This window comes from Actinophytocola sp. (genome assembly GCF_050699935.1).
Taxonomy (GTDB): domain Bacteria; phylum Actinomycetota; class Actinomycetes; order Mycobacteriales; family Pseudonocardiaceae; genus Actinophytocola.
Genome location: NZ_JBOHGB010000037.1, coordinates 1 through 50,446, shown reverse-complemented (window position 1 = coordinate 50,446; position 50,446 = coordinate 1). Strand labels below are relative to the sequence as shown.

Sequence of the window (50,446 nt, the reverse complement as noted above, 5' to 3'; positions counted from 1 at the left end):
CGCTGCTTGTGGCGCAGGTTCTCGCAGATCACCATGACCCGGCCGTGCCGGCGGATCACCTTGCACTTGTCGCAGATCTTCTTGACGCTCGGCTGGACCTTCACGTCCCTGTTTCTCCTGGCCCTACTTGTAGCGGTAGACGATTCGGCCGCGGGACAGATCGTAGGGCGAGAGCTCCACGACCACCCGGTCCTCCGGCAGGATGCGGATGTAGTGCTGCCGCATCTTGCCGCTGATGTGCGCGAGGACCTTGTGCCCGTTCTCCAACTCGACGCGGAACATCGCGTTGGGTAGCGGCTCGACCACACGGCCCTCGACCTCGATGGCCCCGTCCTTCTTGCCCATGTCCTCCGCGTTTCATGCTCTAACTACATGGTCAAACGCATACCGCCCTGCATGAACCCCTCGCGGGCGGAAACGCATGACGGAAACCGGCGCAACAGGCTGCGCCATCGAACCAGTGTACGCACTGTTGGTGACGAGGAAAAATCAGCCCCCCGATACCAGGAAGTGCCACCCGAACCACCACCAGGTGAGCACCACCAGCACCAACGCGGGCCGGTTGTGCAGGGCCGCGCGGAGCAGCCGGCCGGTCGTCGGGATCCGCGAACCCCGGCGTCTCCCCAGCAGCTCGAGGACGCCGAGACCCGCCCCGAGCAGGGCGAACACCGTGACCGTCAGCGCGTGCACGGCCGGCTCCGCAGCATCAGGCGCGCGAGGTAGTACCCGGCGGCCAGCCAGACGATGATCACCACCGCGCGGCCGGGGTTGTGCACGAACAGCGGGTCGAGGACCGCGCTCAACGTGGGGTGATCGGGGTTCGGCGTCGCGGGGTCACTCTGTCGGAGGAAGGAGGCGAGCTCCCAGAGACAGATCGCGACGCCCGTCACGGCCCACGGCCACCACCTGCCAGCATCCGTACGCTCGCCGTGACCGCCGACCACGAGCGCTAGGTAGAGCAGCGGCGGCCCGGTGACGGCGACGGCCACCGCCAGCGGCACGGTGCCGGGCTGCCACATCGCGACGACCCAGCCGGCCGGGACGGCCGCGAGCGCCACCGCCGTGGGCAGGTCCCGGCGCCTGGGCGGGCGCGGTTCGCGCAGCTCGGCCCAGGTGAGCGCGGCGGCGGTCCCCAGGAACACGACGCCGTCCACGGGTGCGCCACGGCCGAGGTGGAACAGGCCGGCGATCACCATGATCAGGAACGGCTTGGTCCGCCACCAGGGTCTGGTCTTGGCTCGGGGCTCCAGCACAAGGGCAATCTTCCCCCGGGCACCCGGGTTCGGTGAACGACGTTTCCGGGCCGCTCGCCGGTCAGGGCGCGGTGAGCACCCAGGGGCCGTCCTCGGTGATGGCCACCGTGTGTTCCCAGTGGGCGGCCCGGGAGCCGTCGACCGTGACGACCGTCCAGCCGTCCGCCAACTCCTCCGTAGGCTCGCCGCCCAGGGTCAGCATCGGCTCGATGGCGATCGCCATGCCCACGCGCAGCCGCGGGCCCTTGCCCGGCTTGCCGTAGTTCGGCAGGAACGGCTCCATGTGCATCGCCCGCCCGATGCCGTGACCGCCGTACTCGCGGATGATGCCGTACCGGCGCCCGTCCGCCCGCTCGGCCACGCGGACCGCCGACTCGACCGCGTGCGAGATGTCCGTGAGGCGGCCGTCGGGGCGGATGGCCTCGATGCCCGCCGCCATCGCCGACCGGGTGGCGTCCGACAGCGCCTGGTCGGCCGGGTCCGGCGGGCCGACCGGGACCGTCACCGCCGAGTCCCCGTGCCAGCCGTCCAGGATCGCGCCGCAGTCGACCGAGATCAGGTCGCCGTCGGCCAGAACCTGGGTGGTGCTCGGGATGCCGTGCACGATCTGCTCGTTGACCGACGCGCAGATGCTCGCCGGAAAGCCGTGGTAGCCCTTGAAACTCGGCACCGCGCCCGCGTCCCGGATGGTCTGCTCGGCGATCTCGTCCAGCTCCGCCGTGCTGACCCCGGGACGCACCGCCTCGGTGACGTTCTTCAGCGCGGAGGCGACGATCAGGCCCGCGGCTCGCATGGCCTCGAGCTCAGCCGGCGCCTTGAGCTCGATCATCCGGCCCTGCAATGACTGGATCGAGAGCCGCAGCGAGTCGAGCAGCCCACCACGGGTCACGTCCGATCGCGCAGCGCGCTCAACACCCGGTTGGTGATCTCGTCGACCCCGCCGACCCCGTCCACCGTGACCAGGATGTCGCGGTAGTAGTCGAGCAGCGGTGCGGTCTCCGCCCGGTACACCTGCTGCCGGTTGCGGATGACCTCCTCGTTGTCGTCCGCACGGCCGCGGGCGAGCAGGCGCTCGACCACGACGTCCTCGTCGACCTGCAGCTGCACGACCGCGTCCAGCTTCTTGTCCGACTCCGCCAGCACCTTGCTGAGCATCTCGGCCTGGCCGACGTTGCGCGGAAAGCCGTCGAGCAGGAAGCCGTTGTCGCTGTCCGGCTCGGCGAGGCGCTCCGCCACCATCTTGTTCGTGATCTCGTCCGGCACGAGGTCGCCGCCGTCGAGGTACTGCTTGACGCGCTTGCCGAGCTCGGTCTCGTTCCCGATGTGCGCACGGAACAGCTCGCCCGTCGAGATGTGCGAGATGCCCAGCTTCTCGCTCAACGCGGTCGCCTGCGTGCCCTTGCCCGCGCCGGGTGGACCGACGAGAACGAGACGCGTCACTTGAGGAACCCTTCGTAGTTGCGCTGCATCAGCTGGCTCTCGATCTGCTTGACGGTGTCCAGACCGACGCCAACCATGATCAGTACGGCGGTTCCACCGAACGGGAAGTTCTGGTTCTGCCCGGTCCCGGTGAGGTCGAGGAAGAAGTTCGGCAGGACCGCGATGATGCCGAGGTAGATCGACCCGGGCAGGGTGATCCGGCTCAGCACGAAGCTGAGGTACTCGGCCGTCGGCCGCCCGGGCCGGATGCCCGGGATGAAGCCGCCGTACTTGCGCATGTCCTCGGCGCGCTCGTTCGGGTTGAACTGGATGCTGATGTAGAAGTACGTGAAGAAGATGATCAGCGCGAAGTACGTGGCGATGTGCACCCAGTCCGACTGGCTGGTGAGGTGGTCGGCGACGAACCGGCTCCACCAGCTGTTGGTGTTCCCGGTGAGCCTGGTGATCTGGTCGGGCAGGTACAGCAGCGCCGACGCGAAGATGATCGGGATGACGCCGGCCTGGTTGACCTTCATCGGCAGGTAGGTCGAGGTGCCGCCGTACATGCGCCGGCCGACCATGCGCTTGGCGTACTGCACCGGGATGCGGCGCTGGCCCTGCTCGAGGAACACGACGCCGATGATGATCAGCAGGCCGAAGGCGCAGACGACGGTGAACACCACGCCGCCGGCGTTGCGCAGGATGTTGCCGCCCTCGAACGGGATGCGCGCCGCGATGTTGACGAACATCAGCAGCGACATGCCGTTGCCGATGCCGCGCTCGGTGATGAGCTCACCGAACCACATGATCAGCGCGGTGCCGGCGGTCATCGTGAGGACGATCATCGCCAGGTTGAACGTCGTGCCCTGCGGGATGATCGGGTCCTGGCAGTCACCGAACAGCTGGCCGCGGTCGGCCATCGCTATGATGCCGGTCGCCTGCAGGATCGCGAGGCCGATCGTCAGGTAGCGGGTGTACTGCGTCAGCTTGGCCTGGCCGGACTGTCCTTCCTTGTGCAGCTGCTCGAACCGCGGGATGACCACGCGCAGCAGTTGGATGATGATGCTCGCGGTGATGTACGGCATGATCCCGAGCGCGAACACCGACAGCTGCAGCAGTGCACCGCCGCTGAACAGGTTCAGCAACTGGTAAATGCTCTGGTCGTTGACGTCCGCGATGCACTTCTGGACGTTCGGGTACGACACACCGGGCGAGGGCAGCAGGGCCCCGACCCGGTAGATCGCCACGATCATCAGAGTGAAAAGGATCTTGCGGCGCAGGTCCGGCGTCGCGAGAGCCGAGCGGAAAGCGCTGAGCACGCAAGGACCTCCTCGGCGTCACCGGCATTTCCGCCGGTGATCGGCTTTGCCGGCTGGTCACCGGCCGGAACACGACCTCTGGTCGCCAGGGCTGCTGGCAAGCCAGAAAGCCTCGGGGGCACCCCTCCCGAAGCGTGCCAACGACTCTAACAGCACGGCGTGGCGCGCTTGCACCCCCTGGTCATAGCGGGGAGGCCCTACGCCGTTCGGCTCAGTCCGGACGGTGGGTGCCGGGCCGTGACCGCCGCGCCGCCAGGTACGAACGCCCCAATGGAGACGTCCGACCCGCGCGACACCCGCTACCGCACGCGAGTGCGGTAGCGGGGGACTCGCGTTGGTTACAGCTTGGTTGCGCTGCCGCCGGCGGCGGTCAGCTTCTCCTCCGCGCTCTTGGAGAACGCGTGCGCGGTGACGTCCAGCTTCACGCCGGCCACGTCGCCGTTGCCGAGGACCTTCACCAACTCGTTCTTGCGGACCAGGCCCCTGGCGACGAGCTGGTCGACGCCGACCTCGCCGCCGTCGGCGAACACGCGGGCGATGTCGCCCACGTTCACCGGCTGGTACTCGGTCCGGAACCGGTTCTTGAAGCCACGCAGCTTCGGCAGCCGCATGTGGATCGGCATCTGGCCGCCCTCGAAGCGCGCCGGCACGTTCTTGCGTGCCTTGGTGCCCTTCGTGCCGCGGCCGGCCGTCTTGCCCTTGCCGGAGCCCTCACCGCGACCCACGCGGGTCTTCTCGGTCTTGGAACCCGGCGCGGGCCGCAGGTGATGGATCTTGATAGCCATCAGTCGTTCACTTCCTCGACGGTCACCAGGTGGCGAACCGTGTGGATCAGGCCGCGGACCTCCGGGGTGTCGTCCCGGACCGTGGTCTGCCGGATGCCCCGCAGGCCCAGCGTCCGCAGCGACTCACGGTGGTTGCGCTTGGTCCCGATCGTGCTGCGGACCTGAGTCACCTTGAGCTGTGCCATGGCGTCACACCCCCTGACCGGCGACCCGGGCACGCAGCATGCCGGCCGGAGCCACGTCCTCCAGCGGCAGGCCACGGCGCGCCGCGACCTCCTCCGGGCGCTGCAGGCCCTTCAGCGCCGCCACCGTGGCGTGCACGATGTTGATCGCGTTGTCGCTGCCGAGGGACTTGGACAGCACGTCGTGCACGCCCGCGCACTCCAGCACGGCACGCACCGGCCCACCGGCGATCACACCGGTACCGGCGCTGGCCGGGCGCAGCAGCACCACGCCGGCGGCCCGCTCGCCCTGGATCGGGTGCGGGATGGTGCCGGCGATCCGCGGGACCTTGAAGAAGTTCTTCTTCGCCTCCTCCACGCCCTTGGCGATCGCGGCCGGCACCTCCTTCGCCTTGCCGTAGCCGACACCGACCATGCCGTCGCCGTCGCCCACCACGACCAGGGCGGTGAAGCTGAATCGGCGACCACCCTTCACGACCTTGGCGACCCGGTTGATGGCCACCACGCGCTCGAGGTGCGGGGTCTTGTCCTGGGCCGCCCCGCCACGGCCACCGTCGCGACGGTCCCTGCGGTCCCGGCGGTCACCGCGCTCGCGGTCACCACCCTGGCCGCCCTGGCCGCCGCCGAATTGCCGCGAACGTCCCGGCATCAGGCGATCCTTCCCGTCTTGTCGATTTGAATGGTCGTTCCCGCTCCACTCATGTGCATAACTAGAACTCCAACCCGCCCTCGCGGGCGGCGTCGGCCAGCGCCGCGATCCGGCCGTGGTAGTCGTTGCCACCACGATCGAACACGGCCTTGGTGATACCGGCGCTCTTCGCCCGGGCGGCCACCAGCTCGCCGACCTTGGTCGCACGTGCCTTCTTGTCGCCGTCCATCGCGCGGACGTCGGCCTCCAGGCTCGACGCCGACATCAGCGTGTGCCCGGCCAGGTCGTCGACCAGCTGGACGACGATGTGCCGCGAGGACCTGGTCACCGCGAGACGCGGACGCTCGGGCGTGCCGAGAACCTTGCGGCGGACCCGGAAGTGCCGGCGTGCCCGGGAGACCCGACGCCGGGTCGAGATGTCCTTGCCAACGGGCTTGCGCTTCGCCGCTGTAGGAGTAGTCATGATCACTTACCCGTCTTTCCGACCTTGCGGCGGATCTTCTCGTCCGCGTAGCGCACGCCCTTGCCCTTGTACGGGTCGGGCTTGCGCAGCTTGCGGATGTTGGCCGCGACCTCACCGACCCGCTGCTTGTCGATCCCCTGGACGGAGAACCTGGTCGGGCCCTCGACCGCGAACGTGATGCCGTCGGGTGGGCTGACCTTGACCGGGTGGCTGTAGCCCAGCGAGAACTCCAGGTCCGAACCCTTGAGCAGGACGCGGTAGCCGACGCCGTGGATCTCGAGCTTCTTCACGTAACCCTGGGTCACGCCGACGACGAGGTTGTTGACCAGCGTCCGGGTGAGGCCGTGCAACGCCCGGCTGCGCCGCTCGTCGTTGGGGCGCTTGACCTCCAGGATGCCTTCGTCACCGCGCTCGACCGTGATCGGCTCGGCGACGGTGTGCGCGAGCGTCCCCTTGGGACCCTTCACGCTGACGTGCTGGCCGTCGATGGTGACGTCCACTCCGGACGGAACGGGGATCGGCAGCTTTCCGATGCGAGACATGTCCTGCTCCCCTCACCAGACGTAGGCGAGGACTTCCCCGCCTACCCGCTGCTTGTTGGCCTGCCGGTCGGTCAGCAGCCCGGAGGACGTGGAGATGATCGCCACGCCCAGGCCGCCGAGAACCTTGGGCAGGTTGTCCGACTTGGCGTACACCCGCAGGCCGGGCTTGGACACCCGGCGCAGACCGGCGATGCTGCGCTCGCGGTTCGGGCCGTACTTCAGGGAGACGACGAGGTTGCGCCCCTTCTCGCCGTCCTCGCTGCGGTGGCCGGCGATGTAGCCCTCCCGCTGCAGGATCTCGGCGATGTTCGCCTTGAGCTTGGAGTGCGGCAGGACGACCTCATCGTGGTACGCCGAGTTCGCGTTGCGCAGACGGGTCAGGAAGTCTGCGATCGGGTCGGTCATCGTCATGGTGACCTGTCAACCTTTCTCACCTGGTTCCCGGCCATCCTGTGTGGACAGCGCGGGCCTGTGGCAATTCTCATTACCAGCTGGACTTGCTCACGCCGGGCAGCTCGCCGCGGTGGGCCATCTCGCGCAGGCACACCCGGCAGAGGCCGAACTTGCGGAACACCGCGCGCGGGCGGCCGCACCGCTGGCACCGGGTGTACCCGCGGACCTTGAACTTCGGCTTCTGCGCGGCCTTGTGGACCAGAGCTTTCTTGGCCATCGGCTCAGTTCTCCCTGAACGGGAAGCCCAGACGCCGCAGCAGCGCCCGACCCTCCGTGTCGTTGATCGCGGTCGTGACGACGGTGATGTCCATGCCGCGCTGGCGGTCGATCGAGTCCGGGTTGATCTCGTGGAACATCGACTGCTCGTTGAGACCGAACGTGTAGTTGCCGTTGCCGTCGAACTGCTTCGGCGACAGGCCCCGGAAGTCACGGATGCGCGGCAGCGCGATGGTCAGCAGCCGGTCGAGGAACTCCCACATCCGGTCCCCGCGCAGGGTCGCCTTCGCGCCGATCGGCATGCCCTCGCGCAGCTTGAACTGCGCGATGGACTTGCGTGCCTTGCGCAGCTGGGGCTTCTGGCCGGTGATCAGCGAGAGGTCCCGCAGCGCACCCTCGATCAGCTTGCCGTCCCGGGCGGCGTCGCCGACGCCCATGTTCACCACGACCTTGACCACGCGCGGGATCTGCATGGCGTTGGCGTAGGAGAACTCCTCCCGCAGGCCGGCCGTGATCTCCTCGCGGTACCGGGTCTTCAGGCGCGGGACGATCTTCTCTTCCGATGACCTGCTTGCAGGGTCGAGCTTCTGCACGGTGGTCACGATCAGACCTCCTTCGCCTTTCCGTCCTTGTCCTTGCCGTTCGGGCCACGGGCGACGCGGACCTTGCGGCCCTCCTCGTTGATCTCGTAGCCGACCCGGACGGCGTGCCCGTCGAACACCAGCATCACGTTGCTGACGTCGATCGGAGCCTCCTGCGTGACGATGCCACCGGTCTTCGCGCCGCGCTGCGTCTGGCTGACCCTGGTGTGCTTCTTGATCCGGTTCACACCCTCGACCAGAACCTTGCGGGTACGCGGGTAGGCCTGAATGACCTTGCCCTTGGCGCCCTTGTCCTTGCCCTGGATGACGACGACCGTGTCACCCTTCTTGATTTTCATCCTCAGAGCACCTCCGGAGCCAGCGAGATGATCTTCATGAACCTCTTGTCGCGCAGCTCGCGACCGACCGGCCCGAAGATGCGGGTCCCGCGCGGCTCGTTGTCCGGCTTGATCAGCACCGCGGCGTTCTCGTCGAAGCGGATGTACGACCCGTCCGGCCTGCGCTTCTCCTTGCGGGTGCGGACGATGACCGCCTTGACGATGTCGCCCTTCTTCACCCCGGCACCCGGAATCGCATCCTTGACCGTGGCGACGATGATGTCGCCGATGCCCGCGTAGCGCCGCGCCGAACCGCCGAGCACGCGGATGCAGAGAATCTCCTTCGCACCCGTGTTGTCGGCGACGCGCAGTCGCGACTCCTGCTGGATCACTTTGCCCTCTCCAAGATCTCCACCAGCCGCCAGCGCTTGGTCGCCGACAGCGGACGAGTCTCCATCAGCAGCACGCGGTCGCCGATGCCGGCCGAGTTCTCCTCGTCGTGCGCCTTGACCTTGGTGGTGGACCGCAGCACCTTGCTGTAACGCGGGTGCTTCTTACGGTCCTCGAGCGCGACCACGATCGTCTTGTTCATCTTGTCGGACACGACGAGGCCCTCCCGGACCTTGCGCCGGCCGCGCGCCTTCTGCGGCGTATCGGTTGACTCGCTCATGCGGCACCTTCATCAGTGGAAACGTCGTCGGGCGACACCGAGAGACCCAGCTCGCGCTCACGCATCACGGTGTAGATCCGGGCGATGTCGTGCCGGACGGTACGCAGCCGCCGGTTGTTGTCCATCTGCCCGGTGGCCATCTGGAAGCGAAGGTTGAACAGCTCCTCCTTCGACTCCCGCAGGCGCAGCACCAGCTCCTCGTCGTTGAGCTCACGCAGCTCGGAGGCCTGAGTACCCGCGGCCATCAGAAGTCACCACCTTCACGCGTCACGATGCGGCACTTCATCGGAAGCTTGTGGATCGCGCGGGTCAGCGCCTCGCGCGCCACCGTCTCGTTCGGAAAGCTCAGCTCGAACATGACCCGGCCCGGCTTCACGTTGGCGATCCAGTGCTCCGGCGAGCCCTTGCCGGAGCCCATGCGGGTCTCGGCGGGCTTCTTGGTCAGCGGCCGGTCCGGGTAGATGTTGATCCACACCTTGCCGCCACGACGGATGTGCCGGTTGATGGCGATACGAGCGGACTCGATCTGCCGGTTGGTCACGTACGCCGACGTGAGCGCCTGGATGCCGTACTCACCGAAGTTGACCCTGGTGCCACCCTTGGCCGCACCGCCGCGCTTTGGGTGGTGCTGCTTGCGGTGGCGGACCTTGCGTGGGATGAGCACTGCTCAGCCCTCCCCGTTGCTAGCGTTGCCGTTCCCGTTCACCGACGGGTTCTCCGGCGCGACTGTGTCTGCGGTGGGCTCGGCCTGCTGCGAGGCGGCGCTCGCCTCGGCCGCGGCCCGGCCCGCCTCGGTGCTGGTCGCCGTGGTGCCCGAGGCACCCGAACGACGCGCCCTGGTGGGCCGCTCCCGGCGCGGCGCGCGCTGCTCCGGAGCCTGCGAGCGAGCCTCGATCTCACGCCGGCCGCCGACCACGTCGCCCTTGTAGATCCACACCTTGACGCCGATGCGGCCGAACGTGGTGCGTGCCTCGAAGAAGCCGTAGTCGATGTCGGCGCGCAGCGTGTGCAGCGGCACCCGGCCCTCGCGGTAGTGCTCGGAGCGGGACATCTCGGCACCGCCGAGGCGGCCGCCACATTGCACCCGGATGCCCTTGACCTGCGGGCTGCGCATGGCCGACTGGATGGCCTTGCGCATCGCGCGGCGGAAGGACACGCGGTTGGACAGCTGCTCGGCGGTCACCTGGGCGACGAGCTGGGCGTCGGCCTCGGGGTTCTTCACCTCGAGGATGTTCAGCTGCACCTGCTTGCCGGACAGCTTCTCCAGCTCGCCCCGGATGCGGTCGGCCTCGGCACCCCGCCGGCCGATCACGATGCCCGGCCGGGCGGTGTGAATGTCGACGCGGACCCGGTCGCGGGTGCGCTCGATCTCCACCTTCGAGATGCCGGCGCGCTCCATGCCCTTGGACAGCAGTCGACGAATCTTGACGTCCTCCGCCACGTACTCCGCGTACTGCTTGTCGGCATACCAGCGGGACTTCCAGTCAGTGGTGATCCCGAGCCGGAAGCCGTGCGGGTTGATCTTCTGACCCACTAGCTGGCACTCCTCTTCGCACTGGGCTTGCGACCACCCTTGGCCGCCTTCTTCACCGGCTCGGGCTTGGGCCGCGACTCCACCTCGACGGTGATGTGGCTGGTCCGCTTCCGGATCCGGTAGGCACGGCCCTGCGCCCGTGGGCGGAACCGCTTGAGGGTCGGGCCCTCGTCCACGTACGCCTGGCTGACCCAGAGCGTCTCCGGGTCGAGGTCCAGGTTGTTCTCGGCGTTGGCCATCGCGCTCGCCAGGACCTTGGCCACCGGCTCGGTGGCCGCCTGGGGGGCGAACCGGAGCACGGCCAGTGCCTCGTCGGCACTGCGGCCCTTGATCAGCTCGACCACCCGGCGCACCTTCATCGGCGTGGCGCGGACGTAGCGAGCCCGAGCAATCGCGCGCGGAAGCTCTTCCTGCGCGGTCGCGTCACTCATCGCTTACTCCCTAGTCCTCTAGCGCCTGCGCGCCTTGCGGTCGTCCTTCACGTGGCCCTTGAAGGTCCGGGTGGGGGCGAACTCGCCCAGCTTGTGCCCGACCATCGACTCCGAGATGAAGACCGGAACGTGCTTGCGGCCGTCGTGCACCGCGATGGTGTGGCCCAGCATGTCCGGGATGATCGTCGACCGGCGCGACCAGGTCTTGATCACGGTCTTCTTGCCGGACTCGTTGAGCGCGTCCACCTTCTTGAGCAGGTGGTCGTCGACGAACGGGCCCTTCTTCAAACTCCTAGGCATCCCTCACTCCCTCCTGCTCTAGCGCTTCTTGCCGGTACGGCGACGGCGGACGATCATCCGGTCGCTGTCCTTGCCCTTGCGGCGGGTGCGACCCTCGGGCTTGCCGGCCGGGTTCACCGGGTGCCGGCCGCCGGAGGTCTTGCCCTCACCACCGCCGTGCGGGTGGTCCACCGGGTTCATCGCGACGCCCCGGACGGTCGGGCGCTTGCCCTTCCACCGCATGCGGCCCGCCTTGCCCCAGTTGATGTTGGCGTGCTCCGAGTTGCCGACCTCGCCGACCGTCGCGCGGCAGCGCACGTCGACGTTGCGGATCTCGCCGGAGGGCATGCGCAGCTGCGCGAAGCGGCCCTCCTTGGCGACCAGCTGGACCCTCGTCCCGGCCGAGCGGGCGATCTTCGCCCCGCCGCCGGGCCGCAGCTCGATCGCGTGGATCACGGTGCCGACCGGGATGTTGCGCATCGGCAGGGCGTTGCCCGGCTTGATGTCCGCGCTCGGCCCGTTCTCGATCCGGTCACCCTGCCGCAGCTTCTCCGGCGCGAGGATGTACCGCTTCTCGCCGTCGGCGTAGTGCAGGAGCGCGATCCGTGCGCTGCGGTTGGGGTCGTACTCGATGTGCGCGACCTTGGCCGGCACGCCGTCCTTGTCGTGGCGCCGGAAGTCGATCACGCGGTACGCACGCTTGTGCCCGCCGCCCTTGTGCCGGGTGGTGATCTTGCCGTGCACGTTGCGGCCGCCCCGCCCGTGCAGCGGGCGGACCAGCGACTTCTCCGGCGTCGACCGGGTGATCTCGGCGAAGTCGGAGACGCTCGAGCCACGACGCCCCGGCGTCGTCGGCTTGTACTTGCGAATGCCCATCTCTACGCAGTCCCTCGTAGCTCTCTCGCCGGCCTCAGGCCGGGCCGCCGAAGATCTCGATCGGCTTGCTCTCCGCGGAGAGCGTCACGATCGCTCGCTTGGTGTCCTTGCGCTTGCCGTAACCGGTACGGGTGCGCTTGCGCTTTCCCTGCCGGTTCAGCGTGTTCACGCTCACGACCTTGACGCCGAACACCTTCTCGACCGCGATCTTGATCTGGGTCTTGTTGGCGCCGGGCGCGACGACGAACGTGTACTTGTTCTCCTCGAGCAGCCCGTAGGACTTCTCGGAGATCACCGGCGCGAGCAGCACGTCGCGGTGGTCGGGGATCACTTGTCGCCCTCCTCAGACTTCCGCTGCGACGGCGGCAGCTGGAAGCCGACCTTCTCGGCTTCCTCGGCACTGGCGAACCAGACCTCGGCCTCCGTGCGGTTGTAGAACGAGGTGCCCGGCAGGTGGTACAGCTTCGAGCTCTCGTTGCCCTTGACCGGGAAGCCCTCCGGCTCGGACCCGTCCGCCAGCGCGGCGTGGCTGCCGGCGCCGTACGGGCCCTCCTCGGCCTTCTTGGCCTTGGGCTTCGGCTCGACCTTCGACTCGGTCTTGGGCGCGGCCTTCGGCTTCGACTCGGCCTTGGGCTCCGCCTTCTCCTTCGGCTCCGCCTTGGCCTTGGGCTCGGTCTTGGCCGCGGTCTTGGGCTCGGTCCTGGCAGCCGCCTTCGGCTTCGGCTCGGCCTTCGGGGCCGCCTTGGCGGACTCGGCATCGACCTCGCTCGACCGGGCGGTCGCCTTGACCGGGCGGCCCTTCGCGGGGCCGGCCAGGAAGGCGTCCAGCGCGGTCCGGGTGAACACCACGTCGTCGTTGACCAGCACGTCGTAGGTGTTCAGCTGGTCCACGGCGATCACGTGCACGTTCGGCAGGTTGCGCACCGAACGCCAGCTGACCACCTCGTCGCGGCCCAGCACCACCAGCAGGTGCCCCGCCTCGCTGACCGACTCGAGCACCTTGCGGGCGGTCTTGGTGGACGGCGTATCGCCGTCGACCAGGCCGCTCACCACGTGCACCTGGCCGGCGCGGGCCCGGTCGGAGAGGGCACCGCGCAGCGCGGCCACCTTCATCTTCTTCGGGGTGCGCTGGGTGTAGTCGCGGGGCGTGGGGCCGTGCACGATGCCGCCGCCGACGAACTGCGGCGCACGGGTCGAGCCCTGGCGGGCGCGGCCGGTGCCCTTCTGCCGGTACGGCTTGCGGCCACCGCCGCGGACCTCGCCGCGGGACTTGGTGTCGTGCGTGCCCTGCCGGGCCGCCGCCTGCTGGGCGACGACCACCTGGTGCATCAGCGCGATGTTGGCCTGCACGTCGAAGATCTCGGCCGGCAGCTCGACCGTGCCGTCGTTCTTGCCGGCCGGGGTCTTCACCTCAACGCTGCTCACTTCGCATCACCCTTCGCGGCGGTCTTGAGGAACACCACGCCGCCCTTTGAGATCTCGGCGGGGATCGCGCCCGAACCGGTGATCTCGACAACCGCAACGCTGCTCACTTCGCATCACCCTTCGCAGCGGTCTTCAAGAAAACGACGCCGCCCTTGGGGCCGGGAATCGCGCCCTTGATCAGGATCAGGCCCTCCTCAACGTGCACCTCGTGCACCTTGAGGTTCTGGGTGGTGACCTTGACGTGGCCCATCCGGCCAGCCATGCGCAGGCCCTTGAACACGCGGCCCGGGGTGGCACAGCCACCGATCGCGCCGGGCGAGCGGTGCTTGCGCTGGGTGCCGTGCGAGGCGCCGAGGCCGTGGAAGCCGTGCCGCTTCATCACACCCGCGGTGCCCTTGCCCTTGCTGGTGCCGGTCGCGTCGACCACGGTGCCTGCCTCGAACACCTCGGCCGTGATCTCCTGGCCCAACTCGTAGGTGTCGGCATCCGTGGTGCGTAGCTCGGCGAGGAACCGGCGCGGCGTGACGCCGGCCTTCTCGAAGTGCCCACCGCGCGGCTTGTTGACCTTGCGGGGGTCGATGGCGCCGAACGCCAGCTGCACCGCGGCGTACCCGTCGTTGTCCGGGGTTCGGATCTGGGTGACCACGTTCGGTCCGGCCTTCACGACGGTCACCGGCACGATCCGGTTGTTCTCGTCGAAGACCTGGGTCATCCCGAGCTTCGTGCCCAGGATCCCTTTCATCTGCCGGTCAGACATTGGTGCTCAGGCCTCACTGGATGTTGACGTCGACGCTGGCCGGGAGATCGATGCGCATCAGGGCGTCGACCGTCTTCGGCGTCGGGTCGAGGATGTCGATCAGACGCTTGTGCGTGCGCATCTCGAAGTGCTCGCGCGAGTCCTTGTACTTGTGCGGCGAACGGATGACGCAGTACACGTTCTTCTCGGTGGGCAGCGGCACCGGCCCGACGACCCGAGCGCCCGTGCGGGTAACCGTCTCCACGATCTTGCGCGCGGACGCGTCGATCGCCTCGTGGTCGTAGGCCTTGAGCCGGATGCGGATCTTCTGTCCCGCCATGGTGGCTTGCCGTCCTTATCGTCCTGTGCTCTTAATCCGATGGCTCGTGCCGCTCCGGTCCACGCGGTCGGGTGTGTCGCGTCCCTCGCACAGACCGGCCCCTTGGACCTTTGTCCTTCGGGAGTGGTCATGATGGCCCGCCCGAGCGGGCCTGCCCGTGCCAGGACAGTCGGAGAACCGCCCGCGACGAGCAACCTGTCAAGGATGCCACACGCGAGTGCGACACCCAGCACCGGGGCCCCAGCTGACCTGGAGCCCCGGTGAGTGACTACTTGATGATCTTGGTGACGCGGCCGGCGCCGACGGTCCGGCCACCCTCGCGGATGGCGAACCGCAGACCCTCGTCCATCGCGATCGGCTGGATGAGGTTGACCGTCATGCCGGTGCTGTCACCGGGCATGACCATCTCGGTACCCTCGGGGAGGGTCACCACGCCGGTCACGTCCGTGGTCCGGAAGTAGAACTGCGGACGGTAGTTGTTGAAGAACGGCGTGTGCCGGCCGCCCTCGTCCTTGCTCAGGATGACGACCTGGGCCTCGAACTCGGTGTGCGGCGTGGTGGTGCCGGGCTTCACGACGACCTGGCCGCGCTCGACCTCCTCGCGCTTGATGCCGCGCAGGAGCAGACCCACGTTCTCACCGGCACGCGCGTCGTCGAGGATCTTGCGGAACATCTCGACGCTGGTGACGACGGTCTTCTGGGCCTTCTCCTTGATGCCGACGATCTCGACCTCTTCCATCGGCTTGAGGACACCGCGCTCGACGCGTCCGGTGACCACCGTGCCCCGGCCGCTGATGGTGAAGACGTCCTCGACCGGCATGAGGAACGGCTTGTCGATCTCGCGGGTCGGCTCAGGGACGCTGTCGTCGACCGCGTCGAGCAGCTCCATGACCTTCGTGGCCCACTCCTCGTCGCCCTCCAGCGCCTTGAGCGCGGACACGCGGACCACCGGCAGGTCGTCACCCGGGAACTCGTACTCGGTCAGCAGCTCGCGGACCTCGAGCTCGACGAGCTCCAGGATCTCCTCGTCGTCCACCATGTCGGCCTTGTTCAGGGCCACCACGATGTAGGGCACACCGACCTGGCGGGCGAGCAGCACGTGCTCCTTGGTCTGCGGCATCGGACCGTCGGTGGCGGCGACGACGAGGATCGCGCCGTCCATCTGGGCGGCACCGGTGATCATGTTCTTGATGTAGTCCGCGTGACCCGGGCAGTCCACGTGCGCGTAGTGCCGCTTCTCGGTCTCGTACTCGATGTGCGCGATCGAGATCGTGATACCGCGCTGCTTCTCCTCCGGCGCCTTGTCGATCTCGTCGAACGGCGTGAAGGGGTTCAGCTCCGGGTGCTTGTCGTGCAGAACCTTGGAGATGGCCGCGGTCAGCGTGGTCTTCCCATGGTCGATGTGACCGATGGTCCCGATGTTGACGTGCGGCTTGGTCCGCTGGAACTTCGCCTTCGCCACTTCTCTCGTCCTCCTGGACTTGTATCTTTCCGCCGTCTTGGTTGGGACGACAGCTAATGGGGTTCAGTTGTGCGGAACCATAGAGGGCTCGACCCACGCAGCCCGCACCGGATGCATTACTCGCCGGTCGCCTTGGCGATGATCTCCTTCGCGACGTTCGTGGGAACCTCCGCGTAGGAGTCGAACTGCATGGAATAGTTCGCCCGCCCCTGGGTCTTCGACCGCAGGTCGCCGACATATCCGAACATCTCCGACAGCGGTACCAGCGCCTTGACGACGCGGGAGCCGCTGCGCTCCTCCATGGCCTGGATGTGACCACGGCGCGAGTTCAGGTCACCGATGACCTCGCCCATGTACGTCTCGGGCGTGGTGACCTCGACGGCCATCATCGGCTCGAGGAGCGCCGGGCCCGCCTGCCTCGCGGCCTCCTTGAGGGCCATGGAGCCGGCGACCTTGAAGGCCATCTCGGACGAGTCGACCTCGTGGTAGCCACCGTCGAGCAGGGTGACCTTCAACCCGACCAGCGGGTAGCCAGCCAGCACGCCGTACTGCATGGCGTCCTGCGCGCCGGCGTCCACGGACGGGATGTACTCCCGCGGGATCCGACCACCGGTGACCTTGTTCTCGAACTCGTACAGCGCGCCGTCCGTGGTGGCCAGCGGCTCGAGCCTGATGACCACCTTGGCGAACTGGCCCGACCCACCCGTCTGCTTCTTGTGGATGTAGTCGTACTTGTCCACCGTGCGGCGGATCGTCTCGCGGTAGGCCACCTGCGGCTTGCCGATGTTGGCCTCGACCTTGAACTCGCGACGCATGCGGTCGACCAGGATGTCGAGGTGCAGCTCGCCCATCCCGGAGATGATCGTCTGACCGGTCTCCTCGTCGAGCTTGACCCGGAAGGTCGGGTCCTCGTCGGCGAGCTTCTGGATCGCGGTCGACAGCTTCTCCTGGTCGGCTTTGGTCTTCGGCTCGATCGCCACCTCGATGACCGGCTCGGGGAACGTCATCGACTCGAGCACGATCTTCTCGTTCGGGTCGCACAAGGTCTCACCGGTGGTGGTGTCCTTGAGCCCGATGACGGCGTAGATGTGCCCGGCGAGCGCCTCGCCGACCGGGTTCTCCTTGTTGGCGTGCATCTGGAAGATCTTCCCGATGCGCTCCTTGCGGTCCTTGGTCGAGTTGATGACCTGGGCGCCGCTCGCGACCTTGCCGGAGTAGACCCGGACGTAGGTCAGCTTGCCGAAGAACGGGTGCACGGCGACCTTGAAGGCCAGCGCGGAGAACGGCTCGTCGGTGGACGGCTTGCGGAACGCCGGCGTCTCGCCGTCGATCAGCGTGCCCTCGACCGGCGGCAGGTCCGTCGGCGCGGGCAGGTAGTCGATCACCGCGTCGAGCATGGGCTGGACGCCCTTGTTCTTGAACGCCGAGCCGCACAGCACCGGGTAGGCGGTGCCGTCGTGCACGATCTTGCGGATGCCGAGCTTGATCTGGTCGACGGTCAGCTCCTCGCCGCCGAGGTAGAGCTCCATGAACTCGTCGTCGGTCTCGGCGACGGCCTCCACCAGCTGCTCGCGGTACTCGTTGGCCGTCTCGAGGAGGTCGGCCGGGATCTCCTCGACCGTGTAGTCCTCGCCCTTCTTGACCTCACCGCGCCAGGTCAGCGCGCGCATGTTCACCAGGTCGATGACGCCGATGAAGTCGCTCTCGGCGCCGATCGGCAGCTGGATCGGCAGGGGCTTCGCGCCAAGACGCTCGGAGATCGTGCGGAGGGTGAAGTAGAAGTCCGCACCCAGCTTGTCCATCTTGTTGACGAAGCAGATACGCGGGACGTCGTACTTGGTGGCCTGCCGCCAGACCTGCTCGGACTGCGGCTCGACCCCCTCCTTGCCGTCGAACACGGCGACCGCGCCGTCGAGCACCCGCAGGTTGCGCTCCACCTCGACGGTGAAGTCGACATGTCCCGGGGTGTCGATGAGGTTGATCTGGTGGTCCTTCCAGAAACAGGTCGTCGCGGCGGACGTGATCGTGATGCCGCGCTCCTGCTCCTGCTCCATCCAGTCCATGACGGCGGCGCCGTCGTGCACCTCGCCGATCTTGTAGCTGATCCCCGTGTAGAACAGGATCCGCTCGGTCGTCGTGGTCTTGCCCGCGTCGATGTGGGCCATGATCCCGATGTTTCGGACCTTGGCCAGGTCGGTCAGCACGTCGAGTGCCACGGGTCTCTTCCCCTGTCTCAATAAGCGTTGGTGCGGCCGAAACCTGTTTGGCCACCCAGATATGTTCGGCGCATCACCAGCGGTAGTGGGCGAAGGCCTTGTTCGACTCCGCCATCTTGTGTGTGTCCTCGCGGCGTTTCACGCTCGCCCCGAGGCCGTTGCTCGCATCGAGCAGCTCGTTCATCAGGCGCTCGGTCATGGTCTTCTCGCGGCGCTGCCGGGAGAAGTTGACCAGCCAGCGCAGCGCCAGCGTGGTGGAGCGGCCCGGCTTGACCTCGATCGGCACCTGGTAGGTGGCGCCGCCGACGCGACGGCTCTTGACCTCGATCGTCGGCTTGACGTTGTCCAGGGCACGCTTGAGCGTGACCACCGGGTCGGTGCCGGTCTTGTCCCGGGCGCCCTCGAGCGCCTGGTACACGATCTTCTCGGCAACCGAACGCTTTCCGGCCCGCAGCACCTTGTTCACCAGCTGGGTCACCAGCGGGGAGCTGTAGACCGGGTCGGAGATCAGCGGCCGCTTGGCGGCGGGTCCCTTGCGGGGCATCAGCTCTTCTCCTTCTTCGCGCCGTAGCGGCTGCGAGCCTGCTTGCGGTTCTTCACGCCCTGGGTGTCCAGCGAGCCGCGGATGATCTTGTAGCGCACGCCGGGCAGGTCCTTCACCCGGCCGCCGCGCACCAGGACCATCGAGTGCTCCTGCAGGTTGTGACCCTCCCCCGGGATGTAGGCCGTGACCTCGATGCCGCTGGTCAGCTTGACGCGAGCGACCTTGCGCAGAGCGGAGTTCGGCTTCTTCGGGGTGGTGGTGTACACGCGGGTGCACACGCCACGCCGCTGCGGGCTCCCCTTGAGGGCCGCAGTCTTCTGCTTGGCGACCTTGTCCTGGCGGCCCTTACGGACCAACTGCTGGATCGTGGGCATGGACCGGCTTTCTCCTGGTGTACTGCTTACTGCTTGGTCTGTGCTGCTGTGTCCGACCAATGTTCTCGCCGGGTCACGAGGTCGGGCGTGTCGCCCTTCCCCACAACGCCCGTGCAGGATTGAATCATCCCTACGAGGCTCGGAAGGAACTCCGCGGTTACTGCCGGGTGTCCACTGATGCGGACCTCCGCGCACAGGCACGCGGATCGACCCGACCTGGGCCGGGCGCGAATATTAAAGATACCCGGCGTGGTCGGGAGGGTCAAAACCGGGGTCGAGTCAGCCGTGACCAGGGGCCACGACGGTCCGCCCGATCTCGGCCGCGGCCAGCCGCTTGTCATAGGCGACAAAGGCGGTGACGCGCTTGCCCGACGCGAGCAGACTGTCCGCCGTGGCCAGGTGGACCGCATCGAGCGAGCGGAGGTGTGGCTCCATGTACGCGGGCGGCCGTGGCCCGGACCGGCGTATCTATCTCGAAACGGTCAAGCCGTGCTCGACGCGTTCGAGCACGCGGGCGGTGTTCTGGTTCAGCTCACGGATCGGAACCCGTTCCACGACACCCCTTGTACTACATATGTACTACTCGTGCTGGGTCAGGTGCTCCGGTGCAGCTGGAACATCAGGCTGCCTTCGTAGTGCTCGACGTCGAATCCCGACTCGACAAGTTTTCGTTCGGCCGCGGCGGCCTGTCCGGGGCCTGGTACGACATACGCCTTCGCCGCAGCGCCGTGCGGCAGGTCCGCCACGTTCTGGCAGCTGTTGAGGGTGTCACAGACGGACCACAGCTTCGGCATGAGCTCCGCCAGCCCTTCGTCCACACAGGCCTCTCGGCCGTTCGCCGCCACGTGCACCTGCCGATGTCGCGTGCCAACCGGCAGGCCGATATTCGTCCGGCAGTGATCGCAGGGCGGATAGGGTCCGAGTACCTGCTCCTCCGGACGGCCCAGCTGCCGCAGCAGGCGAACGCGGTTGTGTCGCAGGTTCTCGAGCGTGCCTTCGTGCAGTCCGGGTTCGCGATCGAGCAACTCCTCCAGCAGGCCGATCGCCTCATCGGTCGCCCGCAGTCCGTCCTCGGGGCGGACGTGGATGAGCCAGGCGCCGAGGTTCATCAATGCCGACGCATGGGTTCGTTCCATGCCGGGCGCGCCGAGGGCACGCAACCGCTGGCCGACCCGCGCGGCGTGCTCAGCGGTCAGTATCGCGTCGTCATAACGCCCGGCATTCGCTTGGGAGGTGGCAAGCAACGCCAACGCCGACGCATAACGCGTCGCATACCGCCGGGCGGCGAGGTCGACCAGCACCCGGTACCGCTCGACGGCCTCCTCGGCGGCACGCAGCTGGGCATCGGCTCTGCCTAGTCCGCTCAGCGCACCCGACCGGAGGTAGTAGGCACGGGCCAGCACGGACGACCATCCCCGCCGGCGCCAGCGGCGCGCACGCCCGTACCGGGTCACCACCTCGTCGAGACCCGTCAACACCTCCTCCCATTGTTGGGCCTTGAACTGATGCTCGGCCAGCAGCAGCGCGGCCTGCGCGATATCAAGGTCGAACAACGGACCGCGACCCGTAAACCGGCGGACCGACGACAGGAGATCCTCGGTCTGTCGCATGTCCCGCGTCACCAAACGAACGAGCCTGTTGTACGGGCTTCTCATAGCACTCCCACCGGGCAAACCTGACCGATCCGTGACGCGCAGGGTGACCAGCGTAGCCGCCAAGCGGGAGGACGAACGAGCTCAGGACTCCGGTCATGCGTCGAGCATCGGACGTGAAGGCGGCTGACACCGGCGAACGTGTCTACATGTGCGTTAAGCGCGCCACTGCACGATGCCTTGACCGCTGGCGGGCAGTTCGGCGGTCTCGAACGTTGGACACGTGGGTTCGGAACTTTGGACCGGGGACACGGCGGGAATCCACCTCATTCGCCGACCCAGCTTCCTGCTGGCGGGTTGCCGATCCGCCCAAGTACGTTCCAGTACGAGGGCGAATCGGCGCCTTGCCAGCAGAAACCCGGATCCACCGACTGACGCACCGAATTTCCGGGCGCGGGACGCTAGCGGTAGTCGCGGCCGAAGTCGTAGTCGTCCAGCGGAACGGCCGCGCCGGTGCCCGTGCCGAACACATCCGGGGTGTAGTAGCCGTCGTCGTAGGACGGGATCGCGTAGGCCGCGACCCGCGCCTCCTCGGTCGGCTGCACCTGGATGTTGCGGTACTTGTTGATGCCCGTACCGGCCGGGATCAGCTTGCCGATGATCACGTTCTCCTTCAGGCCCACGAGCCTGTCGGACCGGCCGTTGATGGCCGCGTCCGTCAGCACGCGGGTCGTCTCCTGGAAGGAGGCGGCCGACAGCCACGAGTCGGTGGCCAGCGACGCCTTCGTGATGCCCATCAGCACCGGGCGGCCGGACGCCGGCTCGCCACCGGCGGCGACGACGCGGCGGTTCTCCGCCTCGAACTCCGCCCGCTCGACCAGCGCACCGGGCAGGAACTCCGCCGCACCGGAGTCCAGGATGGTCACCCGGCGCAGCATCTGCCGGACGATCACCTCGATGTGCTTGTCGTGGATGGACACACCCTGCGCCCGGTAGACCTTCTGGACCTCGTCCACCAGGTGCAGCTGTGCCTCGCGCGGCCCCATGACCCGCAGTACCTCGTGCGGGTTGGGAGTGCCCTCCAGCAGCGGCTGACCGACCGACACGTGGTCACTGTCGGACAGCGGACCGTCCGGGGTCACCGCGAGCCGTTGCCGCTTGGACAGCTTGTCGAAGACGATCTCCTCGCTGCCGTCGTCCGGGATCAGCGTGATCTTCCAGTACCGGTCGCCGTCCTCGATCCGCACCCGGCCGTCGGTGTCGGCGATCGGCGCCATGCCCTTCGGAACCCGTGCCTCGAACAGCTCCTGCACACGCGGCAGACCGGTGGTGATGTCGTCTCCCGCGACACCGCCCTGGTGGAACGTGCGCATGGTCAGCTGCGTGCCCGGCTCACCGATGGACTGCGCGGCCACGATGCCGACCGCCTCGCCGACGTCGACCAGCTGGCCGGTCGCCATCGAGCGGCCGTAGCAGGTGGCACACACGCCAACCGCCGACTCGCAGGTCAGCACGCTGCGCACCTTGGCCTTGGTGACCCCGAAGCTGATCAGCGTCTCGATCGCCGGGTCGCCGAGGTCGTCGCCGCGGTTGAGCAGGACGTTGCCGTCCGCGTCGGTGATCTCCTCGGCCAGCGTGCGCGCGTAGACGCTGGTCTCGACGTGCTGGTCACGCATGACCCTGTCGTCGGGGCCGGCCTCGCCGATCTTCATGTTGATGCCGCGCGTGGTGCCGCAGTCGACCTCGCGCACGATGACGTCCTGCGACACGTCCACCAGGCGCCGGGTCAGGTAACCCGAGTCGGCGGTCCGCAGCGCGGTGTCGGCCAGCCCCTTCCGGGCACCGTGCGTGGCGATGAAGTACTCCAGCACGGACAGGCCCTCGCGGAAGTTGTGCTTGATCGGGCGGGGGATGTACTCGCCCTTCGGGTTGGACACCAGACCACGCATACCGGCCAGCGACCGGACCTGGGTCATGTTGCCCGCCGCTCCCGACTTCACGATCATCGGGATCGGGTTGTCGTCCGGGAAGTTGTCCTCCATGGCCTGGGCGACCTCCTCGGTCGCCTGACCCCAGACCTTGACCAGCTCGTTGTTGCGCTCCGAGTGGGAGAGCTGACCGCGCTGGTAGCGCTTCTCGACCGCGTCGGCCTTCTTCTCGTAGTCGTCGAGGATGGCCTGCTTCGACTCCGGCACCACGACGTCGGAGATCGCGATGGTGACGCCGGACCGGGTGGCCCAGAAGAAGCCCGCGTCCTTGAGCTTGTCGAGGGTGCGCGCCACGGTGACCATCGGGTACCGCTCGGCCAGGTCGTTGACGATCGCGGCCTGGCGCTTCTTCGGCATCGGCTCGTTGATGAACGTGTAGTCCTCGGGCAGCAGGTCGTTGAACAGCACCCGGCCGAGGGTCGTCTCCGCGAGCCAGGTCGAGCCCGGCTCCCAGTCCTCCGGCTTGTCCGCCGGCGACGGCGCACGGTCGCTGATGCGCACCTTGATCGGCGACTGCAGGGCGATCGACTTGCGGTCGAAGGCCATGATGGCCTCGGCCGGCGAGGAGAACGCCTGCCCGGCACCCACCCCGTCCTCCTTGAGGCGGGTCAGGTGGAACAGGCCGGTCACCATGTCCAGTCGCGGCATGGCCAGCGGGCGACCCGAGGCCGGCGACAGGATGTTGTTCGACGACAGCATCAGGATCCGCGCCTCGGCCTGCGCCTCGGCCGACAGCGGCAGGTGCACCGCCATCTGGTCACCGTCGAAGTCGGCGTTGAACGCCTCGCAGACCAGCGGGTGCAGCTGGATGGCCTTGCCCTCCACCAGCTGCGGCTCGAAGGCCTGGATGCCGAGGCGGTGCAGCGTCGGTGCGCGGTTGAGCATCACCGGGTGCTCGGTGATGACCTCCTCCAGCACGTCCCACACGGCCGGCCGCGCGCGCTCCACCATCCGCTTGGCGGACTTGATGTTCTGCGCGTGGTTGAGGTCGACCAGCCGCTTCATCACGAACGGCTTGAACAGCTCGAGCGCCATCGCCTTCGGCAGACCGCACTGGTGCAGCTTGAGCTGCGGGCCGACCACGATGACCGAACGGCCGGAGTAGTCGACGCGCTTGCCCAGCAGGTTCTGCCGGAACCGACCCTGCTTGCCCTTGAGCAGGTCGGACAGCGACTTCAACGGCCGGTTGCCCGGACCGGTGACCGGACGCCCGCGGCGACCGTTGTCGAACAGCGCGTCGACGGCCTCCTGCAGCATCCGCTTCTCGTTGTTCACGATGATCTCGGGCGCGCCGAGGTCGATGAGCCGCTTGAGCCGGTTGTTCCGGTTGATCACGCGGCGGTACAGGTCGTTCAGGTCGGAGGTGGCGAACCGGCCACCGTCGAGCTGGACCATCGGCCGCAGGTCCGGCGGGATCACCGGGATGCAGTCGAGCACCATGCCCATCGGCGAGTTCTGCGTGGACGAGAAGGCGGCCACGACCTTGAGCCGCTTCAGCGCACGGAGCTTCTTCTGCCCCTTGCCGTTGCGGATCGTGTCGCGCAGGTTGTCGGCCTCCGCCTCGACGTCGAAGTCGGCGGCCAGCTTCTGGATGGCCTCGGCGCCCATGGAGCCGGTGAAGTAGTCGCCGTAGCGGTCCACCAGCTCGCGGTAGAGCACCTCGTCCGCGATCAGCTGCTTGGAGTCGAGCTTGGTGAAGGTGCTCCAGATCTCCTCGAGCCGGTCCAGCTCGCGCTGGGCCCGGTCGCGGAGCTGGCGCATCTCGCGCTCGCCGCCCTCCTTGACCTTGCGGCGGACGTCGCTCTTGGCACCCTCCTCCTCGAGCGCCTTGAGGTCGGTCTCGAGCTTCTGCGCGCGGGCCTCGATGTCGGCGTCGCGCCGGTGCTCGACCTGCTTGCGCTCGACCCCGATCTCGCTCTCCAGGGTCGCGAGGTCGTTGTGCCGCAGCTCGGTGTTCACGCTCGTGATCACGTACGCCGCGAAGTAGATGATCTTCTCGAGGTCCTTCGGGGCGAGGTCGAGCAGGTAGCCCAGCCGCGACGGCACGCCCTTGAAGTACCAGATGTGGGTGACGGGTGCGGCCAGCTCGATGTGGCCCATCCGCTCGCGGCGCACCTTGGCGCGGGTGACCTCGACACCACAGCGCTCACAGATGATGCCCTTGAAGCGGACGCGCTTGTACTTGCCGCAGTAGCACTCCCAGTCCCGGGTGGGGCCGAAGATCTTCTCGCAGAAGAGTCCGTCCTTCTCGGGCTTGAGGGTTCGGTAGTTGATGGTCTCGGGCTTCTTCACCTCGCCGAAGGACCACTGGCGGATGTCGTCAGCGGTGGCAAGGCCGATGCGAAGCTCATCGAAGAAGTTGACGTCTAGCAAGACGGGTCTTCCCCTTTGTTTGTTGAAGCCTTGGTTCGGGAGGTGGTCACTGCACGACGTCGTCGACGCTGGGCGACTCGTTGCGGGACAGGTTGATGCCCAGGTTGGCGGCCGCGCGCTCGAGGTCCTCGTCGTCCCCGTCGCGCATCTCGATCGCGGCGCCGTCGCTGGAGAGCACCTCCACGTTGAGGCACAGCGACTGCAGCTCCTTGAGCAGCACCTTGAACGACTCCGGAATGCCCGGCTCCGGGATGTTCTCGCCCTTGACGATGGCCTCGTAGACCTTCACCCGGCCGAGCACGTCGTCCGACTTGATCGTCAGCAGCTCCTGCAGCGTGTACGCCGCGCCGTAGGCCTGCATGGCCCAGCACTCCATCTCACCGAAGCGCTGACCACCGAACTGCGCCTTACCACCGAGCGGCTGCTGGGTGATCATCGAGTACGGACCGGTCGAGCGGGCGTGGATCTTGTCGTCCACCAGGTGGTGCAGCTTGAGGATGTACATGTAGCCGACCGCCACCGGGAACGGGAACGGATCGCCGGAGCGGCCGTCGAGCAGCACCGCCTTGCCGTCCTCGCGGACCATCCGCTCGTCGTCCCGGTTCGGGAGCGTCGAGCCGAGCAGGCCGGTGATCTCGTCCTCCTTGGCGCCGTCGAACACCGGGGTCGCGGTGTGCGTGCCGGGCGCGACGTCGTAGAGCTCTTCGGGGAGCTTCGACGCCCACTCCGGCTTGCCCTCGATCTTCCAGCCCTGCGACGCGAGCCAGCCGAGGTGCAGCTCGAGCACCTGGCCGATGTTCATGCGTCGCGGCACACCGTGGGTGTTCAGCACGACGTCGACCGGGGTGCCGTCCGGCAGGAACGGCATGTCCTCGACGGGCAGCACCTTGCCGATGACGCCCTTGTTGCCGTGCCGGCCGGCGAGCTTGTCGCCGTCCTGGATCTTGCGCTTCTGGGCCACGTACACCCGGACCAGCTCGTTGACGCCCGGGGGCAGCTCGTCCTCGTCCTCGCGGGAGAACACCCGGATGCCGATGACCTTGCCGGTCTCACCGTGCGGCACCTTCAGCGAGGTGTCGCGCACCTCGCGCGCCTTCTCGCCGAAGATCGCGCGGAGCAGGCGCTCCTCGGGCGTCAGCTCGGTCTCGCCCTTCGGGGTGACCTTGCCGACCAGGATGTCGCCGTCGCCGACCTCCGCACCGATGCGGATGATGCCGCGCTCGTCGAGGTCCGCGAGGACCTCCTCGGAGACGTTCGGGATGTCCCGGGTGATCTCCTCGGCGCCGAGCTTGGTGTCCCGCGCGTCGATCTCGTGCTCCTCGATGTGGATCGACGTGAGCACGTCGTCCTGGATGAGCCGCTGCGAGATGACGATGGCGTCCTCGTAGTTGTGGCCCTCCCACGGCATGATCGCCACGAGCAGGTTCTTGCCGAGCGCCATCTCACCGTTCTCGGTGCACGGCCCGTCCGCGATGACCTGGCCGGCCAGCACCCGGTCGCCGTCGGCCACGATCGGCCGCTGGTTGACACAGGTGCCCTGGTTGGACCGGCGGAACTTGTGCAGCCCGTAGGTCCGGCGGCCGCCGTCGTCGGCCATCACCGTGATGAAGTCGGCGGACAGCTCCTCGACCACGCCGTTCTTCTCGGCGACCACGACGTCACCGGCGTCGACCGCGGCCCGCAGCTCGGTGCCGGTGCCCACCAGCGGCGACTCGCTGCGCAGCAGCGGCACCGCCTGGCGCTGCATGTTGGCACCCATCAACGCGCGGTTGGCGTCGTCGTGCTCGAGGAACGGGATCATCGCGGTCGCGACGGAGACCATCTGCCGCGGCGAGACGTCCATGTAGTCCACGCCGAACGGCTCGATGAACTCGACCTCGCCGCCCTTCTTGCGGACCAGCACGCGGTCCTCGGCGAAGTGGCCCGCCTCGTCGAGCGGCGCGTTGGCCTGCGCGATGACGTGCCGGTCCTCCTCGTCGGCGGTCAGGTAGTCGATCTGGTCGGTGACCTGACCCTCGATGACCTTCCGGTACGGCGTCTCGATGAAGCCGAACGGGTTGACCCGGCCGTAGCTCGACAGCGAGCCGATCAGGCCGATGTTCGGGCCTTCCGGCGTCTCGATCGGGCACATCCGGCCGTAGTGGCTGTGGTGGACGTCCCGGACCTCCATGCCGGCGCGCTCCCGGGACAGACCGCCCGGGCCGAGCGCGGACAGCCGGCGCTTGTGCGTCAGGCCCGCGATCGGGTTGGTCTGGTCCATGAACTGCGACAGCTGCGAGGTGCCGAAGAACTCCTTGATCGCGGCCACCACGGGGCGGATGTTGATCAGGGTCTGCGGCGTGATCGCCTCTACGTCCTGGGTGGTCATCCGCTCGCGGACGACGCGCTCCATGCGGGACAGGCCGACCCGGATCTGGTTCTGGATCAGCTCGCCCACCGTGCGCAGGCGGCGGTTGCCGAAGTGGTCGATGTCGTCGACCTCGACCGGCACGTCGTTGCCGTCGATCGTCATCCCGGTGTCGCCGGCGTGCAGGCGAACCAGGTACTCGATCGTGGTGACGATGTCGTCCTCGGTCAGCACGCCCACGTCGCTGGCGATGGTCAGGCCGAGCTTCTTGTTGACCTTGTAGCGGCCGACCTTGGCCAGGTCGTAGCGCTTGTCCTTGAAGAAGAGGTTCTCCAGCAGGGTCTGCGCGGACTCCTTGGTGGGCGGCTCACCCGGGCGCAGCTTGCGGTAGATGTCGAGCAGCGCCTCGTCGGTGCCGGCCGTGTGGTCCTTCTCCAGGGTCGCGAGCAGCGTCTCGGAGAAGCTGAACCGCTCGCGGATCTGCTCGGTGGTCCAGCCGAGGGCCTTGAGCAGCACGGTGACCGGCTGGCGGCGCTTGCGGTCGATGCGCACACCCACGGTGTCGCGCTTGTCGACGTCGAACTCCAGCCACGCGCCGCGGCTGGGGATGACCTTGACGCTGAACACGTCCTTGTCGGTGGTCTTGTCGACGTTGGTGTCGAAGTAGACGCCCGGGGAGCGGACGAGCTGGGACACGACGACACGCTCGGTGCCGTTGATGATGAACGTGCCCTTGTCCGTCATGACCGGGAAGTCACCCATGAACACCGTCTGGCTCTTGATCTCGCCAGTGGAGTGGTTGGTGAACTCGGCGGTGACGAACAACGGCGCCGCGTAGGTCATGTCCTTGTCCTTGCACTCCTCGACGGAGGCCTTCACCTCGTCGAAGCGTGGGTCGGAGAAGGAGAGGGACATCGAGCCGGAGAAATCCTCGATGGGAGAGATCTCGTTCAGGACCTCTTCGAGGCCACCGACCGGGGTCTCGTCACCGGCGTCGACACGGCGCTGGAACCACGCCTCGTCACCGGTGAACCACTGAAACGATTGGATCTGCAGGTCGAGCAGGTTGGGTGTACCAAGCGGCTCACGGATCTTCGCGAACGAGACCCGCAGCGGAGCGCCTGGGATCCCTGAGTTCGACACGGTGGAGTTGGTCGCAGCAGTGGCCTTGGTCGCGCGGGAGACTGCCAAGATGCGTCCTTCCAGGACTATGTGCGGTCGAGCAGCCTCGTTAGCAACTGTAACGAAGCTGGTCAGGGGTGCGGTCGTGCCCAACAGTCTAGGGCATGCGAAAGTGGGCAGCGCAAAGGGGCAGTCTAGCCGTAAAGTCGGCGACTGTCTAGGCCCGCAATCAACCGTCCTCCCGCCGAAGGCGTGCTTGGTGAATAGCGTGACCCCGTGGCGTCATTCAGTCAAGATGCCGCGCCAGGATCTCACCGGCTTTCCGGCGTCTCGTCAGCGTCCCTCCAGCCGTTCTGCGACCCGGTCTTCCCCGCTTCCGGCCCGCTGACCAGGGGCTCGTCCGCCGCCACCCCGTTCCCATGATCGCCGGTGGCGAACACCGACCGTGACGATCCGCTCGAGTTCGCCTCAGCACTTCGGGGGCGGCTCGCCGTTCACGAGGAGCTGGTCGAACATGTCGAACCCGGTGATCTTCCACGTGTCGCCCTCGCGGTGGGCCCGGACGGCGAACTGGGCCTCGCCGGCCACCGAGTTGTTCACGTCGACCCGGGTGCTGCTCTGGTCGATGAACACCAGCGCCTCGGCGCGGTCGCCGTCCAGGCGGACCAGGGCGATGTCCCGCACGGCCGTCACCATGACGATCTTCTGCTTGGGCGCCTGCTGCTTGACCTTGCTGAACAGCTGGTCGTACTGGCAGCGCGCGGTGCCGGAGAGCGTCGAGTCGACGGCCCTGTCGGTCGACTCCAGGTCGGTGTAGTTGTAGCTGAACGTCTGCTCGATGGCGGACTTCAGCTGCCCGATCGCCTCGCTCGTCGCGGCCGAGTCGGTCAGCGCGGTGTTGCTGTCGGCGCTCTTGAGGCCGTCGGCCTCGCCGCGGAACCACACCGCGAGGCCGGCCAGGACGACGGCCACCACGATCAGTACGACCGCCACCGACAGCCGGGTGGCACCTCGCCGGCGCGGGTCGTCCCCGACGCGAGCGCGTCGGGCGCCGTCGGCCTCGGTCCTGGTCTCGGTCCTCGTCTTGGTGCGGGCCTCGGCCACGGAGAGGTCGGCCGGGCGGGTGATGCCGGCGGCACGCCGCTTGCCTGCTGGGCGGCGGGCCGGAGCGGGCGCCGCGTCATCCACGCCGTCGTCCGCGTCCGCCTGGTCCTCGTCGGGGTCGGCCGGGACGGCGTCCCTGTCGTCGGCGCTGTCGTCGGCAATGTCCTCGGCGACGTCCGGCTCGGGGTCCCGTGTGGTGGCGGGGGGCTCGGTGGCCGGCTCGGTGTCGTCGGCGTCCAGCGTGCCGGACATCGACTCGGGCTCGGTGTCCCGCGCCGTGTCGGGCTTGGTCTCGGGCTCGGTGTCGGGGGTCTTGTCCGGCGCGCTGTCCCGTGCGGCCGGCCGGTTGCGCAGGCCGGCCACCCGGGGGCGGCGGACCGGCGGCGCCTGCCCCGCGGTCGGGGGCGGGCGGCGGCGTGACGGTGGCACTGCTCGGGTCCTTTCGCTGGGAAGTCGCCGGGAGGTCTAGTTGGGCTGGGCGTAGGGCACGGGCCCGAGGTTCTCGAGCTTCCAGCCGTCCGCCGTGCGCGTCAGCGTCGCCTGGATCCGCTGGTAGGACGGCTGTGGCTTGCCGTCGCCCGTCTGCACGGTCTTCTCGATGGCGGCGATCACGGTCGCCTTGCCGCCCCGCTCGTCCAGCTCCTTCACGGCCGACGAGGTGATCGTCGCCGACGTCACCGGCTTCGCGTCCCGGAGCTGCTGCTTCTTCTCCGCGGGGAGGTTCGCGATCTCGTCGTGCAGCGGGCCGGTCGTCGCGTTGGCCCAGTTCCCGAGGTCCTCGTCGAGGTTGCGGTAGTCGAGCTCGTTCATCGTGACGATCGCGGCGCGGGCCACCCGGTCCACCTCGTCGCGCTTGTTCGAGTACTCCAGGCCGTCGTCGCCCGCCGCCCGGAACCACTCGACGCCGAACCACACGGCGACCGCCGCCGCTGCCACCACCAGCGCGACCGACGCGGCGAGCGCGATGACCGGGAGCCGCGAGCCGAGCCGGCCCGGCTTCTCCTCGGCGGCCGACTCGTCGTCGCGCCCGGCCACGGTCCCGGTGTCGGCATCGGTGTCGGCATCGGTGTCGGTATTGGTGTCGAGGTCGCCGTCGGTGCCGGTGTCGCTGTCGGCGGATGTCATGGCTCTCCAGGGTAGGTACGGCTGCCGCCGCCCGGTCAGCCGGGCAGGCCGAGCAGTTCCGCCAGGCTGGGCTGGCTGGCCATCCCGGGCTCGGTCAGCGTGCCGGGCAGGCTACCGCGCTCGAGCCCGGTCGGTTGCCGGCCGTCCGGTTCGGGCCCCTGGCTCGGCGGCGTGGGCGGCTGGGACTGGCCGCCGACCGGCACGTTGTTCGAGCCGCGCACGTTGATCGGGCTGCCCGGGGGCTCGGCGCAGTAGGTGTCCGGCCGGATCGGCTCGGGCGGCGAGTCGGTGTCGGTTCCGTTGCGCCGCGGGGTCTGCTCGTACCCCTTGGTGCACGGCGGCGGGTTGAACAGGTTGAGCACCAGGCCGAGGTGCGCCTGCCCGGGGTCGGCCGCCAGCAGCCCCTGCCCGGCCGCGCTGAACAGCGGGTAGGACACCAGCGTGTACTCCAGCCCGTCCTTGCGCGCCCCGACGATGTCCGACACCGTCAGCAGGTTCGCGAACAGGGCGGACAGGCCCGGGCCGGACTCGCGGAGCAGGTTCGTGACCGCGGTCGCCGCGCGCGGGGTCGCCGTGATCAGCCGGCGCAGGTCCGGGTCGGACTTGCGCAGCTGCTCGGCCAGCAGGTTCAGGTCACCCGCGAACGAGGCGATGTTGTCCGACTGCGCGGCCTGCGTGTCGAGCACCGTGCCGCCGTCGTTGATCAGCGCGACCGTCTGCGGCAGGTGCTCGGCGGCCGCCGCGGTGAAGTCGGACGTGCTGTCCAGCAGCACCTGCAGGTCGTCGCCGGTGCCGGCGAAGGCGCGGTCCAGCTCGTCGACGACCGTGCGCAACGAGTCCGTCGGCACCGAGCTCGCCAGGCTGTCCAGGTCGCGGATGAGAACGTCGGTGGCCACCGGCGTCTTGGTCCGGTCCGCCGCGATCACCGACTCGCCGGACAGGAACGGGCCGCCCCCGTGGCGCGGCCGCAGATCCACGTACTGCTCGCCGACCGCCGACCGGTTGGCCACGACCGCGTCGAGGTCCGCCGGGATGTCCGGCGCGTCCGGCTCGATGTCGAGGTCGACCTGCAGGCCGTCGCGTGTCAGCCGGATCTCACCGACCCGGCCCACGTTGTAGCCGCGGTAGGTGACCTCGGCGTTGGTGAAGATGCCGCCCGACTGGTCGAGGTTCATCCGCGCCGTGTAGCCCTCGGCGCCGAACACCTTGCCCAGGTCGGTGAACCGGAACAACGCGTACACCACCGCGACGGTCGCGATCACCACGAACGCGATCAGCTGCAGCCGTATCCGGTTCGTCAGCATCAGCCGCCACCCCCCAGGATGCCGTCGAGGATGCCGGCCAGCCCACCCTCCGCGGACGCGGGCGGCTCGTTGCTCGGGATCGGCAGCTGCGAGCCGCCGTCCCCGGGCTTGCCGCCGACGACGTCACCGAGGACCGGCAGGTTCTCCAGCGGGTTGCGCCGGCTGCGGGACAGGTTGTCCACAATGGTCTGCAGGTTCAGGTCGATCTTCGCGTACAGGTTGAAGTAGTCGCCCCGCACGCCGTTCACGGCCTCGTCGGTGAACGGGATGGTGAACAGGATCTCCAGCGACTTCGGCAGGTCCGCGCCCGCCTCCCCCAGCTTGGCCAGCGCCGGGGTGAGCGCCTTGAGGTCGGCGACCAGGTCGGCCTGGCTCGCGTCGACCGTCCGGACCGCGACGTCGGACAGCGACTGCAGGCTCTGCAGCATCCGCACCAGCTGGCCGCGCTGGTCGGTGAGCACCTTGAGGCCCGGGCCCAGGGTGTCGATCGCGCCGGCGAGCCGGTCGCGCTCGTCGTTGAGCGTGCCGGCGAGCCGGTTCACCCCGTCGATCGCGCGCGTGATGTCCGACTTGCTCTCGTCCAATGTGGACACGAGGTCGTCGAGGCTGCCGAGGGTCCGGCGGATGTCCGCCTCGTTGCCGGCCAGGGCGTTGTTCAGCTCCTGCGCGATGTTCTGCAGCTGCTCGATGCCGCCGCCGTTGAGCAGCATCGACAGCGCGCCGAGCACCTCCTCGATGTCGGTGTTGCGGTTCGTCCGCTCGAGCGGGATCAGCGCGCCGTCGGCCAGCTCGCCGCGTGCCCGGTCCGGTGGTGGCGGCGACAGCTCGACGTACTTCTCGCCGAGCAGGCTCGACTGGCGCAGCATGGCCAGCGCGTTGGCCGGCAGCTCGACGTCCCCGTTGACCAGCATCGTCACCTCGGCGGTCCAGCCGCCCGGGGCGAGCCTGATGTCCTCGACGCGGCCGACCGGAACCTCGTTGACCTTCACACCGGACTGCGGCACGAGGTCGAGCACGTCGGAGAAGTGCGCCTTCACCGTGTACGGGCGGTCGCCGAGGTCCGCGCCACCGGGCAGCGGGATGTCGTAGATGCCGGTGAACGAGCTGCACCCGGAGGTGGCCAGGACCGCGGCGAGGGCGGCGATCACGAACTTGCGCGGTCGCATCAGTTGCCACCTCCCGTGGAGCCGGACAGGTTGTCCAGCGGCAGCGGGACCGGCGGCAGCTCGCCGGCCTGCAGCGCGGTCAGGACCTCGGCCGGCGTCGGCAGCGGCACGGCGCCCCGCACGAGCGGGGCTAGCTGGTCGCACGCGTCGGCCAGGGTCTGCGGCAGGTCGTTCGGGGTGCCCTGGCGGACCATGTTGCAGATCGTCACGATGGGCGGCTGGGCCAGCTCGTTGAGGTCCGCGCGGGCGTCGAGCGTGCCGGACGAGCCGTTGTAGCTGTTGATGATGTTGGACAGCGCGACCGGCGCGATGTCGAGCACCTCCGAGAGGGCGGCCCGCTGGTCGACCAGAACCTTGGTCACCCCCGCCAGCTTGTCCACATTGGACTTGAGTTTGGCGCGGTTGTCGTCGATGAACCGCTGCACGGCGCCGAGCGCGATGCCGAGCTGCTGCACGGCCGCGGCCAGGTCGCCGCGCTCGTCCGCGAGGAAGCGGCTGACGTCGGCGGCCTGCTCGTTGAACCGGTTGACCGCGTCGTCGCTCGCGGCCAGCGCCGAGGTGAACTTCTGCAGGTTGTCGACGGTGGCGAACAGGTCCTCGTCGCTGCCTGACAGCGTTCCGGCCATCTGGGAGAGCTGGGTGATCGTCTGGTTCAGCGCCTTGCCGTTGCCCTTCAGGTTGCCCGCGAGCGAGTCCAGCAGGTCCGACAGCGCGCCGTTCTTGTTGGCGCCGTTCGGCCCGAGCGTGGTGCTGACCCGGTTGAGGCTCGCGTACAGGTCGTCGATCTCCAGCGGGGTCGCGGTGCGCTCGCGCGGCAGCACGGTGCCCTCGACCAGCTCCGGGCCGCCCGTGTAGGCCGGGGTGAACTGCACGTACCGGTCGCTGACCAGTGACGGCGCCACGATGACGGCCTTCGCGCTCGCCGGGATTGGGACGTCCCGGTCGACGAGCATCTCCACGCGTACCAGGTCACCCTGCGGCTCGACGGCGTCGACGTTGCCGACCTGCACGCCGAGCACGCGCACGTCGTTGTGCTCGTAGAGGCCCACGACGCCCGTGAACACCGCGGTGTAGCGGCGCTGGTTCGCGTCGACGAGCACCCACCAGAGGGCGGCCGCGACGACCAGCGCCAGCACGATCGCAATGCTGACGCCTCGAGCGAGATCCCGCCCCAGTCGTGTACGGGTGGTCATGAATGGACCGCCTCCCAACCGCACCTAAGGGGAACGAGACGCAACCCAGCCACAAGTACGTGCATAACCGAACGACACCGACTCAAGGTGACCCACAGGGTTAATTTCGGGGAGGCGGTCATGTCTTCCCCAGGCAGCCTTCTTCGTTGACCGGGCCGACCGGCGGTGGCATGAGGCCGCAGATGTAGTTGTCGAACCAGCGGCCGTTGCCCACCGCGTTGTTGAAGAGCCGGACGAACGGCGCCATGTTCTTGATGCCCCGCCCCAGCGCGTCCTGGTTGCGCTGCAACATTCCGGTGAGCTGGTCCAGGCTCGTGAGCACCGGGCCGAGCTGGGCGTTGTTGTCGTCGACCAGGCCCTTGAGCTCGGTGGCGAGGGTCTGGGTCCCGGTGAGCAGCGTGCTGATCGCGTCGCGGCGCCGGCTCACCTCCGCCAGCAGCAGGTTGCCGTCCTGGAGCAGCCGGACCACCTCGGCGTCGCGGTCGGCCAGGGTCTGGCTGATCTGCCTGGTGTTGTCGAGCAGCTGGGCGAGCTGGTCGTCGCGGGAGGAGATCGTCTTCGACAGCGCCTGCAGGCCGTTCAGCGCGCCGCGCACGTCGTTCGGGGTGTCGGCGAACGTGTTCGCGATGACCTCGAAGCTCTGCGCGAGCTGGGCGGTGTCGATCTGGTTGGTGGTCTCGGCGAGGCCGCGGAACGCCTCGAGCACGTCGTAGGGCGCGGTCGTGCGCTCCCGCGGGATCCGGTCCGACGGGTCGAGCACCTCGCGGCCGTCCGGCTCGAGCGCCAGGTACTTCTGGCCCAGCACGGTCTTGATCTTGATGGCGGCCGAGGTCCGGTCGCCCACCCAGGCGTCCTTGACCTTGAACGCCACGACCACCCGGTCGCCCTCGAGCTCCACATCGGACACCTCGCCGACCTTGACGCCGGCGATGCGCACCTCGTCGTTCGGCGCCAGGCCGGCGGCCTCGGAGAACTCCGCGCTGTAGGTGGTGCCGCCGCCGATGATCGGCAGGTCGTCGGAGAACATCGCGACGATGAACGCGAGGGCCAGCACGACCAGGCCGGTGATGCCGATCGGGATCGGGTTGCGCGAGCTGAACGACCTCATCGCGTACACCTCGCGTGGTTCGTCTCCGTGACCGGGACGTCGATCGGCTGCGTGATGATCCCGGGGATGCCGACCGACCCCGACGCCGAGCACAGGTAGAAGTTGAACCACGAGCCGTAGCTGACCGTCCGGGTGAGCTTCGCGGTCTTCTCCGGCAGGAACTGGATGAAGTGCTCCACCACGTCTTCGCTGTCGTTGAGGTTGTTCGTCAGCCGGCCGAGCGCGGCGATGTCCTTCTTGAGCGGCGCGCGCGCCTCGGTCAGCAGGCCGGACGTGGTGTCGGCGAGCCCGCCGAGCGCCTCGATCGCGTCACCGATGGGCTCGCGGTCCCGCGCGAGCCCGGAGACCAGCTGCTGGACCTGGGCGATCAGCGTGGAAAGCTTGTCGCCGCGGGCGTTGATCGTCTCGAGCGCGCCGTTGAGGTTGTCGATCACCGCGCCGATCACCTGGTCCTTGTTGGCGATCGCCGAGGTGAGCGAGGCGGTGTGCGCGAGCAGCGACTCGACCGTGCCGCCCTCGCCCTGCAGCACCTGGATGATCTCGTAGGACAGCTGGTTGACGTCGTTCGGCGACAGTGCGCGGAACAGCGGCTTGAACCCGTTGAAGAGCTCGGTGAGGTCCAGGGCCGGGCGGGTCCGCTCGAGCGGGATCTCCTCGCCCGGATCGAACACGTCGTTCGGGTCGCCGCCACTGCCCTCGGTCAGCGAGATGTAGCGCTGGCCGACGAGGTTGCGGAACTTGATCTGCGCCTCGACGCTGTTCGGCAGCTTGCGGTCGGCGCTGACCGAGAACGTGACCTCGGCCTGCTTGCGGTCGACGATGCCGACCTCCTCGACCTGGCCGACGCGCACGCCGGCGATCCGCACGTCGTCGCCGGGCAGCAGCAGGGTCGCGTCGGTGAACCGGGCCTTGTAGCTGTTGGTGGAGCTCAGGTTCACGTTGGCGATGCTGATCGCGAGGATCGCCGTCGCGGTCACCGTGACCACGGTGAAGACGATCAGCTTGGCGAGCGGTGCCGCGAAACCCCTCACGACGCCCCCTCGCAGGCTCGGTGCCGCCGTTCACGGTCGCCCTGTGTTCGACGGTTCGCTCCGCAAGCTCCGCCCTGTGTTCGACAGTTCGCTCCGCAAGCTCCGCTCACGAGAACCTCACCTCCGCCCCGCGGTAGAGCGGGCCCACGAGCAGGCTCGCCCAGGCCGGCACCTGCTGCGGCTCGACGCCCAGCTCGGGCGCGAGCAGCTGCGCGAGGAAGTCACGCTCGGCCGGCGAGTTGGGCAGCGAACCCGGCTGCCCGGCGCTCGACGGTGCGGTGTTGCCCGGCGGCAGCACGCCGTCCTGCGCCGACCGGTTGGCCGGGCCGTGCGAGGTGCCGTCCCGCAGCTCGCCGTCCGGCGGCTGGTCGGGGAACGGATCGCCCATCTGTTCGGGGTCGTAGCAGCGCGGCCCCCGGTGCTCGTTGAACTCGGGATCGTCCACGCCGGGCTCGTAGGGGCCCTTGTCGACGACGACCTCGATGGTCGCGTGCAGGCCCGGCTTGTTCGTGCCGCCGCCGAAGACCGGCTTGGACGCGTCGACCAGCGACGCCATCTGCTTGAGGAAGCACGGGTAGGACGGCGAGTACCGGGCGAGCAGCTCGAGCGTGTCGCGGGAGCTGTCGGCCAGCCGGATGAGGTTGTCGGAGTTGGCCCGCAGGAAGGACTCCAGGTTCGCGCTCGTGTTGGTCATCTCGGCGAACAGGGCCCGCAGGTTCGCCTTCTGCTCGGCGATCGTCCGCGAGGTGACGCTCAGGTCGGACAGCGCGTCGACGAAGTCCGGGATCGCCTCGGAGTAGGTGTCGCTGACCTCGACCAGCGCCCTCAGGTCGTGGGTCAGCTGCGGCACGTGCGGGTTGATCTCGTCGACGAGCTCGCCGAGGTCGACGAGCGTCTCGCCGAGCTGCTTGCCCCGGCCTTCGAGCGCGGTGGAGATCGCGGTCAGCGTGGTCGACAGCTTCTGCGGCTGCACCGCCTGCAGGACCGGCAGCAGGTGGTCGAGCGCCTGGGACAGCTCCACGGCCGGAGCCGACTTGTCCTGCTCGATCCGGTCGCCCTCCGCGAGGGGTCGCGGGTCGGCGTCGTCCGGGATCTGCAGCGCCACGTACCGGTCGCCGAACAGGGTCTTCGGGATGAACCGGGCGGACACGTCGCGCGGGATGACGTCGACCTTGGCGGGGTCGAGCGCGAGCTCCAGCTCCGAGCCCTGCGCGGTCGGGGTGATCCTGCGGATCTCGCCGACGATCAGCCCGCGGACCTTGACGTCGCCGTGCACCTGGAGCTGGTTGCCGAGCTTGTCTGTGGTCAGCGAGACCCGCACGACCGGCGTGAACGCCTTGTTGTACATGGCGATCGACAGGCTCACCAGCGCGGCGACCACGACGATGAACCCGATGCCGAGCAACCGGCGTCGGATCGTGGCCAGCACGGTCTTTCGACTCATCCGCCGATCCTCACGGTCACGGTGGTGCCCCAGACGGCGAAGCCGATGAAGAAGTTGAGCAGCGCCGCGGTGACGATCGTGGTCCGCACCGAACGGCCGACCGCCACGCCCACGCCGGCCGGGCCGCCGCTGGCCCGGTACCCGTAGTAGCAGTGCACGAGGATGATCACCACGCTGAAGATCAGCACCTTGCCGAAGGACCAGAAGACGTCCTGCGGCGGTAAGAACAGGTTGAAGTAGTGGTCGTAGGTGCCCGCCGACTGCCCGTAGAAGTAGACGGTGATCATGCGGGACGCGAGGTAGGAGCTGAGCAGGCCGATGATGTAGAGCGGGATCACCGCGATGAAGCCGGCGATGATCCGCGTGGTCACCAGGAACGGCAGGCTCGGCACGCCCATCACCTCGAGCGCGTCGATCTCCTCGGAGATCCGCATGGCGCCCAGCTGCGCGGTGAACCCGGCGCCGACCGTGGCGGACAGGGCGAGCCCGGCCACCAGTGGCGCCACCTCGCGGGTGTTGATGTAGGCCGACGCGAACCCGGAGAACGCGGCCGTGCCGATCTGGTCCAGCGCGGCGTAGCCCTGCAGGCCGACCACCGTGCCGGTGAACACGGTCAGGCCGATCATCACGCCGATGGTGCCGCCGATGACCGCCAGCGCACCCGAGCCGAAGCTCACCTCGGCCAGGATCCGCATGGTCTCCCGGAGGTAGCGGCGCAGCGTCCGCGGGATCCAGGCGAGCGCGCGGAGGTAGAACGACAGCTGGTCGCCGAGGTTGTCGAGGACGCCGAGCGGGGCGCGTGCCGCCCGCCGGGCCGTGTCGGAGATGGAGGGCATCGCTCAGCTCCCCTTCTGCGGCACGATCGTCAGGTACACGGCGGTGAGCACGAAGTTCACGAAGAACAGCAGCAGGAACGTGATCACCACGGACTGGTTCACCGCGTCCCCGACACCCTTCGGCCCGCCCTTCGGGTTCAGCCCGCGGTACGCCGCTACGACGCCGGCGATGAAGCCGAAGATCAACGCCTTGATCTCACTGATCCACAGGTCCGGCAGCTGCGCGAGGGCGGAGAAGCTCGCCAGGTACGCGCCCGGCGTGCCGCCCTGCAGCACGACGTTGAAGAAGTAGCTGCCGAGCACGCCGACGACGCTCACCAGACCGTTGAGCAGCACCGCGATCAGCATCGCCGCGAGCACCCGGGGCACGACCAGCCGCTGGATCGGGTTGACGCCGAGCACCTCCATGGCGTCGATCTCCTCGCGGATGGTGCGCGCGCCCAGGTCGGCGCAGATCGCCGAGCCGCCGGCGCCAGCCACCATCAGCGCGGTCACCAGCGGCGCGGCCTGCTGGATGATCGCGAGCACCGCCGCGGCGCCGGTGAACGACTGCGCGCCGAGCTGGACGATCAGGCTGCCCAGCTGCAACGCGACGACAGCGCCGAACGGGATGGCGACGAGCGCCGTCGGCAGGATCGTGACGCTCGCGATGAACCAGCACTGCTGGATGAACTCCCGCACCTGGAAGGGTCGGCGGAAGATGTTGACCAGGACGTCCAGGACGAGGGCGAACAGCCTGCCGGTCTCCCGCAGGGCCCCGGCACCCGGAAAGGGCTGGCCCGCCTCCCCGGAATTCAAACCGGTGGTTGCGTTGGGTGGGCGACGTCCAGTTCGGTACGCACTTGTGGCTGAGTTGCGTCCCGGTCCCCTTGGGTCCGGTCGGGTGCCACGCGGCTCGCGTGGGGTCATGCGCGGTCTCCGGACCCGGTCGGGGGGTCGGGTCGCCAGTCGGAGCGCGGCAGGTCCGCCACCTCGTCGGCCAGGTCGCCCTCCGAGCTCGCCCACTCCGTGCCGCGCGGGCGCGGGCTGGGCCGGAACGTGCCCGAGTTGGCGAGGTGGTGCGAACGCACGCCGTAATGCTCGCGCTCGGCGGGGGTGAGCGAGTCGATGATGCCCTCCTGCGCCGGCTTCGGGAGGGTGTTGATGATCGACATGACCCGGTCCTTGCGGCGCCGCACGCCCTGGCGCTCGGGCAACCCTGGAGTGGGCTCGATCTGCGGTACCACGCCGCGGGGGTCCTCGGTGCCGCCGGCGTGGTGGCCGGCGTCCACCTGGGCCTGCTCGGCGTCCATGGTGGCCTGGTCCTTCTCCTCGCTCATGCCGATCGGCCCGATGCGGCTGCCGCCCAGGAACTGCTCGACCACCGGCTCGTCGCTGGTGAGCAGGACCTCGCGGGGCCCGAACATGACGAGCTCGCGGCGGAAGAGCATGCCGATGTTGTCCGGCACGGTCCGGGCCAGGTTGATGTTGTGCGACACGATCAGGATCGTGGCGTCGATCTGCGCGTTGAGGTCGATCAGCAGCTGCGAGATGTAGGAGGTGCGGACCGGGTCGAGGCCGGAGTCCGGCTCGTCGCACAGGATGATCTCCGGGTCGAGCACGAGCGCGCGGGCGAGGCCGGCCCGCTTGCGCATGCCGCCGGAGATCTCGCCGGGCAGCTTCTTCTCGGCGCCCGCGAGCCCGGTCATGTCGAGCTTCTCGTGGACGATCCGGCGGATCTCCTGCTCGGACTTCCTGGTGTGCTCGCGCAGCGGGAAGGCGACGTTGTCGTAGAGGTTCATCGAGCCGAACAGCGCGCCGTCCTGGAAGAGCACGCCGAACAGCTTGCGGATCTCGTAGAGCTTGTGCTCGGAGCAGGTGACGATGTCGACGCCGTTGATCATGCAGGAGCCGCGGTCGGGCTTGAGCAGACCGATCATGGACTTGAGGAAGACCGACTTGCCGGTGCCCGACGGGCCGAGCATCACGCTGACCTCTCCCGGGGGCAGCGTGAGCGTGACGTCCCGCCAGATGGTCTGCCGGCCGAAGGACTTCGTCAGGCCCTCGACGACCACCTCGGCGCCCATCGAACCTCCTGCTTTTGGCGTGTCACCTTGGTGCAACGAGCGCAGTGCCCACTGGTTACTGCTGGGTTTCGTGCACGATTCCCGGGACACGGCGAGAGCCGGCACCGATGTCTCGGTGCCGGCCCTCGAGCCGTTCAGCGCCGGTCGTCCGGCGCGGGCGTTCGGCGTGGCGTCACTTGAGGGAGACGCTCGCGCCGGCGGCCTCCAGCTTCTCCTTGGCCGCGTCGGCGGCTTCCTTCGCGACCTTCTCCAGGACGGGCTTCGGAGCGGACTCGACCAGCTCCTTGGCCTCCTTCAGGCCGAGGCCGGAGACGACCTCCCGCACGACCTTGATGACCTGGATCTTCTTCTCACCAGCACCCTCGAGGACGACGTCGAACTCGTCCTGCTCCTCGGCGGCGGCCGCGCCACCGTCACCGGCGGCGACCGGGGCGGCCACGGCCACCGGGGCGGCGGCGGTGACGTCGAAGGTCTCCTCGAACTGCTTCACGAAGTCGGACAGCTCGATCAGCGTCATCTCCTTGAACGCGTCGAGCAGCTCCTCGTTGCTCAGCTTCGCCATAGCGGCGTTTCCTTTCCAGTGGTGGGTTTTCTCAGCTCTCGGCGGGGGCCGCTTGCTCGGCTGACGCCTTCTTCTCCTGCAGTGCCGCGGCCATGCGGGCGACCTGCGAGGCGGGCGCGGCGAAGAGGCCGGCCGCCTTCGTGAGGTTGCCCTTCATGGCACCCGCCAGCTTGGCGAGCAGCACGTCGCGGGAGTCGAGGTCGGCGATCCTCTCGACCTCGTCGACCGTGAGCGGGCGGCCTTCCATGTAGCCGCCCTTGATGACCAGGCCCTTGTGGTCCTTGGCGAAATCGCGCAGGGCCTTGGCCGCATCGACCGGCTCGCCCTCGACGAACGTGATCGCGGTGGGGCCGACGAACAGGGACTCGAGGCCCTTGATGTCGGCCTTCTCGGCGGCGCGCTTGACGAGGGTGTTCTTCGCGACCCGGTAGGTCGCGCCCGTGCCGAGAGCGCGACGCAGGGTCGTCAGCTGGGACACGGTCAGACCGCTGTACTCGGTGACAACGGCGGCCGTGCTGTTGCGGAACCGGTCCGCGATCTCAGTTACGGCCTCGACCTTGTCTGCCTTCGCCATGGTCGCCTCCTCTCTGTGGCAGTTCCGTATGTGGCGGACCGCCGTCGAGGACCCTGGAGACGACGAACGCCCCGGCGCAGCAGCACGGGGCGTCAGGAGCGCGTACGCGCTCGAACCTCGTTCTCCTGCGCGGGCCGCCCGCGGTTCGCGGGGCCTTCGTCCGTCCCGTTGCCGGGACGGAGACCAGCGGTCTTCGGTAGAACCGCTGACGAGGATACGTGGGTGCGCCGCGGGGTCGCGCACCACCTCCCCCATGACCTTCCGCGCCCGCCCGAACACGGCATGATGGAGTGCGTGGTCGACAACGAGCACCCGCCACCGAACCCGCCCGGCTCGCCGGGCCGGCTCGGTGGGCCGGCGCCCGCCGACGAGCCGTACTCGCCCACCGAGCCGAAATCCGCCGAACCGACACCAGCCGAGCCGGTGTCCGCCGAGCCTCTGTCCGCCGACGGGGAGCCGACGCCGCCCGCCGGCGCGCCAGCACAACCCGCGCCCGGCAGCGAGCTGTCCGTCCGGCCCCCGGACCAGGCCACGCCCGCGACCCCGCCTCCCCCGCCGATCGACCCCGAGGCGGTGCGCCAGTTCCAGGAGTTCCAACAGTTCCAGCAGTTCCAGGAGCTGATGCGCCAGCAGCAGGAACAGGGCTTCCCCCAGGGCACGCCGCCCCCGCCCGGCACGCTGCAGCCGTGGGGTCCCCCGCCGCAGCGGAGCGAGCCGGTCTGGAAGCGGGCGCTTCGGCCGGTCGCGGGCAAGGTGATCACGGCGGCGATCGTGGCCCTGCTGCTCGCCGGCGCCGGCTACTGGCTGCTCGAGAAGCTGCCGGGCAGCGGTCCGCCCGAGTCGCCGGGGCCCCCGCACGTGATCGGCGGCAAGAAGGCGGAAACGAACCTGATCTACGAGACCGACCCGCGCAACGCGGTACAGAAGATCTACGACGACATCGCGCAGGGCGACCCGGAGAGCGCGTGCGGCCGGTTCACCGACGAGGCACGCGCCGAGTTCGCCGACCACCTCGGCCGCTACGGCGGCTCCTGCGAGGACATCGTCGCGACGATCCACGCGAGCGTGGTGGCCGCGAGGATGAAGGACGAGTACGCCAACCCCGACAAGCTGACGGGGGTGACCGCGCAACCCACCGACGAGCCCGTGACCGTCAGCTCCTGCACACTCGGCGTCACCGGCGGCCCACCTCTGGGCCTGCTCACGGTCAGCAAGATCGAGCGCTCGGAGGGCGGCCAGTACATCGTCACCGGACACGAGGCCGAGCCGGAGACCTGCGCCGGCGTCCCCTCCGCGCCCCCCACGACGTAGATCACGGACGCATAACTCAGCGACGGAAATATCGGTACCCGACGAAAGTCGGGAACGTGGACTGTTGATCAATACGCATGGATAGTGCTGATTCCGCTGCCGCGAAGCCACGTCAACCATGAGGAAACGTACTGGTCAGAGCCGGTTTCCGAGGACCCGGCGGCGTGCTGCGGAAATGACGAGCCGACGAGTGGTGTGAACCACCATTCGAGTCTCCTCGTATACCCGGGTGGCCCCATTCGTACGAATGCCAAGCCAAGGAGGTCGGGGAGAGTTGCGCGCCAAACACAGAGGCGTATCCAAGAAGAAGATGCTGTTCGCCAGCGGTGGTGCCCTCGCCGTCGCTGCTCTCGCAATCACGTTGCCGCAGGCATCCGCCACGGACACGCAGTCCGATCCTCAGGTCACGGTGAGTGAGGGCACGGCCATGCTGTGGGACGAGGCCCGGATGCCGGGCACCGCGTGGTCGGTCAACCCCGAGACGAACCAGATCGAGGTTCTCGCCGACAGCACGATCGACGCGGACGAGTGGGACGCGATCCAGTCCACAGTGGACTCCATGGGCGAGGGCGTGGCCACGCTCGAGCGGGCACCCGGGGAGTTCCAGCTGTTCGCCGCGGGTGGTGACCCCATCTTCGCCGAGGGCGCCCGCTGCTCGCTCGGCTTCAACGTCACGAACGCGGACGGCAGTCCCGGGTTCCTGACGGCGGGCCACTGCGGTGTCGCGTTCGACCAGTGGTCGGACACCGAGGGCGGAGAGGCGATCGCCACCATCCAGGACGCGGTGTTCCCGGGTGACGGCGACTTCGCGATCGCGTCCTACGACGACCCGAACGCCGATGCGCCCAGCACCGTGAACATCGGCGGCCAGGAGGTCGAGATCACGAGTGCGCTCGAGGCCGAGGAAGGCCTGCAGGTGTTCCGCATGGGCAGCACGACGGGTCTGCACGACGGACAGGTCACCGGCCTCGACGCCACCGTGACCTACCCGGAGGGCACTGTCACGGGCCTGATCGAGACGGACGTCTGCGCCGAGCCTGGTGACAGTGGCGGCGCGCTGTTCACCGAGGACGGCGGCGCGGTCGGCCTGACCTCCGGCGGCAGCGGCGACTGCACCTTCGGCGGCGTCACCTTCTTCCACCCGGTGACCGACGCGCTGGAGCGGACGGGAGCCACGATCCCCTGACCGATCACCACCCACAGGGAGAGAAACCGGCGCCCCCGAGGAGTTCCTCGGGGGCGCCGGCCTCTGTCGGTGTGCGGGCTGGGATCAGGCGGGCTGCTCCTCGGCCAGCATGTTGCGGGTGCGCGACGGGTCGACCGGGATGCCCGGGCCCATCGTCGTCGTGAAGGTGACCTTCTTGAGGTAGCGGCCCTTCGCGGCGGACGGCTTGGCCCGCAGCACCTCGTCCAGCGCGGCCGCGTAGTTCTCGACCAGCTTCTCCGACTCGAAGGACGCCTTGCCGATCACCAGGTGCAGGTTCGACTGCTTGTCCACCCGGAAGTTGATCTTGCCGCCCTTGATGTCGGCGACGGCCTTGGTGACGTCCGGGGTCACGGTGCCGGTCTTCGGGTTCGGCATCAGGCCGCGGGGGCCGAGGATTCGGGCGATGCGGCCGACCTTCGCCATCTGGTCGGGGGTCGCGATCGCCGCGTCGAAGTCGAGCCAGCCACCCTGGATGCGCTCGATCAGGTCCTCGGCGCCGACCTCGTCCGCCCCCGCGGCGATGGCCTCGTTGGCCTTGTCACCGGTGGCGAACACGATCACGCGCGCGGTCTTGCCGGTGCCGTGCGGCAGGTTCACCGTGCCGCGCACCATCTGGTCGGCCTTGCGGGGGTCGACACCCAGCCGGATCGCCACCTCGACGGTCGCGTCCAGCTTCACCTTGGAGGTCTCCTTGGCGAGCCTCGCGGCCTCGAGCGGCGAGTACAGCCGCTCCCGGTCGACCAGCTCGGCGGCCTGGCGGTAGGTCTTGCTGCGCTTTGCCATGTCTGATGTCCAATCAGGTAGTGGTCACGGGCCAGCGCCTGGCCCTCCCACGTTCGGGTACGACTGCTCGACCGTGATGCCCATCGAGCGGGCGATGCCGGCGATTGTCTTGATCGACACTGCGCCGCCTGGTCGACATCGTTCTTACTCGACCGTGATGCCCATCGAGCGGGCGATGCCGGCGATTGTCTTGATCGACACTGCGCCGCCTGGTCGACATCGTTCTTACTCGACCGTGATGCCCATCGAGCGGGCGGTGCCGGCGATGATCTTCGCCGCCTGGTCGACGTCGTTGGCGTTGAGGTCGGTCGTCTTCGTCGCGGCGATCTCCCGCACCTGGTCCCAGGTCACCTTGCCGACCTTGTTGCGGTGCGGCTCACCGCTGCCCTTGTCCACGCCCGCGGCCTTCAGCAGCAGCTTCGCCGCCGGCGGGGTCTTGAGCTTGAAGTCGAACGAGCGGTCCTCGTACACGGAGATCTCGACCGGCACGACGTTGCCGCGCTGCGACTCGGTCGCGGCGTTGTAGGCCTTGCAGAACTCCATGATGTTGACGCCGTGCTGACCCAGCGCCGGACCCACCGGGGGCGCCGGGTTGGCCTGGCCGGCCGTGATCTGCAACTTGATGATCGCGGACAGCTTCTTCTTCTTCTTGGGTGGCATTACTTTCCCTGCTTCGTAATCGGCAAACTCCGGTGACGCTCGCTCCGCAAGCTTCGCTCGTTAGATCTTGGAGACCTGGCTGAACGACAGCTCGACCGGAGTCTCCCGGCCGAAGATCGACACCAGTACCTTCAGCTTCTGCCCGTCGGCGTTGACCTCGCTGATCGTGGCGGGCAGCGTGGCGAACGGGCCGTCCATGACGGTGACCGACTCGCCGACCTCGAAGTCCACCTCCACGACCGGGCCCTTGGCCGGCGTGGCCGCCGCCCCCTTGCCCGCCGTTGCCGGTTTGGCCTCCTCCACCTGCGGGAGGAGGAACTTGAGCACCTCGTCGATGGTCAGCGGCGACGGCTTGGACGTCGCGCCCACGAAGCCGGTGACGCCCGGGGTGTTGCGCACCGCGGACCACGAGGCGTCGTTGAGGTCCATCCGCACGAGGATGTAGCCGGGCAACACCTTGCGCTGGACCTGCTTGCGCTGCCCGTTCTTGATCTCGGTGACCTCTTCGGTCGGCACCTCGACCTGGAAGATGTAGTCCTCCATGTCGAGGGTCTGGATCCGGGTCTCGAGGTTGGTCTTGACCTTGTTCTCGTAGCCGGCGTAGGAGTGCACGACGTACCACTCGCCGGGCGCGCGGCGCAGCGCGTCACGCATCTCGGCGGCCGGGTCGGCCTCCTCCTCGTCCTCTGCCTGGTCCTCTGCCTGGTCCTCTGCCTCGTCGTCTGCCGCCTGGTCCTCGACGGCGTCCTCCGCGACAGCGGCGTCCTCCGCGACAGCGGCGTCCTCCGCGGCAGCGGCGTCCTCCGCGACAGCGGCGTCCTCCGCGGCAGCGGCGTCCTCCGCGGCAGCGGCGTCGTCCATGTTGGCGGTGGAGCCAGCCGCGGGCTCGTCGGCCCGCTCCTCGGCGGCCTTGGCCGCCTCCTCGTCGAACTGGTCCACACCGCCGCTGACGCTGGTCAGCTCCTGGCTGCCAGCAGCGCCGTTCTCGGAGCTCACGGTTCGGTCTCGCTTCCTTTCATCTTTCGCGTGCCCTGTCCACTCTGCCGGCGCACCCGCGTGGGCGCAGCTCAGCCGAACAGTGCGGACACGCCCTTGGCGAGCCCGAGGTCCAGCAATGCGATCAGGGTGATCATGAAGGCCACGAAGACCAACACGACCGCCGTGTACGTGACCATCTGCTTGCGTGTCGGCCAGATGACCTTGCGGAGTTCCGCGACAACCTCACGCAGGAACCGGAAGATCCGCGCGAACAGCCCCGGGCGGGACTCCTTGCGATCCCTGGTCGGCGTCGGCCGCCCCTTCTGCTCGCCACGTGTGGCGGACTTGGACTCGGTGTCCCTGCCCTTGCCCCGGACCTTCGCCTTGGCCCGGTCAGCGCCCTTGTCAGCGCTCTTGCCGCCGGTCTTCTCGCTGCCGGCCTTGGTGCCGGACTTCGAGGCCGTCGACTTGTCGTCGGCCGGCGCCGTGTCCTTCCTCGCGGCAGGGCGAGCGGACGCACGGCGCTCGCGCCGCGCCGCGGCGGTGACCGGACGAGACGGGCGCTCCTGTCCCTTATCCCGTTCCTTGTCCCGGTCGTCAACCACGCCAGTTCCTCCGCTCGATGGGTCCGCACCTTGCGTCTGACGCAGGGGTGACAGGACTTGAACCTGCAACCTGCGGTTTTGGAGACCGCTGCTCTGCCAGTTGAGCTACACCCCTTCGCGAGACCGATCGCTCGACCCCGCGGTCGTGGACGCATTCAACCCACCCCATGTCCTTCGTGGGGTGAGATCGTCAACTTCCAAGTTCAAGAGTGTACGACAGCCGCGAACTCGCCCCGCGCGCGCCCTGCCAAGCGCCCCCATTACAACACTGACCGGCCGACTGTTAATCCAATTGGCCGATCTGCGACGATTTCCCCATGGCTGACAGCTCCGCCCCCACCTCGCGCCGCGTCTCCGCCCGGATCGGCGGCATCGCCGAGTCCGCCACGCTCGCCGTTGACGCGAAGGCCAAGGCGCTCAAGGCGGCCGGCCGGCCGGTGATCGGCTTCGGGGCCGGCGAGCCGGACTTCCCCACGCCACCGGACATCGTGGCGGCGGCGATCGAGGCGGCCCGGGATCCACGCAACCACCGCTACACGCCCGCGGCGGGCCTGCCGGACCTGCGCGAGGCGATCGCGGCCAAGACGAGGCGGGACAGCGGCTACTCGGTGGTGGCGAACCAGGTGCTGGTCACCAACGGTGGCAAGCAGGCCGTGTACCAGGCGTTCGCCACGATCGTCGACCCCGGCGACGAGGTGCTGCTGCCCGCGCCGTACTGGACCACCTATCCCGAGTCGATCGCCCTGGCCGGCGGGGTCACGGTGCCGGTGCTGACCGACGAGTCGAGCGGCTACCTCGCGTCGGTCGAGCAGCTGGAGGCCGCGCGCACGCCGCGGACGAAGGCCCTGCTGTTCTGCTCGCCGTCCAACCCGACCGGCGCGGTGTACCCGCGCGAGCAGGTCGCGGCGATCGGCCGGTGGGCGGTCGAGCACGGCATCTGGGTGATCACCGACGAGATCTACGAGCACCTGACCTACGACGGCGTGACGGCCGCGTCGCTGCCGGTCGTGGTGCCCGAGCTCGCCGACACCTGCGTCGTGGTCAACGGCGTGGCGAAGACCTACGCGATGACCGGTTGGCGGGTGGGCTGGATGATCAGCCCGGTCGACGTGACCAAGGCGGCCGCGAACCTGCAGTCGCACCTGTCGTCGAACGTGGCCAACGTGTCGCAGCGCGCCGCGCTCGCCGCCGTGTCCGGCCCGCTGGACGCCGCCCACGAGATGCGCGAGGCGTTCGACCGGCGGCGCAGGACGATCGTGAAGCTGCTGTCGGAGATCCCCGGCATCGACGTGCCGACCCCGCAAGGGGCGTTCTACGCGTACCCGTCCGTGCGGTCGCTGCTGGGCAAGGAGATCCGCGGCACCGTCGCGTCGACGAGTGTCGAGCTGGCCGCGCTGGTGCTGGAGCACGCGGAGGTCGCGGTCGTGCCGGGCGAGGCGTTCGGCACGCCGGGCTACTTCCGCCTGTCCTACGCGCTGGGCGACGAGGATCTGGCCACCGGGGTCGCGCGCATGGGCGACCTGCTGCGCGAGGCGAGGTAGCTCCCGCCCCGCTACCGGCTGACGGTGAGGGTCATGCGAAGCGGGCGGTGGTCGGAGGCGATGGGGGCGTCGCGCACCGCACCGCCGGAGACGGCGAACGGCGACGAGACGTAGATGTAGTCGATGCGCCGGTCCGGGTCGTCCGCTCGGTAGGTGCAGCCGTTGGTCGCGCCGCAGGAGCGGACCCCGTGCCGTTTCTCCCATGCGTCCGAGAAGCCGAAGTCCGTGACCCAGCCGTGGATCGTCCCGTCGGGTTCGTGGTTGAAGTCGCCGCCGAGCAGCTTGCGTCCGCCGGCCGAGCCGATCGCGTCGAGCATCGTCCGGGCCTGCCGCTGGCGCAGCTCGGTGTCCTGGTGTTCCAGGTGGGTCGTGTACACGACGAGCGACGGCCCGCCCGGGACGGTGACGCGCGCCGACAGCAGGCACCGCTGCGCCCCGCCGGCCTTCGTGTTGGGGCACGCCGCGGTCTCGCCGTCACCGCGGGGCAGCGGGGTGTTGTCCAGGTACTCGAGCGGGTAGCGGGAGAGGATGGCGTTGCCCGTCGCGCTGGTTCCGCAGCCGGTCCCGGCGATGCGGTTGTGCCCCATGACGTGGTTCATGCCGAGGATCTCGGCGAGCCGTCCCGGTTGGTTGCGGCAGTTGCCCTCGGGATGGTTCAGGTTGGTCTCCTGGAGCAGGACGATGTCCGGGTCCATGGCGTCGAGCGTGCGGCCGGTTCGCTCGATGTCGGGTTCGTTCTCCCCCACGCCCGCGCAGCAGGGCTGCCCGTGGTGGATGTTGTACGTGACGACGCGAAGCGTGACGCTCGCGGCGTTCTGGACGGGCTCCGGTTCCACCGCCTTTGCGGACGGCACGGCGTCGCCGGGAACCAGCAACGCGGCGACCACCAGCGCCGACCCGCCGCGCGTCCACCACCGGACACGGGATTCCCCGACTCGTGACACGACCCCTCCCCGATTCCATGGCCTCCCGGCCGGCATCCCGACCGGCTGCCCCGGCGGGGCCAGGGTAGCGAGGCCGAAGCCCAGATTCCGCCCGGATCTCGCGCAGGCAGCATCGATGGTCCGCACTGAGATCGCCACTCGAGCCGGCCTCCGGCCCCCAAGATCAAGTCTAGCCGCGACCACCGACAGGCCCGGCCCTCCGCCGGCCGGCCTGTGGACAACCCCGGCGACGCGGGGGCCCCCGCTTTCCAGTCTATTCGCGGACACCGACGATTCCGGGCCGTCGCGGGTGGGCTGTGGACAGGTCAAGCGCGGGCCGGGGCGGCCGGCCGGGTCAGCGCGGGCCGGGTCGGCCGGCGGGTCAGCGCCGGCCGGATCTGGCGGCCGGGTCAGCG

Annotated in this window: 56 protein-coding genes, 1 tRNA gene and 1 pseudogene; 3 read left to right on the top strand and 55 right to left on the bottom strand. The window is 68.7% G+C overall.

Annotation, left to right across the window (positions count from 1 at the left end; all coding sequences use genetic code 11):
* From rpmJ to rplJ, 49 genes and pseudogenes are all read right to left on the bottom strand, one after another.
* On the bottom strand, positions 1 to 104 hold a 104-nt coding region (rpmJ, locus tag ACRDTB_RS15020; protein ID WP_431430872.1), incomplete at its 3' end, for a 50S ribosomal protein L36.
* A 19-nt stretch (positions 105 to 123) separates the two neighbouring features.
* Positions 124 to 345 (bottom strand): translation initiation factor IF-1, encoded by a 222-nt coding sequence (gene infA / locus ACRDTB_RS15015; protein WP_005166804.1) that lies wholly within the window; start codon positions 343 to 345, stop codon positions 124 to 126.
* A gap of 144 nt (positions 346 to 489) precedes the next feature.
* Positions 490 to 690, bottom strand: a complete 201-nt coding sequence (locus ACRDTB_RS15010) for a DUF6186 family protein (RefSeq protein WP_431430866.1) — start codon at positions 688 to 690, stop codon at positions 490 to 492.
* Complete coding sequence (locus ACRDTB_RS15005; RefSeq protein ID WP_431430865.1) at positions 678 to 1,253, bottom strand: hypothetical protein; 576 nt, start codon at positions 1,251 to 1,253, stop codon at positions 678 to 680. Before ACRDTB_RS15005 ends, ACRDTB_RS15010 begins: the two co-directional genes overlap by 13 nt.
* Before the next feature lie 61 nt (positions 1,254 to 1,314).
* Positions 1,315 to 2,082: a type I methionyl aminopeptidase gene (map, locus tag ACRDTB_RS15000; RefSeq protein WP_431430871.1), complete on the bottom strand. Its 768-nt coding sequence runs from the start codon at positions 2,080 to 2,082 to the stop codon at positions 1,315 to 1,317.
* A gap of 56 nt (positions 2,083 to 2,138) precedes the next feature.
* Positions 2,139 to 2,693 carry an adenylate kinase gene (locus tag ACRDTB_RS14995; RefSeq protein ID WP_431430864.1) on the bottom strand — a complete coding sequence of 185 codons (555 nt, stop codon included), beginning with the start codon at positions 2,691 to 2,693 and terminating at the stop codon, positions 2,139 to 2,141.
* Positions 2,690 to 3,991: a preprotein translocase subunit SecY gene (gene secY / locus ACRDTB_RS14990; protein ID WP_431430863.1), complete on the bottom strand. Its 1,302-nt coding sequence runs from the start codon at positions 3,989 to 3,991 to the stop codon at positions 2,690 to 2,692. Before secY ends, ACRDTB_RS14995 begins: the two co-directional genes overlap by 4 nt.
* A 338-nt stretch (positions 3,992 to 4,329) precedes the next feature.
* Positions 4,330 to 4,779, bottom strand: coding sequence for a 50S ribosomal protein L15 (gene rplO / locus ACRDTB_RS14985; RefSeq protein ID WP_431430869.1), 450 nt, complete (start codon positions 4,777 to 4,779; stop codon positions 4,330 to 4,332).
* Positions 4,776 to 4,961 carry a 50S ribosomal protein L30 gene (rpmD, locus tag ACRDTB_RS14980; RefSeq protein WP_431430862.1) on the bottom strand — a complete coding sequence of 62 codons (186 nt, stop codon included), beginning with the start codon at positions 4,959 to 4,961 and terminating at the stop codon, positions 4,776 to 4,778. The genes rplO and rpmD overlap by 4 nt, the downstream gene beginning before the upstream one ends.
* Before the next feature lie 4 nt (positions 4,962 to 4,965).
* Complete coding sequence (gene rpsE / locus ACRDTB_RS14975) at positions 4,966 to 5,607, bottom strand: 30S ribosomal protein S5 (RefSeq protein WP_431430861.1); 642 nt, start codon at positions 5,605 to 5,607, stop codon at positions 4,966 to 4,968.
* A 61-nt stretch (positions 5,608 to 5,668) separates the two neighbouring features.
* Entirely contained in the window at positions 5,669 to 6,070 is a 402-nt protein-coding gene (gene rplR, locus ACRDTB_RS14970; protein ID WP_431430860.1) for a 50S ribosomal protein L18, read from the bottom strand.
* A gap of 2 nt (positions 6,071 to 6,072) precedes the next feature.
* Positions 6,073 to 6,612 (bottom strand): 50S ribosomal protein L6, encoded by a 540-nt coding sequence (rplF, locus tag ACRDTB_RS14965; RefSeq protein WP_431430858.1) that lies wholly within the window; start codon positions 6,610 to 6,612, stop codon positions 6,073 to 6,075.
* Between the two features lie 12 nt (positions 6,613 to 6,624).
* Positions 6,625 to 7,023 (bottom strand): 30S ribosomal protein S8, encoded by a 399-nt coding sequence (rpsH, locus tag ACRDTB_RS14960; protein WP_431430856.1) that lies wholly within the window; start codon positions 7,021 to 7,023, stop codon positions 6,625 to 6,627.
* 73 nt (positions 7,024 to 7,096) lie between these two features.
* Complete coding sequence (locus tag ACRDTB_RS14955) at positions 7,097 to 7,282, bottom strand: type Z 30S ribosomal protein S14 (RefSeq protein WP_075133135.1); 186 nt, start codon at positions 7,280 to 7,282, stop codon at positions 7,097 to 7,099.
* 4 nt (positions 7,283 to 7,286) lie between these two features.
* Complete coding sequence (gene rplE / locus ACRDTB_RS14950) at positions 7,287 to 7,874, bottom strand: 50S ribosomal protein L5 (RefSeq protein ID WP_431430867.1); 588 nt, start codon at positions 7,872 to 7,874, stop codon at positions 7,287 to 7,289.
* 11 nt (positions 7,875 to 7,885) lie between these two features.
* Positions 7,886 to 8,221, bottom strand: a complete 336-nt coding sequence (gene rplX, locus ACRDTB_RS14945; protein ID WP_431430855.1) for a 50S ribosomal protein L24 — start codon at positions 8,219 to 8,221, stop codon at positions 7,886 to 7,888.
* Between the two features lie 2 nt (positions 8,222 to 8,223).
* Entirely contained in the window at positions 8,224 to 8,592 is a 369-nt protein-coding gene (gene rplN, locus ACRDTB_RS14940) for a 50S ribosomal protein L14 (protein WP_431430854.1), read from the bottom strand.
* The gene (gene rpsQ, locus ACRDTB_RS14935; protein ID WP_431430853.1) at positions 8,589 to 8,870 is read right to left on the bottom strand and encodes a 30S ribosomal protein S17; all 282 of its coding nucleotides are present in this window, start codon (positions 8,868 to 8,870) and stop codon (positions 8,589 to 8,591) included. Before rpsQ ends, rplN begins: the two co-directional genes overlap by 4 nt.
* Complete coding sequence (gene rpmC, locus ACRDTB_RS14930) at positions 8,867 to 9,115, bottom strand: 50S ribosomal protein L29 (RefSeq protein WP_331972566.1); 249 nt, start codon at positions 9,113 to 9,115, stop codon at positions 8,867 to 8,869. Before rpmC ends, rpsQ begins: the two co-directional genes overlap by 4 nt.
* Entirely contained in the window at positions 9,115 to 9,534 is a 420-nt protein-coding gene (rplP, locus tag ACRDTB_RS14925) for a 50S ribosomal protein L16 (RefSeq protein WP_431430851.1), read from the bottom strand. Before rplP ends, rpmC begins: the two co-directional genes overlap by 1 nt.
* Positions 9,535 to 9,537: 3 nt before the next feature.
* A complete protein-coding gene (gene rpsC / locus ACRDTB_RS14920; RefSeq protein WP_431430850.1) occupies positions 9,538 to 10,404 on the bottom strand; it encodes a 30S ribosomal protein S3 in 867 nt (288 codons plus the stop codon).
* The gene (gene rplV / locus ACRDTB_RS14915) at positions 10,404 to 10,835 is read right to left on the bottom strand and encodes a 50S ribosomal protein L22 (protein ID WP_431430848.1); all 432 of its coding nucleotides are present in this window, start codon (positions 10,833 to 10,835) and stop codon (positions 10,404 to 10,406) included. The genes rpsC and rplV overlap by 1 nt, the downstream gene beginning before the upstream one ends.
* Positions 10,836 to 10,853: 18 nt before the next feature.
* Positions 10,854 to 11,135, bottom strand: coding sequence for a 30S ribosomal protein S19 (gene rpsS / locus ACRDTB_RS14910; protein ID WP_075126579.1), 282 nt, complete (start codon positions 11,133 to 11,135; stop codon positions 10,854 to 10,856).
* Positions 11,136 to 11,153: 18 nt separating this feature from the next.
* Complete coding sequence (gene rplB / locus ACRDTB_RS14905; RefSeq protein ID WP_431430846.1) at positions 11,154 to 11,990, bottom strand: 50S ribosomal protein L2; 837 nt, start codon at positions 11,988 to 11,990, stop codon at positions 11,154 to 11,156.
* A gap of 34 nt (positions 11,991 to 12,024) precedes the next feature.
* On the bottom strand, positions 12,025 to 12,321 hold the full coding sequence (gene rplW, locus ACRDTB_RS14900) for a 50S ribosomal protein L23 (RefSeq protein WP_431430844.1): 297 nt from the start codon (positions 12,319 to 12,321) through the stop codon (positions 12,025 to 12,027).
* A 425-nt stretch (positions 12,322 to 12,746) separates the two neighbouring features.
* Positions 12,747 to 13,415, bottom strand: a pseudogene (gene rplD, locus ACRDTB_RS14895) (50S ribosomal protein L4); the annotation flags it as partial.
* Positions 13,416 to 13,518: 103 nt separating this feature from the next.
* Complete coding sequence (rplC, locus tag ACRDTB_RS14890; RefSeq protein ID WP_431430843.1) at positions 13,519 to 14,172, bottom strand: 50S ribosomal protein L3; 654 nt, start codon at positions 14,170 to 14,172, stop codon at positions 13,519 to 13,521.
* A 13-nt stretch (positions 14,173 to 14,185) separates the two neighbouring features.
* Positions 14,186 to 14,491, bottom strand: coding sequence for a 30S ribosomal protein S10 (rpsJ, locus tag ACRDTB_RS14885; RefSeq protein WP_003938093.1), 306 nt, complete (start codon positions 14,489 to 14,491; stop codon positions 14,186 to 14,188).
* A gap of 268 nt (positions 14,492 to 14,759) precedes the next feature.
* Positions 14,760 to 15,953, bottom strand: a complete 1,194-nt coding sequence (gene tuf / locus ACRDTB_RS14880; RefSeq protein WP_431430842.1) for an elongation factor Tu — start codon at positions 15,951 to 15,953, stop codon at positions 14,760 to 14,762.
* A 116-nt stretch (positions 15,954 to 16,069) separates the two neighbouring features.
* On the bottom strand, positions 16,070 to 18,169 hold the full coding sequence (gene fusA, locus ACRDTB_RS14875; RefSeq protein WP_431430841.1) for an elongation factor G: 2,100 nt from the start codon (positions 18,167 to 18,169) through the stop codon (positions 16,070 to 16,072).
* A gap of 73 nt (positions 18,170 to 18,242) precedes the next feature.
* Positions 18,243 to 18,713 (bottom strand): 30S ribosomal protein S7, encoded by a 471-nt coding sequence (rpsG, locus tag ACRDTB_RS14870; protein WP_431430840.1) that lies wholly within the window; start codon positions 18,711 to 18,713, stop codon positions 18,243 to 18,245.
* On the bottom strand, positions 18,713 to 19,087 hold the full coding sequence (rpsL, locus tag ACRDTB_RS14865; RefSeq protein WP_030473471.1) for a 30S ribosomal protein S12: 375 nt from the start codon (positions 19,085 to 19,087) through the stop codon (positions 18,713 to 18,715). Before rpsL ends, rpsG begins: the two co-directional genes overlap by 1 nt.
* Positions 19,088 to 19,366: 279 nt before the next feature.
* Positions 19,367 to 19,522, bottom strand: a complete 156-nt coding sequence (locus tag ACRDTB_RS14860) for a hypothetical protein (RefSeq protein ID WP_431430839.1) — start codon at positions 19,520 to 19,522, stop codon at positions 19,367 to 19,369.
* 158 nt (positions 19,523 to 19,680) lie between these two features.
* Positions 19,681 to 20,697, bottom strand: a complete 1,017-nt coding sequence (locus ACRDTB_RS14855) for a hypothetical protein (RefSeq protein WP_431430838.1) — start codon at positions 20,695 to 20,697, stop codon at positions 19,681 to 19,683.
* Between the two features lie 443 nt (positions 20,698 to 21,140).
* The gene (locus ACRDTB_RS14850; protein ID WP_431430837.1) at positions 21,141 to 25,040 is read right to left on the bottom strand and encodes a DNA-directed RNA polymerase subunit beta'; all 3,900 of its coding nucleotides are present in this window, start codon (positions 25,038 to 25,040) and stop codon (positions 21,141 to 21,143) included.
* 46 nt (positions 25,041 to 25,086) lie between these two features.
* A complete protein-coding gene (rpoB, locus tag ACRDTB_RS14845; RefSeq protein WP_431430836.1) occupies positions 25,087 to 28,578 on the bottom strand; it encodes a DNA-directed RNA polymerase subunit beta in 3,492 nt (1,163 codons plus the stop codon).
* 399 nt (positions 28,579 to 28,977) lie between these two features.
* Positions 28,978 to 30,042 carry a hypothetical protein gene (locus ACRDTB_RS14840; protein ID WP_431430835.1) on the bottom strand — a complete coding sequence of 355 codons (1,065 nt, stop codon included), beginning with the start codon at positions 30,040 to 30,042 and terminating at the stop codon, positions 28,978 to 28,980.
* A gap of 36 nt (positions 30,043 to 30,078) precedes the next feature.
* Positions 30,079 to 30,738 (bottom strand): hypothetical protein, encoded by a 660-nt coding sequence (locus tag ACRDTB_RS14835; protein WP_431430834.1) that lies wholly within the window; start codon positions 30,736 to 30,738, stop codon positions 30,079 to 30,081.
* A 35-nt stretch (positions 30,739 to 30,773) separates the two neighbouring features.
* Complete coding sequence (locus ACRDTB_RS14830) at positions 30,774 to 32,042, bottom strand: MCE family protein (RefSeq protein WP_431430832.1); 1,269 nt, start codon at positions 32,040 to 32,042, stop codon at positions 30,774 to 30,776.
* Positions 32,042 to 33,208: an MCE family protein gene (locus tag ACRDTB_RS14825; protein WP_431430831.1), complete on the bottom strand. Its 1,167-nt coding sequence runs from the start codon at positions 33,206 to 33,208 to the stop codon at positions 32,042 to 32,044. Before ACRDTB_RS14825 ends, ACRDTB_RS14830 begins: the two co-directional genes overlap by 1 nt.
* A complete protein-coding gene (locus tag ACRDTB_RS14820; RefSeq protein WP_431430830.1) occupies positions 33,208 to 34,401 on the bottom strand; it encodes an MCE family protein in 1,194 nt (397 codons plus the stop codon). The genes ACRDTB_RS14825 and ACRDTB_RS14820 overlap by 1 nt, the downstream gene beginning before the upstream one ends.
* A 118-nt stretch (positions 34,402 to 34,519) precedes the next feature.
* The gene (locus tag ACRDTB_RS14815; RefSeq protein WP_431430829.1) at positions 34,520 to 35,509 is read right to left on the bottom strand and encodes an MCE family protein; all 990 of its coding nucleotides are present in this window, start codon (positions 35,507 to 35,509) and stop codon (positions 34,520 to 34,522) included.
* Complete coding sequence (locus ACRDTB_RS14810; protein ID WP_431430828.1) at positions 35,506 to 36,540, bottom strand: MCE family protein; 1,035 nt, start codon at positions 36,538 to 36,540, stop codon at positions 35,506 to 35,508. Before ACRDTB_RS14810 ends, ACRDTB_RS14815 begins: the two co-directional genes overlap by 4 nt.
* 106 nt (positions 36,541 to 36,646) lie before the next feature.
* Entirely contained in the window at positions 36,647 to 37,984 is a 1,338-nt protein-coding gene (locus ACRDTB_RS14805; protein ID WP_431430826.1) for an MCE family protein, read from the bottom strand.
* On the bottom strand, positions 37,981 to 38,820 hold the full coding sequence (locus ACRDTB_RS14800) for an MlaE family ABC transporter permease (protein WP_431430824.1): 840 nt from the start codon (positions 38,818 to 38,820) through the stop codon (positions 37,981 to 37,983). The genes ACRDTB_RS14805 and ACRDTB_RS14800 overlap by 4 nt, the downstream gene beginning before the upstream one ends.
* A 3-nt stretch (positions 38,821 to 38,823) precedes the next feature.
* Positions 38,824 to 39,618 carry an MlaE family ABC transporter permease gene (locus ACRDTB_RS14795; RefSeq protein ID WP_431430823.1) on the bottom strand — a complete coding sequence of 265 codons (795 nt, stop codon included), beginning with the start codon at positions 39,616 to 39,618 and terminating at the stop codon, positions 38,824 to 38,826.
* A gap of 107 nt (positions 39,619 to 39,725) precedes the next feature.
* Entirely contained in the window at positions 39,726 to 40,886 is a 1,161-nt protein-coding gene (locus ACRDTB_RS14790; protein ID WP_431430822.1) for an ABC transporter ATP-binding protein, read from the bottom strand.
* A 172-nt stretch (positions 40,887 to 41,058) separates the two neighbouring features.
* Positions 41,059 to 41,448, bottom strand: a complete 390-nt coding sequence (rplL, locus tag ACRDTB_RS14785) for a 50S ribosomal protein L7/L12 (RefSeq protein WP_431430821.1) — start codon at positions 41,446 to 41,448, stop codon at positions 41,059 to 41,061.
* 31 nt (positions 41,449 to 41,479) lie between these two features.
* Entirely contained in the window at positions 41,480 to 42,022 is a 543-nt protein-coding gene (rplJ, locus tag ACRDTB_RS14780) for a 50S ribosomal protein L10 (protein ID WP_431430819.1), read from the bottom strand.
* Positions 42,023 to 42,244: 222 nt separating this feature from the next.
* Between rplJ and ACRDTB_RS14775 the strand changes: the two genes are divergently transcribed.
* Together ACRDTB_RS14775 and ACRDTB_RS14770 are read left to right on the top strand one after the other, a co-directional pair.
* Positions 42,245 to 43,333, top strand: a complete 1,089-nt coding sequence (locus ACRDTB_RS14775; RefSeq protein ID WP_431430818.1) for a hypothetical protein — start codon at positions 42,245 to 42,247, stop codon at positions 43,331 to 43,333.
* Between the two features lie 409 nt (positions 43,334 to 43,742).
* The gene (locus ACRDTB_RS14770; RefSeq protein WP_431430816.1) at positions 43,743 to 44,519 is read left to right on the top strand and encodes a S1 family peptidase; all 777 of its coding nucleotides are present in this window, start codon (positions 43,743 to 43,745) and stop codon (positions 44,517 to 44,519) included.
* 84 nt (positions 44,520 to 44,603) lie between these two features.
* Here ACRDTB_RS14770 and rplA read toward each other — a convergent pair whose 3' ends face one another.
* The 5 genes from rplA to ACRDTB_RS14745 all read right to left on the bottom strand — a co-directional run bounded on the left by rplA (position 44,604) and on the right by ACRDTB_RS14745 (position 47,681).
* Positions 44,604 to 45,323 (bottom strand): 50S ribosomal protein L1, encoded by a 720-nt coding sequence (rplA, locus tag ACRDTB_RS14765; RefSeq protein ID WP_431430815.1) that lies wholly within the window; start codon positions 45,321 to 45,323, stop codon positions 44,604 to 44,606.
* 225 nt (positions 45,324 to 45,548) lie between these two features.
* Positions 45,549 to 45,983 carry a 50S ribosomal protein L11 gene (rplK, locus tag ACRDTB_RS14760; RefSeq protein ID WP_431430814.1) on the bottom strand — a complete coding sequence of 145 codons (435 nt, stop codon included), beginning with the start codon at positions 45,981 to 45,983 and terminating at the stop codon, positions 45,549 to 45,551.
* A gap of 60 nt (positions 45,984 to 46,043) precedes the next feature.
* Positions 46,044 to 46,979 carry a transcription termination/antitermination protein NusG gene (gene nusG / locus ACRDTB_RS14755; protein ID WP_431430813.1) on the bottom strand — a complete coding sequence of 312 codons (936 nt, stop codon included), beginning with the start codon at positions 46,977 to 46,979 and terminating at the stop codon, positions 46,044 to 46,046.
* 71 nt (positions 46,980 to 47,050) lie between these two features.
* Positions 47,051 to 47,566: a preprotein translocase subunit SecE gene (gene secE / locus ACRDTB_RS14750; RefSeq protein WP_431430812.1), complete on the bottom strand. Its 516-nt coding sequence runs from the start codon at positions 47,564 to 47,566 to the stop codon at positions 47,051 to 47,053.
* Positions 47,567 to 47,608: 42 nt separating this feature from the next.
* Positions 47,609 to 47,681: transfer RNA gene (locus tag ACRDTB_RS14745), tRNA-Trp, on the bottom strand.
* A 202-nt stretch (positions 47,682 to 47,883) separates the two neighbouring features.
* On the opposite strand from ACRDTB_RS14745, the gene ACRDTB_RS14740 reads away from it, so the two are divergent.
* Positions 47,884 to 49,107: a pyridoxal phosphate-dependent aminotransferase gene (locus ACRDTB_RS14740; protein WP_431430810.1), complete on the top strand. Its 1,224-nt coding sequence runs from the start codon at positions 47,884 to 47,886 to the stop codon at positions 49,105 to 49,107.
* Between the two features lie 11 nt (positions 49,108 to 49,118).
* Here ACRDTB_RS14740 and ACRDTB_RS14735 read toward each other — a convergent pair whose 3' ends face one another.
* A complete protein-coding gene (locus tag ACRDTB_RS14735) occupies positions 49,119 to 50,051 on the bottom strand; it encodes an endonuclease/exonuclease/phosphatase family protein (RefSeq protein ID WP_431430809.1) in 933 nt (310 codons plus the stop codon).
* Positions 50,052 to 50,446: the final 395 nt, after the last annotated feature.

Coding starts and splice junctions, on each gene's coding strand:
- ACRDTB_RS14830 (WP_431430832.1), bottom strand. CDS start 32,042: ATGCTGACGAACCGGATACGGCTGCAGCTGATCGCGTTCGTGGTGATC.
- ACRDTB_RS14790 (WP_431430822.1), bottom strand. CDS start 40,886: ATGGGCGCCGAGGTGGTCGTCGAGGGCCTGACGAAGTCCTTCGGCCGG.
- ACRDTB_RS14800 (WP_431430824.1), bottom strand. CDS start 38,820: ATGCCCTCCATCTCCGACACGGCCCGGCGGGCGGCACGCGCCCCGCTC.
- ACRDTB_RS14815 (WP_431430829.1), bottom strand. CDS start 35,509: ATGAGGTCGTTCAGCTCGCGCAACCCGATCCCGATCGGCATCACCGGC.
- rpsH (WP_431430856.1), bottom strand. CDS start 7,023: ATGACGATGACCGACCCGATCGCAGACTTCCTGACCCGTCTGCGCAAC.
- rpsJ (WP_003938093.1), bottom strand. CDS start 14,491: ATGGCGGGACAGAAGATCCGCATCCGGCTCAAGGCCTACGACCACGAG.
- ACRDTB_RS14835 (WP_431430834.1), bottom strand. CDS start 30,738: ATGACATCCGCCGACAGCGACACCGGCACCGACGGCGACCTCGACACC.
- rpsL (WP_030473471.1), bottom strand. CDS start 19,087: ATGCCCACGATCCAGCAGTTGGTCCGTAAGGGCCGCCAGGACAAGGTC.
- rplA (WP_431430815.1), bottom strand. CDS start 45,323: ATGGCAAAGCGCAGCAAGACCTACCGCCAGGCCGCCGAGCTGGTCGAC.
- rplX (WP_431430855.1), bottom strand. CDS start 8,221: ATGAAAATCAAGAAGGGTGACACGGTCGTCGTCATCCAGGGCAAGGAC.
- rpmC (WP_331972566.1), bottom strand. CDS start 9,115: ATGGCCGCGGGTACTCAGGCCTCCGAGCTGCGTGAGCTCAACGACGAG.
- ACRDTB_RS14955 (WP_075133135.1), bottom strand. CDS start 7,282: ATGGCCAAGAAAGCTCTGGTCCACAAGGCCGCGCAGAAGCCGAAGTTC.
- rplL (WP_431430821.1), bottom strand. CDS start 41,448: ATGGCGAAGCTGAGCAACGAGGAGCTGCTCGACGCGTTCAAGGAGATG.
- ACRDTB_RS14805 (WP_431430826.1), bottom strand. CDS start 37,984: ATGAGTCGAAAGACCGTGCTGGCCACGATCCGACGCCGGTTGCTCGGC.
- rpsG (WP_431430840.1), bottom strand. CDS start 18,713: ATGCCCCGCAAGGGACCCGCCGCCAAGCGGCCGCTGATCTCCGACCCG.
- rplB (WP_431430846.1), bottom strand. CDS start 11,990: ATGGGCATTCGCAAGTACAAGCCGACGACGCCGGGGCGTCGTGGCTCG.
- rplV (WP_431430848.1), bottom strand. CDS start 10,835: ATGAGTGACGCGACCGCGCAGGAAGAGCTTCCGCGCGCGATTGCTCGG.
- rplF (WP_431430858.1), bottom strand. CDS start 6,612: ATGTCTCGCATCGGAAAGCTGCCGATCCCCGTTCCGTCCGGAGTGGAC.
- map (WP_431430871.1), bottom strand. CDS start 2,082: ATGATCGAGCTCAAGGCGCCGGCTGAGCTCGAGGCCATGCGAGCCGCG.
- rplC (WP_431430843.1), bottom strand. CDS start 14,172: ATGTCTGACCGGCAGATGAAAGGGATCCTGGGCACGAAGCTCGGGATG.
- rpsQ (WP_431430853.1), bottom strand. CDS start 8,870: ATGAGCGAGTCAACCGATACGCCGCAGAAGGCGCGCGGCCGGCGCAAG.
- ACRDTB_RS14825 (WP_431430831.1), bottom strand. CDS start 33,208: ATGCGACCGCGCAAGTTCGTGATCGCCGCCCTCGCCGCGGTCCTGGCC.
- rpsE (WP_431430861.1), bottom strand. CDS start 5,607: ATGCCGGGACGTTCGCGGCAATTCGGCGGCGGCCAGGGCGGCCAGGGT.
- ACRDTB_RS14860 (WP_431430839.1), bottom strand. CDS start 19,522: ATGGAGCCACACCTCCGCTCGCTCGATGCGGTCCACCTGGCCACGGCG.
- rplK (WP_431430814.1), bottom strand. CDS start 45,983: ATGCCACCCAAGAAGAAGAAGAAGCTGTCCGCGATCATCAAGTTGCAG.
- ACRDTB_RS14855 (WP_431430838.1), bottom strand. CDS start 20,697: ATGCGACAGACCGAGGATCTCCTGTCGTCGGTCCGCCGGTTTACGGGT.
- rpmD (WP_431430862.1), bottom strand. CDS start 4,961: ATGGCACAGCTCAAGGTGACTCAGGTCCGCAGCACGATCGGGACCAAG.
- rplR (WP_431430860.1), bottom strand. CDS start 6,070: ATGACTACTCCTACAGCGGCGAAGCGCAAGCCCGTTGGCAAGGACATC.
- rplJ (WP_431430819.1), bottom strand. CDS start 42,022: ATGGCGAAGGCAGACAAGGTCGAGGCCGTAACTGAGATCGCGGACCGG.
- infA (WP_005166804.1), bottom strand. CDS start 345: ATGGGCAAGAAGGACGGGGCCATCGAGGTCGAGGGCCGTGTGGTCGAG.
- ACRDTB_RS14820 (WP_431430830.1), bottom strand. CDS start 34,401: ATGACCACCCGTACACGACTGGGGCGGGATCTCGCTCGAGGCGTCAGC.
- rpsS (WP_075126579.1), bottom strand. CDS start 11,135: ATGCCTAGGAGTTTGAAGAAGGGCCCGTTCGTCGACGACCACCTGCTC.
- ACRDTB_RS14740 (WP_431430810.1), top strand. CDS start 47,884: ATGGCTGACAGCTCCGCCCCCACCTCGCGCCGCGTCTCCGCCCGGATC.